General features: G+C 57.3%; 51 protein-coding genes (1 of these 51 running past the window's edge). 26 read left to right on the forward strand and 25 right to left on the reverse strand.

The genetic code is table 11. The features are described 5' to 3' along the window. The 3 genes from ACZYSM_RS23160 to ACZYSM_RS23170 form a co-directional block, all read left to right on the forward strand. Nucleotides 1–3641, forward strand: a 3641-nt coding sequence (locus tag ACZYSM_RS23160) for an RHS repeat-associated core domain-containing protein (protein ID WP_489074974.1), incomplete at its 5' end; no start/stop codon positions are given. Nucleotides 3642–3964: 323 nt separating this feature from the next. Continuing rightward, nucleotides 3965–6502 carry a fimbria/pilus outer membrane usher protein gene (locus tag ACZYSM_RS23165; protein ID WP_489074976.1) on the forward strand — a complete coding sequence of 846 codons (2538 nt, stop codon included), beginning with the start codon at nucleotides 3965–3967 and terminating at the stop codon, nucleotides 6500–6502. Beyond that, entirely contained in the window at nucleotides 6499–7590 is a 1092-nt protein-coding gene (locus ACZYSM_RS23170; protein WP_489074978.1) for a fimbrial protein, read from the forward strand. The genes ACZYSM_RS23165 and ACZYSM_RS23170 overlap by 4 nt, the downstream gene beginning before the upstream one ends. Nucleotides 7591–7711: 121 nt before the next feature. On the opposite strand, the gene ACZYSM_RS23175 is transcribed toward ACZYSM_RS23170, so the two are convergent. From ACZYSM_RS23175 to ACZYSM_RS23195, 5 genes are all read right to left on the reverse strand, one after another. Beyond that, nucleotides 7712–9196, reverse strand: a complete 1485-nt coding sequence (locus tag ACZYSM_RS23175) for a hypothetical protein (RefSeq protein ID WP_489074980.1) — start codon at nucleotides 9194–9196, stop codon at nucleotides 7712–7714. 179 nt (nucleotides 9197–9375) lie between these two features. Beyond that, nucleotides 9376–11586: an autotransporter outer membrane beta-barrel domain-containing protein gene (locus ACZYSM_RS23180; protein WP_489074982.1), complete on the reverse strand. Its 2211-nt coding sequence runs from the start codon at nucleotides 11584–11586 to the stop codon at nucleotides 9376–9378. Between the two features lie 249 nt (nucleotides 11587–11835). Next, the gene (locus ACZYSM_RS23185; protein WP_489074984.1) at nucleotides 11836–13848 is read right to left on the reverse strand and encodes a hypothetical protein; all 2013 of its coding nucleotides are present in this window, start codon (nucleotides 13846–13848) and stop codon (nucleotides 11836–11838) included. 269 nt (nucleotides 13849–14117) lie between these two features. Then, entirely contained in the window at nucleotides 14118–15257 is a 1140-nt protein-coding gene (locus ACZYSM_RS23190; RefSeq protein WP_489074986.1) for a glycerate kinase, read from the reverse strand. Between the two features lie 278 nt (nucleotides 15258–15535). Next, nucleotides 15536–16648 (reverse strand): sugar diacid recognition domain-containing protein, encoded by a 1113-nt coding sequence (locus ACZYSM_RS23195; protein WP_489074988.1) that lies wholly within the window; start codon nucleotides 16646–16648, stop codon nucleotides 15536–15538. Nucleotides 16649–16819: 171 nt separating this feature from the next. Here ACZYSM_RS23195 and ACZYSM_RS23200 point away from each other — a divergent pair, with 171 nt between their 5' ends. The 3 genes from ACZYSM_RS23200 to rarD all read left to right on the forward strand — a co-directional run bounded on the left by ACZYSM_RS23200 (nucleotide 16820) and on the right by rarD (nucleotide 20438). Next, a complete protein-coding gene (locus ACZYSM_RS23200; RefSeq protein WP_489074990.1) occupies nucleotides 16820–18130 on the forward strand; it encodes an MFS transporter in 1311 nt (436 codons plus the stop codon). A 203-nt stretch (nucleotides 18131–18333) separates the two neighbouring features. Then, the gene (locus ACZYSM_RS23205) at nucleotides 18334–19347 is read left to right on the forward strand and encodes an aldo/keto reductase (protein WP_489074992.1); all 1014 of its coding nucleotides are present in this window, start codon (nucleotides 18334–18336) and stop codon (nucleotides 19345–19347) included. Nucleotides 19348–19556: 209 nt separating this feature from the next. Next, a complete protein-coding gene (gene rarD / locus ACZYSM_RS23210; RefSeq protein WP_489074994.1) occupies nucleotides 19557–20438 on the forward strand; it encodes an EamA family transporter RarD in 882 nt (293 codons plus the stop codon). 125 nt (nucleotides 20439–20563) lie between these two features. On the opposite strand, the gene hppD is transcribed toward rarD, so the two are convergent. Together hppD and ACZYSM_RS23220 are read right to left on the reverse strand one after the other, a co-directional pair. After that, nucleotides 20564–21640 carry a 4-hydroxyphenylpyruvate dioxygenase gene (gene hppD, locus ACZYSM_RS23215; RefSeq protein ID WP_489074996.1) on the reverse strand — a complete coding sequence of 359 codons (1077 nt, stop codon included), beginning with the start codon at nucleotides 21638–21640 and terminating at the stop codon, nucleotides 20564–20566. Nucleotides 21641–21900: 260 nt separating this feature from the next. Next, on the reverse strand, nucleotides 21901–22845 hold the full coding sequence (locus ACZYSM_RS23220; protein ID WP_489074998.1) for a DMT family transporter: 945 nt from the start codon (nucleotides 22843–22845) through the stop codon (nucleotides 21901–21903). 78 nt (nucleotides 22846–22923) lie between these two features. On the opposite strand from ACZYSM_RS23220, the gene ACZYSM_RS23225 reads away from it, so the two are divergent. The 3 genes from ACZYSM_RS23225 (at nucleotide 22924) to ACZYSM_RS23235 (ending at nucleotide 26179) form a co-directional block, all read left to right on the forward strand. Beyond that, entirely contained in the window at nucleotides 22924–23799 is an 876-nt protein-coding gene (locus ACZYSM_RS23225) for a LysR family transcriptional regulator (RefSeq protein ID WP_489075000.1), read from the forward strand. A gap of 225 nt (nucleotides 23800–24024) precedes the next feature. Next, nucleotides 24025–25569, forward strand: coding sequence for an EAL domain-containing protein (locus tag ACZYSM_RS23230; protein ID WP_489075002.1), 1545 nt, complete (start codon nucleotides 24025–24027; stop codon nucleotides 25567–25569). A 247-nt stretch (nucleotides 25570–25816) separates the two neighbouring features. Beyond that, nucleotides 25817–26179, forward strand: a complete 363-nt coding sequence (locus ACZYSM_RS23235; RefSeq protein WP_489075004.1) for a histone-like nucleoid-structuring protein, MvaT/MvaU family — start codon at nucleotides 25817–25819, stop codon at nucleotides 26177–26179. A gap of 269 nt (nucleotides 26180–26448) precedes the next feature. Here ACZYSM_RS23235 and ACZYSM_RS23240 read toward each other — a convergent pair whose 3' ends face one another. Next, on the reverse strand, nucleotides 26449–26982 hold the full coding sequence (locus tag ACZYSM_RS23240; RefSeq protein ID WP_489075006.1) for a DUF4946 domain-containing protein: 534 nt from the start codon (nucleotides 26980–26982) through the stop codon (nucleotides 26449–26451). A gap of 199 nt (nucleotides 26983–27181) precedes the next feature. On the opposite strand from ACZYSM_RS23240, the gene gloA reads away from it, so the two are divergent. Continuing rightward, nucleotides 27182–27703: a lactoylglutathione lyase gene (gloA, locus tag ACZYSM_RS23245; protein WP_489075008.1), complete on the forward strand. Its 522-nt coding sequence runs from the start codon at nucleotides 27182–27184 to the stop codon at nucleotides 27701–27703. Between the two features lie 179 nt (nucleotides 27704–27882). On the opposite strand, the gene ahpF is transcribed toward gloA, so the two are convergent. The 3 genes from ahpF to ACZYSM_RS23260 form a co-directional block, all read right to left on the reverse strand. Further along, on the reverse strand, nucleotides 27883–29445 hold the full coding sequence (gene ahpF, locus ACZYSM_RS23250) for an alkyl hydroperoxide reductase subunit F (protein WP_489075010.1): 1563 nt from the start codon (nucleotides 29443–29445) through the stop codon (nucleotides 27883–27885). A 135-nt stretch (nucleotides 29446–29580) separates the two neighbouring features. Then, nucleotides 29581–30144, reverse strand: a complete 564-nt coding sequence (ahpC, locus tag ACZYSM_RS23255; protein ID WP_489075012.1) for an alkyl hydroperoxide reductase subunit C — start codon at nucleotides 30142–30144, stop codon at nucleotides 29581–29583. Between the two features lie 137 nt (nucleotides 30145–30281). Beyond that, nucleotides 30282–31220, reverse strand: coding sequence for a site-specific integrase (locus ACZYSM_RS23260; RefSeq protein ID WP_489075014.1), 939 nt, complete (start codon nucleotides 31218–31220; stop codon nucleotides 30282–30284). Nucleotides 31221–31512: 292 nt separating this feature from the next. Here ACZYSM_RS23260 and ACZYSM_RS23265 point away from each other — a divergent pair, with 292 nt between their 5' ends. Next, complete coding sequence (locus ACZYSM_RS23265; protein WP_489075016.1) at nucleotides 31513–32535, forward strand: DNA-binding protein; 1023 nt, start codon at nucleotides 31513–31515, stop codon at nucleotides 32533–32535. Here ACZYSM_RS23265 and gorA read toward each other — a convergent pair. Then, entirely contained in the window at nucleotides 32532–33890 is a 1359-nt protein-coding gene (gorA, locus tag ACZYSM_RS23270) for a glutathione-disulfide reductase (protein WP_489075018.1), read from the reverse strand. The two genes, ACZYSM_RS23265 and gorA, sit on opposite strands and share 4 nt — an antisense overlap. Nucleotides 33891–34020: 130 nt before the next feature. Continuing rightward, a complete protein-coding gene (gene galU, locus ACZYSM_RS23275; protein ID WP_095108460.1) occupies nucleotides 34021–34860 on the reverse strand; it encodes a UTP--glucose-1-phosphate uridylyltransferase GalU in 840 nt (279 codons plus the stop codon). 262 nt (nucleotides 34861–35122) lie between these two features. Between galU and ACZYSM_RS23280 the strand changes: the two genes are divergently transcribed. Beyond that, nucleotides 35123–35311, forward strand: a complete 189-nt coding sequence (locus ACZYSM_RS23280; RefSeq protein ID WP_489075021.1) for a hypothetical protein — start codon at nucleotides 35123–35125, stop codon at nucleotides 35309–35311. Between the two features lie 148 nt (nucleotides 35312–35459). Continuing rightward, a complete protein-coding gene (locus tag ACZYSM_RS23285) occupies nucleotides 35460–35744 on the forward strand; it encodes a hypothetical protein (protein ID WP_489075023.1) in 285 nt (94 codons plus the stop codon). Nucleotides 35745–35765: 21 nt separating this feature from the next. Here ACZYSM_RS23285 and ACZYSM_RS23290 read toward each other — a convergent pair whose 3' ends face one another. From ACZYSM_RS23290 to ACZYSM_RS23305, 4 genes are all read right to left on the reverse strand, one after another. After that, the gene (locus ACZYSM_RS23290; protein WP_489075025.1) at nucleotides 35766–35996 is read right to left on the reverse strand and encodes a hypothetical protein; all 231 of its coding nucleotides are present in this window, start codon (nucleotides 35994–35996) and stop codon (nucleotides 35766–35768) included. A 71-nt stretch (nucleotides 35997–36067) separates the two neighbouring features. Then, the gene (locus ACZYSM_RS23295; RefSeq protein WP_489075027.1) at nucleotides 36068–36994 is read right to left on the reverse strand and encodes a c-type cytochrome; all 927 of its coding nucleotides are present in this window, start codon (nucleotides 36992–36994) and stop codon (nucleotides 36068–36070) included. Next, nucleotides 36991–37641 (reverse strand): c-type cytochrome, encoded by a 651-nt coding sequence (locus ACZYSM_RS23300; RefSeq protein WP_489075029.1) that lies wholly within the window; start codon nucleotides 37639–37641, stop codon nucleotides 36991–36993. The genes ACZYSM_RS23295 and ACZYSM_RS23300 overlap by 4 nt, the downstream gene beginning before the upstream one ends. A gap of 248 nt (nucleotides 37642–37889) precedes the next feature. Beyond that, a complete protein-coding gene (locus ACZYSM_RS23305; protein WP_489075031.1) occupies nucleotides 37890–38240 on the reverse strand; it encodes a hypothetical protein in 351 nt (116 codons plus the stop codon). Nucleotides 38241–38449: 209 nt separating this feature from the next. Between ACZYSM_RS23305 and ACZYSM_RS23310 the strand changes: the two genes are divergently transcribed. From ACZYSM_RS23310 to ada, 5 genes are all read left to right on the forward strand, one after another. After that, the gene (locus ACZYSM_RS23310; protein ID WP_489075033.1) at nucleotides 38450–38752 is read left to right on the forward strand and encodes a DUF1883 domain-containing protein; all 303 of its coding nucleotides are present in this window, start codon (nucleotides 38450–38452) and stop codon (nucleotides 38750–38752) included. Between the two features lie 39 nt (nucleotides 38753–38791). Continuing rightward, nucleotides 38792–38962 (forward strand): hypothetical protein, encoded by a 171-nt coding sequence (locus ACZYSM_RS23315; protein WP_489075035.1) that lies wholly within the window; start codon nucleotides 38792–38794, stop codon nucleotides 38960–38962. Nucleotides 38963–39188: 226 nt separating this feature from the next. Beyond that, nucleotides 39189–39905, forward strand: coding sequence for a 2OG-Fe(II) oxygenase (locus tag ACZYSM_RS23320; RefSeq protein WP_489075037.1), 717 nt, complete (start codon nucleotides 39189–39191; stop codon nucleotides 39903–39905). A 4-nt stretch (nucleotides 39906–39909) separates the two neighbouring features. Then, nucleotides 39910–40575, forward strand: a complete 666-nt coding sequence (alkB, locus tag ACZYSM_RS23325; RefSeq protein ID WP_489075039.1) for a DNA oxidative demethylase AlkB — start codon at nucleotides 39910–39912, stop codon at nucleotides 40573–40575. Nucleotides 40576–40671: 96 nt separating this feature from the next. Next, on the forward strand, nucleotides 40672–41739 hold the full coding sequence (ada, locus tag ACZYSM_RS23330) for a bifunctional DNA-binding transcriptional regulator/O6-methylguanine-DNA methyltransferase Ada (RefSeq protein WP_489075040.1): 1068 nt from the start codon (nucleotides 40672–40674) through the stop codon (nucleotides 41737–41739). A 232-nt stretch (nucleotides 41740–41971) separates the two neighbouring features. Here the strand turns inward: ada and acuI are convergent, their stop codons facing one another. Further along, a complete protein-coding gene (acuI, locus tag ACZYSM_RS23335) occupies nucleotides 41972–42955 on the reverse strand; it encodes an acrylyl-CoA reductase (NADPH) (protein ID WP_489075041.1) in 984 nt (327 codons plus the stop codon). 201 nt (nucleotides 42956–43156) lie between these two features. Here acuI and ACZYSM_RS23340 point away from each other — a divergent pair, with 201 nt between their 5' ends. The 6 genes from ACZYSM_RS23340 (at nucleotide 43157) to ACZYSM_RS23365 (ending at nucleotide 49158) form a co-directional block, all read left to right on the forward strand. After that, nucleotides 43157–44221, forward strand: a complete 1065-nt coding sequence (locus ACZYSM_RS23340) for an NAD(P)H-dependent flavin oxidoreductase (RefSeq protein WP_489075042.1) — start codon at nucleotides 43157–43159, stop codon at nucleotides 44219–44221. 210 nt (nucleotides 44222–44431) lie between these two features. Further along, complete coding sequence (modA, locus tag ACZYSM_RS23345) at nucleotides 44432–45199, forward strand: molybdate ABC transporter substrate-binding protein (RefSeq protein WP_489075044.1); 768 nt, start codon at nucleotides 44432–44434, stop codon at nucleotides 45197–45199. Further along, nucleotides 45200–45880: a molybdate ABC transporter permease subunit gene (gene modB, locus ACZYSM_RS23350; RefSeq protein ID WP_489075046.1), complete on the forward strand. Its 681-nt coding sequence runs from the start codon at nucleotides 45200–45202 to the stop codon at nucleotides 45878–45880. It abuts the gene before it with no gap. A 3-nt stretch (nucleotides 45881–45883) separates the two neighbouring features. After that, nucleotides 45884–46972: a molybdenum ABC transporter ATP-binding protein gene (gene modC / locus ACZYSM_RS23355; RefSeq protein WP_489075048.1), complete on the forward strand. Its 1089-nt coding sequence runs from the start codon at nucleotides 45884–45886 to the stop codon at nucleotides 46970–46972. A 217-nt stretch (nucleotides 46973–47189) separates the two neighbouring features. Next, nucleotides 47190–48836 (forward strand): ABC-F family ATP-binding cassette domain-containing protein, encoded by a 1647-nt coding sequence (locus ACZYSM_RS23360; protein WP_489075050.1) that lies wholly within the window; start codon nucleotides 47190–47192, stop codon nucleotides 48834–48836. A gap of 106 nt (nucleotides 48837–48942) precedes the next feature. Then, entirely contained in the window at nucleotides 48943–49158 is a 216-nt protein-coding gene (locus ACZYSM_RS23365; RefSeq protein WP_489075052.1) for a hypothetical protein, read from the forward strand. Here ACZYSM_RS23365 and ACZYSM_RS23370 read toward each other — a convergent pair. Continuing rightward, nucleotides 49155–49484 (reverse strand): hypothetical protein, encoded by a 330-nt coding sequence (locus ACZYSM_RS23370; protein WP_489075094.1) that lies wholly within the window; start codon nucleotides 49482–49484, stop codon nucleotides 49155–49157. The two genes, ACZYSM_RS23365 and ACZYSM_RS23370, sit on opposite strands and share 4 nt — an antisense overlap. Between ACZYSM_RS23370 and ACZYSM_RS23375 the strand changes: the two genes are divergently transcribed. Continuing rightward, nucleotides 49465–49695 carry a hypothetical protein gene (locus ACZYSM_RS23375; protein ID WP_489075054.1) on the forward strand — a complete coding sequence of 77 codons (231 nt, stop codon included), beginning with the start codon at nucleotides 49465–49467 and terminating at the stop codon, nucleotides 49693–49695. The genes ACZYSM_RS23370 and ACZYSM_RS23375 overlap by 20 nt on opposite strands. 109 nt (nucleotides 49696–49804) lie before the next feature. Here ACZYSM_RS23375 and ACZYSM_RS23380 read toward each other — a convergent pair whose 3' ends face one another. After that, on the reverse strand, nucleotides 49805–50155 hold the full coding sequence (locus ACZYSM_RS23380) for a hypothetical protein (RefSeq protein WP_489075056.1): 351 nt from the start codon (nucleotides 50153–50155) through the stop codon (nucleotides 49805–49807). 231 nt (nucleotides 50156–50386) lie between these two features. Between ACZYSM_RS23380 and ACZYSM_RS23385 the strand changes: the two genes are divergently transcribed. Then, entirely contained in the window at nucleotides 50387–51592 is a 1206-nt protein-coding gene (locus tag ACZYSM_RS23385) for an MFS transporter (protein ID WP_489075092.1), read from the forward strand. A 115-nt stretch (nucleotides 51593–51707) separates the two neighbouring features. Here ACZYSM_RS23385 and ACZYSM_RS23390 read toward each other — a convergent pair whose 3' ends face one another. The 5 genes from ACZYSM_RS23390 to ACZYSM_RS23410 all read right to left on the reverse strand — a co-directional run. After that, nucleotides 51708–51905 carry a hypothetical protein gene (locus ACZYSM_RS23390; RefSeq protein WP_489075058.1) on the reverse strand — a complete coding sequence of 66 codons (198 nt, stop codon included), beginning with the start codon at nucleotides 51903–51905 and terminating at the stop codon, nucleotides 51708–51710. A gap of 201 nt (nucleotides 51906–52106) precedes the next feature. Beyond that, nucleotides 52107–52919, reverse strand: a complete 813-nt coding sequence (locus ACZYSM_RS23395; RefSeq protein ID WP_489075060.1) for a class I SAM-dependent methyltransferase — start codon at nucleotides 52917–52919, stop codon at nucleotides 52107–52109. Nucleotides 52920–53471: 552 nt separating this feature from the next. Then, nucleotides 53472–54074, reverse strand: a complete 603-nt coding sequence (gene wrbA, locus ACZYSM_RS23400) for an NAD(P)H:quinone oxidoreductase (RefSeq protein ID WP_489075062.1) — start codon at nucleotides 54072–54074, stop codon at nucleotides 53472–53474. 365 nt (nucleotides 54075–54439) lie between these two features. Next, nucleotides 54440–55822 carry a c-type cytochrome gene (locus ACZYSM_RS23405; RefSeq protein WP_489075064.1) on the reverse strand — a complete coding sequence of 461 codons (1383 nt, stop codon included), beginning with the start codon at nucleotides 55820–55822 and terminating at the stop codon, nucleotides 54440–54442. Between the two features lie 5 nt (nucleotides 55823–55827). Next, on the reverse strand, nucleotides 55828–57245 hold the 3' portion of the coding sequence (locus ACZYSM_RS23410) for a GMC family oxidoreductase (protein ID WP_489075066.1). 229 nt of this gene lie beyond the right edge of the window; 1418 of the gene's 1647 nt are visible here — the last part of the coding sequence; its start codon lies beyond the right edge, outside the window; its stop codon occupies nucleotides 55828–55830.

Genomic DNA, 57245 nt, shown 5'->3' on the forward strand with positions numbered 1-57245 from the left:
ACCCGGCCACCGGTGGCGATGGCTGCCCCGCCGACCCGCAGGGTTTTGTGCGCAACCTGCGCAGTAAAACGGTGCACCCGGCCGAGGGCCATGAAGGCCAGGCGCCGGTGCTGCGCACGCTGTACCGCTATGTGGAGCTGCCGCCGCTGGCAAACAGCCTCGACAGGGGCTTCCTGGCGGTGGGCAACGAAGACCTGGTACAGATTGTGGACGCCACCGGGATTACGTTGCAGAACACCCGCCGCCACTATCTCGACATGCCGGACAAACCCTTCCTGCACGGTCGCCCCGATCGCCAGGAAGAGACCCTCTATGACAAGGACGGCAAAGGAAAAACCGCCTCCGTCAGCTGGCGCTATAGCCAGGTCGACGGAGAACTCGGGGCCAGAACGCTGCACCAGACCGTCGAAACCCTGACCGGCTACAACGGCAGCCAACAGGTCACAATGTCACAAGCCTCCCGTTTCAACGGCGAAACCGTGCTACGAGAAGATGTCGATGGCGTAAAAACCACCTACCTGCATGACGCCCTGGGCCGATTGCTGGAAGAACGCGTGGCCCTGGGCACGCCTGTCGAAGCCTGCCGCAGTTTCACCTATCGCCTGACCTCGGAAGACGGCCAGCAAGCCGAGCAGGTGCTGACCGATATCAAGGGTGTCCAGACCCGGACCCTGTTCGACGGGGGCAATCGGGTCATTGAAGAACAGCGTCAGCAACTGGACAGCAAAACCGGCGAGCGCATCTGGCGCCAGACGTATACCGCCCTGCATGACGCCTTGGGGCGCAAGGCCAGCGAGACCGCCTGCGACTGGCTGAACCAGGCGCCCCTGCCCTTGATCAGCCATTTCGACTATGACGATTGGGGCGAGGTATACCGGGTCACAGGTCCCGATGGCGTGGCCCGGATCAGCGAGCTGTGGCCCTTCGGCGACAACGGCCCAATCATTCGCACATGGCAGGAGCATGCGCAACGGCCCGATGTGCGTACACAGTGCAGCGAGACCCATTACAACCTTTTCGAAAAACCCGACAAGGTCCGGCGCCTGGATTCCCAGGGTAATGCGGCGGGCAGCCTGGACTACATCTACGATGGTCATGGCAACTGCGTCCGCGAGGTCGAAACACTGAGGAACCCGCAGGGCGCCACGGTGCAGAACCTGCAGCGCACCACCCAGTACGTGTACGATGTCTGGGGCCGCATGTTGCGCACTGTGCTGCCGAACGAAGACGAGGTCGAGCGCAGCTTTGCCGACTTCAGCATCAGTGAATTACCCACCCGCTTGCAGGTCACTCCCAGTAACACTACGCAACCCGCGGTAGTGCCCGGCACACAGAAGTTTGACGACCTCGAGCGCCTGACCGAGCGCACCGTTGGTCCACGCAGCGAGGTCTATCGCTACAAAGATGGGCAGATGCAGCCTCACCAGCGGATCACCCCCGGCAATCGGACGCTGACCTATCGCTACAATCTGCCGCTGACCCAGGAACCGACCGCCATCACGGTGGCCGGGGCCCCCGAGTCCAGCTATGCGTATGACCCGTTGAGTGCCGCCATTACCCAGGCCATCAACGATCAGGGCCAACGCGACTATGAGTACACGCTGGAAGGCTACCTGGCCTCCGAGCGTTGGCAAGACAGCAACGGCGTCGATCAACAGACGCTTCACCACACCTCCCTGCAAGGCCGGCAACTGCGCCGCGAGGACCACGGCGCCACGCCGACGCAGTACCAATATGACTCAGCGGGCAGGCTGGCCCAGGTCATCCAGGGTGGTCTTCAAGCCGAGTTCGGCTACAACCTTGACGGCCTTCTCGAACGCAGCACCAGCGCCAACCTGGACAACGATCAGCGCCTGGTCACAGAGCTGGAATACGATGAACACGGCCGCGAAATCAGACGAACCCTGCAGGTGGAAGGCGAAGCGGCCAGAGTATTGACCCAGGTCTGGCAGGACGATGATCAGTTGCGCAGCCGGCGCCTGGAAAAGGCCGGTCAAATGCTACTGGAGGAGCACTTCGAGTACGACACACGCAACCGCCTGACCCGACACAGCTGCGCTGGCGAAGCATTGCCGACCGATCGTTATGGCAATGCCATCACCGAGCAGGTGTTTCGCTTCGACGCCCTGGACAACATCGAACGCTGCAACAGCCGTTTTGCCGATGGCAGCAGTGACAGCGCACGCTTCACCTATGACGAACATGACAGATGCCAATTGCGGGAAGTCAGCCATAGCCATTCGGCGTATCCCGAGCTGCAAACCTTTGACTATGACGCTGACGGCCATCAGCTCAACGATGAACAAGGTCGACGGCTGCGCTATGACGTATTGGGTCGCTTGCTGGAGGTACGCAGCGCTGACGATACCCAGTCACTGATCAACTACCGCTATGACGGCCATGACCACCTGGTGGGTGTACGCCACGGCAGCGGTCCTGAAGCCCTGCGTTTCTACCAGGGCTACCAGCTCAGCTACACCTTGCAGGACGACCTGCTGACCCAGTTTCTGTACGACGGCGATCGCGCACTGGGCCAGCAGATACCGGACGTCCCCAATCAAGGCATGCTGCTGCTGACCGATGCCGCCAACAGCGTGATCGGCGAAAGCCGCGCCGACGGGCTGCATGAAGCCACCTACAGCGCCTATGGCGAGCGCCGCGAAGACAATGGCCTGAAGGGGTTACTGGCATTTGCCGGGGAAGTGCGCGAAGCCGTCATTGGCTGGTACCTGCTGGGCCGTGGTTACCGCGCTTACAACCCGGGGCTGATGCGCTTCCACAGTCCGGACTCATTCAGCCCGTTCGGTGCCGGCGGGCTCAACCCTTACGGCTATTGCCGGGGTAACCCGATCGCCTGGCGCGACCCCAGCGGGCATCGTGCCCAGGCCGTTGCGCCGCGTCGGGATCCTGATCCGGGTTATATCGATCCGATCGAGCAGCCCAAGAAGCCCGGCATAGGCATAGGTCAATGGATCGGCATAGGCCTGGCGGCACTGTTTCTGGTGATCTCTGCGGTGGCGTTGGCACCGCTCACTCCGGTTTTAACCGCAGCTTATGTGGCTGCCGTTGTCGGGGTAGGGCTTCAGGTCGCGGGGCTGGGGTTACAAGTGTATGGCACACTCACGGAAAACGACACGTTCACCCAAGTTGGTTATGGAATAGGTGCAGTCGGTGGGTTACTTTCTGGTTATGGGATAGTTGCGGCAAGGGCCGCTGAGGCCGCGCGCAAAGCGGCAAATGCAGCGGCAAATGCCAAATTGATTGTAACTACCCAGAAATTCGGGAAAGAGTTTTTTGCGAACGGAGGCGCACGCACAGCAAGTTCAACTAGCAATGGAGGCGCACGTACAGTAAGTTCAACTAGCAATGGAGGAGGTACAGGTGGCAACATTCGTGCCGCTGAAAATCCCGTTCGCCAACCATCCATCCCCGATGTGGATTACTCGAGCGACTCTGGTTCAAGCACCTCATCACGCCCTCCAATTGTTGGCAACTCAACTGTGTCAGCGGCCCCGCCACCGCCCGCAGCCCCCCAACCGAGAACCGGAGGGTGGGGGACGGATTGGCGTGATCTAGGGAATGGCAAATTCAAGTATGAAGGTACTGATCCGCGAGTACTCATAAGGCCTATCGCAAACTGATCAAAATTCCACTACACCTGACTCCCGTAGCTCACGCTGCGGGAGTTTTTTCATCCGCTCATTCCCACGACCCAAACATTCAGCCTTCCGAACTCTGTAGCCGATTCCATTACATCCTACAGACACGTCCTACATACCTGTCTGGCCCCGCCCCGTAACCTTCCCCGTCGCACCTCAGCACCAGCGTGTTCCTCGATTAACGCTCGTGCCTGCCTGCACACGCTCAACCCAATTCAAACCCGGCCCACCGCCAGCCCGGCCTGCCCGATATCGGCCCTCACATCGTTTATCGGACACGGTCTCTTGTCGCCAGGAAAATACCCATGAATCACCTTTTGGGGCGCCGACAGTTGCCGTCGCACCTGCGCCTTGCCCGCTTGTTCGCTCTCGGCGGCAGCGGGTTGTTGATGGCCGCGATCAAACCTGCGCTGGCCAGCGAACCCCTCCAATTCCAGTCCGGCTTCATGCGCCAGGGCCCCGGCCAGTCGGCCGATGCCGGCGCCCTGGCCCTGAGCACCCTCAAGGCCGACAACGACCTGGCTCCTGGCCGCTACCGGGTCGAGATCCAGATCAACCTGACACCCTTCGATCAACGCGAAATCGAATTCGCCCACGGCCCGGACGGCCTGGTGCCCTGCCTGTCTGGCGCACTGCTGGAAGAGATGGGCCTCAAGCGCGACAGCCTGGCAGAGCCCGAGCGCTTGCAGCAGGCGTGTGTCGACCTTGCCGCACTGGTGCCGGGCGCCCAGGCCAGCTTCGACAGTAGCCAGTTGCTGCTCTCGATCTCCATCCCGCAGATTGCCATGCGCCGAGATGTCGCAGGTTATGTCGACCCGACCCGCTGGGACCACGGCATCAACGCCGCCTTCGTCAGCTACCAGGCCTCGGCCCAACAGAACTCGGGGCGCGGTCGGGGTTCGAGCTACAGCCAGGACCTGTACCTGAACAGCGGCCTGAACCTGGGCCCGTGGCGCCTGCGCAGCAATCAGTCGTTGCGTGAGGACGAACAAGGCAAGCGCGACTGGAGTCGCGCCTACGCCTATGCCCAGCGCGACCTGCCCGGTACCCATGCCAACCTGACGCTGGGTGAGACCTTCACCAGCGGTGATGTTTTTCGCAGCCTGCCGTTCAAAGGCGCGCTGGTCGCCTCCGACCTCGGCATGCTGCCGGATGTGATGCAAGGCTACGCGCCGGTGATCCGCGGTGTAGCCCAGACCCGGGCCAAGCTCGAAGTACTGCAGAACGGTTACCCGATCTATTCCACCTACGTCAGCCCCGGCCCCTACGAAATCGACGACCTGGGCATCGCCGGCGGCAGCGGCGAACTGGAGGTGGTGTTGACCGAGACGGACGGCCAGGTCAGGCGCTACACCCAGCCTTACGCGACTCTTGGCAATTTGCTACGCGATGGGGTCTGGCGCTACAGCGCAGCGCTGGGCCGCTACAACGGCGCCGAGCACCTGGACACCCCACCGCTGTGGCAAGCCACCCTGGCCCGCGGCAGCCGCTGGAACAGCACCATCTACGGTGGGTTGCTGGGCAGTGACTTTTACCGCGCAGCCACCCTCGGCGCGGCCCGCGACTTTGGCAGCCTGGGCGCCGTGTCTCTTGACGTGACCCAGTCCCGAGCCGAGATCAATTCGGCACAGGCCACCGAAGTCAGCGGCAACAGCTTCGCCGCCCGCTACGGTAAATCCTTTCAGAGCCGCACCAACTTGCGCTTCGCCGGCTATCGCTATTCCACAGAGGGCTACCGCGATTTCGACGAAGCCGTCAACCAGCGCAGTCGGTCATCGAACTACCGCGGCAATCGCCGCAGTCGGCTGGAGGCCTCGGTGTATCAGAACATCGGGAGCCGCAGCACCGTAAGTCTGACCCTCAGTCAGGACGATTACTGGAACAGCAATTACCAGCGCCGCCAGTACCAGTTCCAATTCAATACCCAGTACCGGGGCGTGAGCTACAACCTGTTCGCGTCACAGTCACTCAACGACCAGAATCGCGGTGACCGTCTGCTGGGTCTGAGCATCTCGCTGCCACTGGACATCGGTCACTCGAGCACGGCCACCTTCGACTTCCAGAATGATGCGGGCCGCTACCGGCAACGCGCCAGCCTCAATGGCAGTGTCGACCAGGGCCGCCTGAACTATCAGGCGTCGCTCAGCAACGCCTCTGAAGGACAGCAATCAGGCACATTGTCGCTGGGCTACCAGAGCGCTTCTGCCGCACTCGGTGCCGGTTACACCCAGGCGCGGGATTACAGCAGTCTGTCACTCAACGCCAGTGGTGCCGTGCTGCTGCATGCCGATGGCGTCGAGCTTGGACCTTATCTTGGCGAGACCGCAGCCCTGGTCGAGGTTCCTGACACGCCTGGCATTGGCATCGCCAACGCCACCTCGGTGCTTACCAACGCACGCGGCTACGCGCTGGTTCCCCAGTTGCGGCCCTACCGGATCAACCAGTTGGCGCTGAAAACCGACCAATTGGGACCCGACGTCGAAATCGACAACGGCACGATACAGGTGGTGCCACGTCGTGGTGCAGTGGTCAAAGCCAATTTCAGCGCCCGCTCAGTGACACGGTTGGTCATCACCGGGCTGCAGACCGATGGCACGCCGTTGCCGTTCGGCGCTCAGGTCAGCGATCGCGACGGCAAGGTGCTTGGCGTGGTCGGGCAGGCCGGACAAGCCCTGATCGCCACCGACGAACACGTGCAAACACTGGACGTGCGCTTTGGCGAGCAACACTGCCAACTGGCTGTCGACCCCGGCGCCATGGAGCAGGCCCAGGGTTATCGCCTGCAAACACTGACCTGTCGCTTGCCCGCTACCTCGCCCTCTCTTCAGGAAAACGATGCATGATTTCGCTACGACCTTTATTTACCAGCCTCGGCCTGCTCGCCGTCAGCCCGCTATGCCTGGCCGCGGGCTCCAATCAGTGTTACTGGGACAGGGATATTTTCGGCCCCATGACCTACACGATCGATATGGGCACGCTTTGGGTGCCGCACGACGCCCCCATCGGCACCCCGATCGGCAGGATCGACACCTTCAGGTCCTCCCCTAACGGCCGAGGCCAGACCCTGGTCTGCGACAATGATGGCAGCGTGCGCTTGACCGCCCAGGTGATGGCTAACGCTGCGCAGCATTGGGCGAACCTGCCACCTATCGCGGGGCTGCAGGACGATGGAAAGGTGTTGAAAACCAGCGTGGCTGGCGTGGGCATAAAGATCAGGCTGGAACACCCGTTCGATGGCAGGGCCAGCAATGCCTTCATTCCCGTTGGCTCGCCTGTCGTGCCTTTCGAGGGTTACCTGGAGCATCACACAGGCGCTGCCAATCTGAGAATGGCCAATCTGATCAGCCGAATTACCCTGATCAAGATCGGCGCAATAGAACCTGGCCCACAGTCGTTCGATACGCGGACCATGATCTCTGCCACAGTCTCCGATGTCGGCCTGGCATTCACCGCCCACCTGGCCGGAACCATCCATCAAGCTCAGTGCACGGTCTCCAGCCGTCTGGCCAGTGCCGACCCGGTGCCACTGGGAGAAGACTGGAACACCTCTGATTTCACTCATCCGGGCTTCACTACCACCCCTGTGCCGTTTCAGATACATCTCGATAATTGCGCTGACAACCCCGCGGGCAGTATCGCCCGCGCGCATATCCGTCTGCAGGGAGCCGGCGGGTCACAGTCTATCGATCCATTGCGTGGGCTGTTCAGCCTGACTGGCGACTCCGACGCCGAAGGGGTGGGCATTCAGGTATTGATGGGCGACGGCAACACACCAGTGGCGCTCGACGACGATGTGCCGATCCTGACGCTACCAACATCGGGGCCGGCCATACTGCCTTTTACCGCCCGTTACTATCAAACCGGTACCAATGACGAGATTCGCGCGGGGATAGCCAAAGGTGCGCTGAACTTCACCATTACCTATCAATGAGGTATTGAGGGCCGCTCAACCAAGGTGGATGCCGCACAGAGGCCTCCCCCTCACGTACAAACAGGCCCCCGGCCCCCGGCCCTTACAGCGAAATGGCCAGAATTGCTGCGCATGAGACCGTTCAGTCAATCAGCGTCAAATGCAATAACGGAAAATTGGGGGCCGTAAGCGGTGGCCATGTCTTCCCGCCATCGAAACTAACGTAGACCTTCCCCGTTAAAGACCCCTTGCGCAGCGAACTCAGAAAAGATTTTTGTATCGTTACCCCTCCTCCCTGACCGATACCATATTCTGTTTCCTGCTGAGTAACCTGACGCTTTCCGATCGCGGGAAATACAGACTCTCCCCCCGAAGCGCCGATTCCCGTCATATTGATCATGATCCACTGGTCAGTTGTCATTAACACCCATTTGGCTAGTGTTAACTGCGCACCTGTAGAGGGAACTGTACTGAGGCTCAGGTTTCCACCGGAAAGCCCCTGGCATTGAACGGTCGGGAATCGGTCAGCGGGTATGGTTTGAACATTCAGCATGCGGGTATCGGACGGCAATTCAACCGTGTCGATGTCGATGACGCTATAAGACACCGGCAAGGTCTTACCGATATACGCGGCAATCGATTTCATCGGAATTTGATAACGGCGTGAACCCGGGGAGATCGGCTGGGGGGCTCGGTATTCCCCCACGCTATCGGGTTCACCCCATTGTACCCAAACCCTCTCTTGCGGATAAATGACCGCTGCCTCCGGTATCTCCACGAACGTTCCCGACGTAGCATCCAGCGGATCGAGTGTCTGCTGCTCCCCATTTCCGGCAGCCTTTTCGATGGTAGGCCAGGGCAATACTCGCGGGATTGGGGTGGCGGCGACATCCAGTTCAACGAACTCGGAATACACGCTTTGATTACCCGCGCGATCCCAGACCCGATAACTCACATATCGCAAGCCATCGCCACGATCACGAATCAGGTCACCAGAAACAGTGATGATCACCGGGTCGAGATAGTTTCGATGGTCCAGCTCTACAACACCACCTTGATTAAAATCACCCGGGCTTCGTCCCCAGTACCAAATAATACGGTCCCCCGGTTTGGGATCGGTGTAAGGCGGGAGCTTTGCCTGCACCTGATCGTCCGTCTCCAGGTACCTTGCAGTAAGTTTGTTGGGAGGCAGGACTTCGGAAGGAAAGATCAATTGGCTGGAAGCCGCAAGCAGTGGAGCAGTTGTATCGAGCGTAATCACCAGCTCCAGGGAATCATCCGACTCACCATTATAAGCAGTCACTTTGTAAGACAATCTATGCTGTCCGTCATTGCCCCGTAGCCGCTGCTGGGGCAATGTGACAAATCGGTCTGAAGCCTCAATAGGTTCGCTCCAGTAACGGGTATCAATCGACACTGCGTCAAAGAACAGTTCAACCGACTCTTCACCCAGCGTCGGATCGGAGTGCCCCCACAGTTCAAACCAGACCTTGAGGTCAGCGTGTGTCGCAGCTTCCGGTAGCAGGTTGGGCTCACCGCCCGGAATATCTTCGATCAGTCCGATCACGCGGGGCTCAGGCAGAGCTCTGGGACTGCTTGAGGTTTGAATACTTTTGGGCTTGACCATGAACAAGACTCCTTAGGAAAGCGCGAGGAAAAATGGCCGGTGACCCCGGCCCCTTTTTCCTCGCGCCGAATAAAGAACATTGGACTTCGTATCGCGGCATCTGACCTGCGTCAGAACTGGTAGCTCACTCAATAATCACGGACATACGTAGAGTCATGCAGCGGCCTCAGGTCGTTTGATTACCAGCTATAACGCACACCCACGTTGGCGCCCCACGGCTGCTCAATCTTGTCGCCGTTGCTGTAATCGAAATCGGCGTGGACCGAAACCTTGTCGGTCAGTGTCATGGCCACGCCCGCGCCCAGCTCGCCACGGGAGCCCGAGAGGTCGTTGTTGAACACATTGTTGTTGACCTTCACTTCGTTGTTGTTGGCGAACTCATGTACGTAAGCGGCACGCAGATACGGCTGCACCACCTTGCCTTCGCCCAGGTTGAAGTTGCGCCCGGCAGTCGCACCGGCTTTGCCCAGCAACGAGCGCGTGCGGTTGCCTTCGGCGGACAGGCCGTTATCCAGATCGTAGTCTTTGCCCTGAATGATCACGCCCGACAGTTGGGTGAACGGTTCGACAAAATAGTCGTCGGCCAGCGTGATGTGGCGACCGAACTCAAGCGATGCGCCAACACCGTTGTCGTCATAACTGCCCTTGGTTTGTTTGCCGTCGCTGAGCTGTACCTTGGACTCATTCTGAAAGCGGTTGAACTTGAGCACGCCGTCGAAGTAGTAGCCGCTTTCGTCATCCAGCCAGGTGGTGTAGGCACCGACGTAGTAGCTGTTGACCGTACCAGTGGTGCCGTGACTCAGGTCCAGATCGGACTTGCTGTAACCACCCAACAGGCCGACCAGCCACTGTCCATTACCGATCGGCAGCGGAGCGTCGGCACCGAACGACAGGCCGTGCTGGGTTTGTTGGTAGCCCACGCCGGAACTGGCGCTGACATCAAACCTGTTGCCATAGGCACGCATCCAGCCACCGGCCTTGCCTTCGTCCATGCGCACTTCGCCCATGCGGCTGCGCAAGGTACTGAGCTCGCCATACCAGACCGTCGGCGCAGCATTGAACAGTGCCAGTACTGATTGTGTGCCGGGGCTAATGACACGCGAGGCCGTATTGAGATACCAGTCGTTGTTGCCCTGTTTGATCAAATCGTAGGAGTAAGCCCCCAGATCCACCGGGCCGTTCAACAGCGAAAATCGGGCATCGCCGGCAGCGATGTGGATGACCGGTATCGCACCTGCACCGCTCGGGTCTGTGCCGCTGCTGCTCATCAGAACCCTGTGATTGCCCGTGGCAGTACCGGTAACGTCCAGGGTGTCGACCTGGCCGGTGGAGAAGTCCGCACCCATGATGAACGTACCGTTGCCCGACAGGTTGCCGACTGACAATTTGTAGAACTCGGTCGGGTTGCCGAACTGGATCGCACCGCCGTTCAGGGTGAGGTTCGATACTTGGCCATCACCGACCATCACCCACCGGGCATCGTTGTTGACTGCCAGGTTCTGAACATTTTCCAGGCGGCCGGTCAACGTGGCGGAATTATCGAGCACGACATCGGCACTGCTGCCAGCTGCCACGACGATATCGCCGATCAGATGGCTGTTATCGGCCTTGAAATTCGCCGAAGAGCCGTTGATAACTTCCAGCAATGTACCGTTACCACCCACCAGGGTAGAACCGTTGTTGACCTCGATGTTCACGCGTTCGGTGTTGGTCTGGGTCTGGCCATCGACGATGATCGCCGAATCACTCAGCCCTTCGACATGGGTTTTATTCAGGATTAACGCGTTGTCGGCGGACAGGTTGAGGTCGGCGAACAGGCTCACACCATTGAGCCCACCCACAATGGTGCTGTCGGTGGCCGAAATTTTGCCGCCGAAGCTGCGGATACCGATGCCATCTGCGTTGCTACCATTCACAGTGGAGCGCTCAAGCGTCAACTGGCTTCTCGAACTGAGCATTGCACCCAATGCACCGCCACTGATTTCGCTATCGCTGACCAGCGCCTTGGACGCTCCGTTGACCGTTTGAGCCAGGCGCAACCCGGTTCGGCTACTGACGATTTTACTGTTGCTGGAAATAGTCGCCTCACTGGCGGACAGATCGACTCCGTTGCTTGTGCCCTTGGCAGCGACTTGGGCGCCATTGAGCACGACATTCGAACCCGTGGTTGCTCGAATCAGGGAGGTAGTGGCGCCGTTGGCTGTCAGCTTGCTGGCGTTCTCTAGCAAGTAATCGTCAACTGCGGTGGAAGCATCGATGGTTTTGGATGAGCCATCAGCGATCAAGGTCTGCGCCAGTCCCATCGGGCTGATCAACAACAACGGTGTGAGCGTGGCGAGCTGGAGAAAACGTGCGAGCGGCGTTACAGAAAATGACTGGCTGACGGGCATGGATAGCTCCTTGGTAAACAGGTTGTTTCGCAATCCGCTCTGCCCGACACCTTATGGTCTGGCCTGAACGTGCAAGGGCGGCAATCCTAAGCACCCTCTTCCTCAAGATATGTAGGACTTATCCTTTGCTTTGTGCGATTTTGCTCTGCGCAGTCGCACGAAAAATCGATGCAGATATTCCTTGGTGATGTCAGTACCAGTGTGAACACACGGGCGACAAACGCCCGTGTGCTGGCCCTGGAGACTGAGCTAAGGCCTTGGGATCTCGCACGGATCATTCGGTTGGTGAAACGCGGTGCGGGTTGTTAAAGGCGCCGATGCAATCTCTTCCGTACCGTCATTAAAGAAGAACTGGATTTTCGCGCGCCCTCTTCGAGTCGTCGGGTTTTCGTTATAAAGAGGCAGAATATGGGTGGTGTAGGGTTGCACCGGGAAGGTGAAGCCGGTGAGTTCACCATCAGTGCCTAACTCAAACGTCTTCTCGAATTCCGCGCCTGCGATCGGATCTTCCGGAGACCCTAAATCGTCCCCTCTCATCGGCGTGAACACGACCCTTATTGTGTCTCCATCCTTCAGCAGTGTTGAAAGGTCAGGTATAGCGACCGGGAGAGATCCATCAGCTTCCAACGCTGAGCAACCTGGGTAAGGTCCGGTAATGGTGGGAAAACTTGGGGCTGGCAGTTCAATACTTATTGCGTTGACATCTACCAGGGTCGACGCTGAACTTAGTTCATTCGGAAGACCTGCTTGGCTAACCTGGTAGTGCACAGGTACTTCAATCCCGTTACCACCGTCCTTGATGTACTTCCAGAGGATGTCAACGGATTGCGCTAGACCAGGTACATGCCCAGCGTTCGAATCATCAAAGGTAATCTGAGCCTCGACGACACGGGCGCCATTCCAAAAGAAGTCGACGATGTGGCCATTAACCGCCTTGTCGTACCAGGTGAACGTAAACTTCGCGTCCTGGTCCTTATCAGCCCGTGTCAGCTGATTGGTCCTGGCGTCATCGAAGTTCTTGACTTCGCCTTTCAATAAACTCGGATGTGTCGGCGTCGGCCAATCGATAGGTGGCCAAGGCAGCCACGGAATGGCGACCTCGAAGTTGGCTTCGATATCAGTGGCTTCAGGACCAAATGGCCGACCACTACGAATGACTTGATAGCTGACGTTAGTTGTCTTGTCTCCAGTGGTGCTCTCTCCATACTCATTGATCAGCGTTGCAATAGGCAGTACGGGGATCTCAATTCTTGCAGGCGGATTTGGACCAACAGGATAGTCATCCAGAATGGCATTGCCCCATTTCAATCGAATGCGGTCATTGGGCTTTGGATTGTCGTATTTGGGGATCCAGACACTCACACCCGCCAGAGCATGCTCAACCACCAACGGTCCTGGATCAGCCTGAGGAACTTCCGGCGGTTGCAGATTGCTCGGCAGCGGCCCGAAGGTGAGGCTCATTTTCTTGTGGACCGAGACCGAGCTGAGGTTCGTCGCCTTGTCGATCAAAAAATAGAGAAAGACACACTCGGCATCTCCAAAAGCTCGTATGCCGTCGGCATCAATGTCCACAGCCGTATCCGAGACACCCGGTGCGGGAACCGCGCCGAAGAAGACCAGGTCGGCTTCAGTCGGATTCTCAGGAATATTGGCTGCGTCGACCAGATAAATAGCGATTTTGTCAGTGTCTTGCCAGTCCGGATAGCCGGGAATCGTGGCGCTCAGCGCTCCACCAGCGGGCAGGTTGCTGTCGTCGAGGTAGTTCGCCGCAAACGTCAACGCCTGCGGCAGTCCGTGTTTATAAGGTGGTAGTTGATCACATATGACCGTCGTTACCGGAGAATCGATTTCATCACCCTGGTAGGTGTGATGGCGATATTTCAGAAGACACGTAGCGTCTTGCGGAAGGTCGCTGGCGTTGATGAGCATCACGTACGGGAAGGCTTCCGGAAAGTCGCTCCCGGCAGCCGGTACTACAAACTCATGACTCGCGACTACGTCAAAACGGCCGTTCCCACGATCAAACAAGACCTCGATTGTCTCCGGGACATTTGGCGGCGGCAGGGTATCCCACTTAGGGATATACACCTTCAGCCCGGTCTTCAGATTGGGGCCCTTGAGAAGGTTGGTAGTAACGTCGGCGAAATCCTCTGGTTTGATTTCTATTGGTTTTTCGGCGAGCCCCGCCCGATATTCGGTTCGCATTTTCTGATAAGCACTGTGCGCCTCTCGCCGCTTGAGTTTGACATTTGCACTTGCCATGTAATCGCTCTCCCATCAGCACCGTTTCAGCCATTGAGATGTCAATAGCCATCAAGTTTGTCTAGCAGAGCGATAACACCGGGCACTACGCAACGCTTCCCATCGTTCTGCGCGGCCGCTGAGGCCTGAGCGCATTAAGCACAGGATTTTAATAACGCGATACTGTCAGAGTTGACAGGTGGCTGCCTGTACAGTAGTGAGTAAAAACACGCGGTACAGCACCTCAAACAGCTTTCGGGGACAGGCAGCGACTGTCCCCTGGATGGCGTTCAAGCCTTGCGCGCTATTCGCCAGACCCGCGCAATATCCCCTGCCCGCTCGCGCAGCAATTGCGGTGCATTGGCGCACGCCTGTTCCAGGCTCATCGGCCCCGAGGGCAAGGCAAACGCGGCATCGACGCCGTGCTCATACATCTGCTCATACCCATCGCCCAAAGTGCCCGCGATCACGATCACCGGCACGCGGTGCTGCCTGGCGATCCGCGCGACACCAAAGGGTGTTTTGCCACGCAAAGTCTGGGCATCAAAACGGCCCTCGCCGGTGATCACCAGGTCGGCGCCACGTACGGCTGCTGCCAGACCGACCAGTTCAGCCACCACTTCTACACCGGGGCGGAACTGCGCATGCAGAAATGCCTTGGCGGCAAATCCCAAGCCGCCGGCGGCGCCACTGCCGGGTTCATCACGCACGTCCTTGCCCAGCACTTGAGCGCAGTGATCGGCGAAGTGCCCGAGGGCCTGGTCCAGCTGCTGCACCTGTTCAGGTGAGGCGCCTTTTTGCGGGCCGAATATCGCTGAGGCGCCGTGGGGACCACAGAGCGGATTGTTGACGTCCGCGGCGATTTCGAAGCGGACCTGTGCCAGACGCGGGTCTATCCCACCCAGTTCAATCCTGGCCAGCGCTTTCAACGCCAAACCGCCCCGGCTCAATGTTTGCCCCTGTCCGTCAAGCAAGCGCACGCCTAACGCCTGCATCGCGCCTGCGCCGCCGTCGTTGGTGGCGCTGCCGCCGATGGCCAGAATGATTCGTTGCGCGCCGGCATCGAGCGCTGCGCCAATCAACTGACCGGTGCCGTAAGTGCTGCTGGAGCAGGCATCGCGCTGACCGACCGCAACCAGCTGCAAACCGCTGGCCTCTGCCATTTCGATGATCGCGGTATGGCTCTGCGGCAACCAGCCCCAACGGGCCTGCACCGTAGCACCTGACGGGCCTTGCACCTGGGTGCTGCGCAACTCGCCATCGCAGGCAGCAAGAATCGCTTCGACCGTGCCCTCACCACCGTCTGCCATCGGGCACTTGACCAGTTGCGCATCCGGCCAGACTTCGGCCAGCCCGAGAGCGATGGCGTCGGCGACACCGATGGCACTCAGGCTGTCTTTGAACGAGTCGGGGGCGATGATGATTTTCATGTGAATTCTCCAGATGCAATGCCCTCATGCTGCCAGCCGCCATGAACAATAACGCCGGTCCGCTGCACAAGCCGGGATGGTGTTTATTGTTCATTTTCACAAAACTCTCTCCGTCTACAAATTCCGTGTAGCAGCTGCCGAGCCCCGAGGCTGCGTTCGGCGGCGCAGCCGTCGTAAAATCATGTACCGCGGTGTATCAGCTCATTTTTTGCTGGCGGGATTCGCGACGGCTGCGCCGCCGAACGCAGGCTCGGCAGCTGCTACAGGATTGGTGTTAGCTATTCGGTTTGTGGCAGGAGTTGAACGCCGAGGTACAGCGCAAGCATCCCGTCCAGCCTTAGCGGATCGACACCACTGAGTTCAGCAATCCGTTCCATCCGGTATCGCAGGCTGTTGCGGTGAATGCCCAAAGCGTCGGCGCACGCCTGGCTCTGACCGTCGTGTTCACACCAACTGCGCAGGGTCGCCAGCAACTGGCCGTTGTTGTCCTTGGCGATGACCTTGCGCAATGGATTGAGCAGTTCGTCGAGGGCATCATCATTGCGATGACGCCAGAGCATCACCGGCAGACGATAACGGTTCAGCGTCAACAAACGACTCTGAGGCAACACATCACGCCCGTAGGCCAGCAGGTCACCGACTCGCCGGTAACAGCGACGCAAGCCTTGCAAGCCATCGGCCTGACCACCGACAGCGATACGCAGTATGTTCCAGCCCTGACCATCGAGTTTTTCCAGCAGCCGCTCATGTTCAATTGCCTGCGTCGCCGCACGGCACCAGAGCAAGGACGACTTGGCCGAGCTCACGCACCAGCTATCGGGATAACGCGAAGTCAGCCAGGCACTCAATGCTTCAACGGTCTGCCCGGGGCCGTGTTCCAGCCCCAGCTCGAATAGATAAGGAATGCGCGGCAACTGAGGCTTGAGTCCCAATTGCTGAGCCTCGTCGATCAAGCGCGGCGAGTCTCCGGCCTCGCTGAGCAACAAGGCCAGCAGGTCATCACAACGCTGGCGCCGCCATTGTTGTTCGTCCTGCTGGTTACGCTGGCCCACGAGCATCTCGGCGGTCATGCGCACCAGCTCGGCGTAGGTCCGCAGTTGGTCCGGTTCACCGGTGATACCCAACACGCCGATCAATCGCTGGTCGAGGAACAGCGGCAGATTGATTCCCGGCTGTACGCCTTTGAGGTGCTTGGCGGTCTGCGCGTCGATTTCCACGACGCGACCATTGGCCAGTACCAGCTGCGCCCCTTCGTGGCGGGTGTTGACCCGCTCCGGCTCGCCGCTGCCCAGAATCAGGCCCTGGCTGTCCATGACGTTGACGTTATAGGGCAGGATGGCCATCGCCCGGTCGACGATATCCTGCGCCAGGTCATGATCCAGTTCGAACATAGCAGCGTGATCCTTGAAGGCAGTTTCTTATTGTGATTGTTCACCGGCACAGGGCAAGCATCCAAACCCTGTGCGCAGGCACAAAGACAGGAACCTTGGGGTGACCGAGACTCTTGGTGCGATCAACGTTACCCTCGCATCGCAAAAAATCATAATAAAGAGAGACCCGCCATGTCACAGAGCGCCGCTGCCACCCTGGCCACAGCTGACGACAAAAATGCCGTCTACAAGCGCATTACCCTGCGCCTGATCCCCTTCATTTTCATCTGCTACCTGTTCAACTACCTCGACCGGGTCAACGTTGGATTTGCCAAGCTGCAGATGCTCGACGCGCTGAAGTTCAGCGAAACGGTGTACGGCCTCGGTGCCGGGATCTTCTTTATCGGCTATGTGCTGTGCGGCGTACCGAGCAATCTGGCGTTAACGAAGTTCGGCCCACGGCGCTGGATCGCGCTGATGATGATCACCTGGGGCGCGCTCTCGACGTGCCTGTTGTTCGTTACTACGCCCACCCACTTCTACACCTTGCGTCTGTTCACCGGTGCCGCCGAAGCCGGGTTCTTTCCTGGCGTAGTGCTGTACCTCTCGCAGTGGTTTCCGACCTTCCGCCGTGGCCGCATCATGGCACTGTTCATGTCGGCGATCCCGGTTTCCGGCCTGCTCGGCAGCCCTTTCTCCGGCTGGATCCTCAACCATTTCGCCGCCGGTCAAGGCGGTTTGGCCGGTTGGCAGTGGATGTTCTTGCTGCAAGGCATTCCGACGATGATTCTCGGCGCGCTGGCGTTCTTCCTGCTGAGCGACAGCTTCGCCAACGCCAAATGGCTGACTCCACAAGAACGTGCGGTACTCGAAGCGGATCAAGCTGAAGACCTGGCAAACAAACCGAAAACCGCGACCGACTCGTTGCTGGCGGTGTTCAAGAATCCGGCCATTTGGGCCTTCGGCCTGATTTACTTCTGCATCCAGAGTGGCGTCTACGCGATCAACTTCTGGCTGCCGTCGATCATCAAGAGCCTGGGCTTCAGCGACAACCTGGTGATCGGCTGGATCAGCGCGATTCCGTACCTGCTGGCCGCAGTGTTCATGCTGATGGTCGGTCGCTCCGCCGACCTGCACAAAGAGCGGCGCTGGCACTTGGTGGTGCCGATGCTAATGGGTGCGGTCGGCCTGCTGATCGCCGTCAACTTCGCCGCGCATCCGGCCATCGCCATCCTCGGTCTGACCATCGCCACCATGGGCGCTCTCACCGGTCTGCCAATGTTCTGGCCGGTGCCCACCGCGATGCTCAGCGCCGGCGCTGCGGCGGGTGGTTTGGCGCTGATCAACTCCATGGGGCAGATGGCTGGTTTCCTCAGCCCGTATCTGGTCGGCTGGGTCAAGGACAGCACCGGTTCGACTGACGCCGCGCTGTACCTGCTGGCCGGGGTGATCGTTGCCGGTAGCCTGCTGGCGCTGCGCATGACCCATACGCTTCGTGCCTGATTAGCCTTTGTGGGAGCAGCCGGTCGACGCTCGAATGCTCGCGATAGCGGTCTACCAGCCAACATCAATGTTGAATCTGATAACCCTATCGCGAGCAGGCTCGCTCCCACAGTTTGATCTGAGCCGTTCAATATTTCCGTTTGCTCCGCGCCGTCGTTCTGGTATTTGATTGAGCCTTTCCCTCCGGTAAAAGGATTTCGAACATGAGCTACCGCACCCTCGGCCAATCCGGTCTGCAAGTGTCCGCCCTGACCCTGGGCACCATGATGTTCGGCGAACAAACCAGCACCGAGGATTCCCTGCGGATCATCGACAAAGCCTGGGACCAGGGCATCAACTTTATCGACACCGCGGATGTCTACACCGGCGGGCGCTCCGAGGAGATCGTCGGCGAAGCGATTGCCAGTCGCCGTCAGGAGTGGATCGTCGCGTCCAAGGTCGGTTTCGGCCCGGTGGACGGTGTACCGAATCGCAGTGGCTTGAGTCGCAAACATATCTTCAATGCCATCGAGGCCAGCCTGACCCGGCTGGGCACCGATTACCTGGACATCTACTACCTGCATCGCGAAGACCACAACACACCGCTAGAGGTCACCGTTTCGGCCATTGGCGACCTGCTGCGCCAGGGCAAGATTCGCTACTGGGGGCTGTCCAATTACCGCGGCTGGCGCATTGCTGAGGTGATTCGCGTGGCGGATAAACTCGGGGTCGACCGGCCGGTGATCAGTCAGCCGCTGTACAACATCGTCAACCGTCAGGCCGAGACAGAGCAAATCACCGCCGCCCAGGCCTACGGTCTCGGTGTGGTGCCCTACAGCCCGTTGGCCCGTGGCGTGCTCAGCGGCAAATACGCGCCCGATGTCATCCCGGATATCAACAGCCGCGCCGGACGCCAGGACAAACGCATCCTGGAAACCGAATGGCGGGTAGAGTCCCTGCGAATTGCCCAGCAGATCCAGCAATACACCCAGGGCCGCGGTGTCGGTATCGTCGAATTCGCTATTGCCTGGGTGCTGAACAACGCGGCGGTCAGCTCGGCCATCGTCGGGCCACGGACCGAAGAACAGTGGGACGCCTACACCAAGGCATTGGCAGTGAAAGTCACTGCTGAAGACGAAGCCTTTATCGACTCGCTGGTGACACCGGGGCATTCGTCGACACCGGGGTTCAATGACGTGAGTCATTTCGTGTCAGGGCGTAAACCGCATAGCAACTAAATGAACCCACATCCCAGTGTGGGAGCGGGCTTGCTCCGGGCGGCGTTCCGACGAAAGCGACCTTCCAGTCAACATCAGTGTTGAATGTGAAACCGTCTTCGCGAGCAAGCCCGCTCCCACATGGGGTCAGTGTTGATCCAATATTTAGCTCGAAAACCACGTATCCTCTGCGCCCGCTTTACGTTCACTCAATTTCACGCGAGGGCAGTTTGTCTAAAGGTATTGTTTTATCGGTAACGGCATCGGTGCTGTTTGCCGTCATGTATTTCTATACGTCGCTACTCTCGCCCCTCAGCGGTGTGGAGATTTTTGGCTGGCGCATGCTCTTAACCGTGCCATGCATGACCATTTTCATGTTCGCCTCGGGTGAATGGAAACACGTGGTCGCACTGGTTAAACGCCTGTTCGGCAAACCCGCCCTGGCCTTGGGCCTGCTGGTCTCTTCGGCATTGCTCGGCGTGCAGCTCTGGTTATTCATGTGGGCGCCACTCAACGGCCACAGCCTGGACGTGTCGCTGGGGTATTTCCTGCTGCCGCTGACCATGGTCCTGACCGGACGGATCGCCTATGGCGAGCGCCTCTCCTACTTGCAGAAAGTCGCTGCGTTCCTTGCCACCCTCGGCGTACTCAACGAGTTGTATCAGGTCGGCGGTTTCTCCTGGGCTACCTTGCTGGTCGCCATCGGCTATCCGACCTATTTCGTCCTGCGCAAGCGTCTCGCGGCAGATAACCTCGGCGGCTTGTGGCTGGACATGACCCTGATGCTGCCGGTGGCGTTCTGGTTTGTTCAGGGCGGTGAACAGGGCTTCGGTGTATTCAACCAACATCCGTGGCTGTCGCTGTTGATCCCGATACTCGGCGTCATCAGCGCTTCGGCGCTGGTGGTCTACATCATTGCCAGTCGACTGCTGCCCTTCAGCCTGTTCGGACTGTTGAGCTATGTCGAGCCGGTGTTGTTACTCGGGGTCGCATTGCTGCTAGGGGAAAGCATCAAGGCGGGTGAATGGCTGACCTACATTCCGATCTGGTTGGCGGTAGTGGTGTTGATGTTCGAAGGGTTTAAACACCTGGTCCGGCATCGCAAACCTTAAGCCGCACACAAAACAATGTGGGAGCGAGCCTGCTCGCGATGGCGTCTTCGAATTCAACATAGATGTTGACTGATAGACAGCTATCGCGAGCAGGCTCGCTCCCACAGTTTTATATCTGCAACGGTTTACTCGGTGGCAAGTACACCGCGGCGAACCTGGTCACGTTCGATGGATTCGAACAGCGCCTTGAAGTTGCCTTCGCCGAAACCATCGTCGCCTTTGCGCTGGATGAATTCGAAGAACACTGGCCCCATCAAGGTTTCCGAGAAGATTTGCAACAGCAGGCGTTTGTCGCCCGACTCGGACGAACCGTCCAGCAGAATCCCCCGCGATTGCAGTTGGTCGACCGGTTCGCCGTGGTTTGGCAAGCGGCCTTCGAGCATCTCGTAGTAGGTTTCTGGCGGCGCGGTCATGAAGCGCATGCCGATTTTCTTCAGGTGATCCCAGGTCTTGATCAGATCGTCGGTCAGGAAGGCAACGTGTTGAATGCCCTCACCGTTGAACTGCATCAGGAACTCTTCGATTTGCCCTGCGCCCTTGGACGACTCTTCGTTCAGCGGGATTTTGATCATGCCATCCGGGGCGGTCATGGCCTTGGAGGTCAGGCCGGTGTATTCGCCCTTGATGTCGAAGTAACGGATCTCGCGGAAGTTGAACAGCTTCTCGTAGAAGCCCGCCCAGTAGGCCATGCGCCCGCGGTACACGTTGTGGGTCAAGTGATCGATGATCTTCAGGCCCGCGCCTTGCGGATTGCGATCAACACCTTCGATGAACACGAAATCGATGTCGTAGATCGAACTGCCTTCACCGAAACGGTCGATCAGGTACAGCGGCGCGCCGCCGATGCCTTTGATCGCCGGCAGGTTCAGCTCCATCGGGCCGGTCTCGATGTGAATCGGCTGGGCGCCAAGCTCCAGAGCACGGGCAAACGCCTGCTGGGCATTCTTGACGCGAAATGCCATACCGCAAACTGACGGGCCGTGCTCGGCAGCAAAGTACGAAGCGACGCTGTGCGGTTCGTTGTTGAGGATCAGGTTGATGTGGCCCTGACGGTACAGGTGCACGTCTTTGGAGCGATGGGTTGCGACTTTGCTGAAACCCATGATCTCGAAGATCGGTTCGAGCGTATTAGGGGTAGGCGATGCGAATTCGATGAATTCAAAGCCCATCAGGCCCATTGGGTTTTCGTATAAATCTGCCATGGTTGGCGCCTCATCATGCTTTTAGAATTAACGGCTGGAATTAACGGATCGTTAGTTACTAGCAATGCTGAGACAGGCAGGCGGCGCGCAGGAGATCCCCCGCACGCTGCGGGCGAGGAAATCACCGAAAATCAGTTGGAACCCTAGTAGCTTCATGTCGACCCATTCTCGTACGGGCGAGGCTTCTGCTGCCAGAAGACTTATTCTTATATGCGTAAACCGATTCTACACAGCGTAAAACGGTTTGTCCGCATTCTGTATCAAATCCCCTTTTTCGACGCCGGCGCAAGGGGTTTGTTGCACAAATAGATGCCGCCCAGAATCAGCCCGCCACCCAGATACATAGGCAGTGACAGTTGTTCACCCAGCAACAGCGCGCCAAGGATGACTGCGGTCAGGGGGTTGAGGGCAATGAAGACACCGGAACGGGTTGCGCCGATTTTTCGGATACCGTCGTAGTACCAGATATAGGCCAGCGCCGAACCCAGCACGCCCAAATACAGCAGACTGAAAAACTGCCCGGGATTGAGGCTTGCCAACGCTTCGACGCTCAGCTCACCGCGCACCGCGCTGGTCACCCACAGCATCAGCGTGCCGGTCAGGATCGAATAGGTCACGGTTTGCAGCGACCCCAGAGCCTGGTTCAGGCCTTTGGAGTACAGCGAGTAGATTCCCCAACCCAACACGCAACCGAGAATCAGCAGGTCACCGATCCAGGCATTCGCAGCGCCGTTGAACAGCTGCTGATTTCGACTGATGATCACCACGCCCGCCCCTGCCAGGCAAATCGCGATGCCAATGACTTTAACCCGACTCAAGCGCTCTTTGAACAGCAGCCAGGACGCCAGGGCGATGGCTGCCGGGTTCAATGCCACGATCAGTGAAGCGCGAGAGGCGTTGATGTAATGCAACCCGTAGAAGAAGCACAGGTTATAGAAAAAGATCCCGAAGAATCCCAACACCATCAACTGCAACCATTGCTTCAGATTCGGCCGTGCCAAGGGGATACGGGCCAATGCCATGAACAACAGCAACGCCAGACTGGCCAGCAGAAAGCGCATGCTCGCCGCGAGCAAAGGGTTAAGCGTATCGGCCAGGAATCGTCCTGCGACAAAAGTCCCGCCCCACATCATCGTCACCGCAGCCAGTTTCAGGTAAACCGGTAAATCGGAGTCAATCGGCGCAGTTTTTACATCCGTTCTCATAAGACTCTCGGGCGTGAAGGTAGGGACATGGCGTATTCTTCACCTAATACGTAATCATCGTAAAATGAGCAAACACTCATGACCCTGACCCAACTCGAGATCTTTTCACTGGTTGCCGAGCTGCGCGGTTTTACCAGCGCCGCAACCCGCCTGGGGATTACCCAGTCGGCGGTATCCCATGCCATCAAATCGCTGGAGCAAGAGCTCGGCGTCGAGTTGTTCAGAAGGCATCAGTCCCAGGTCGAGCTGAGTGATATCGGTCAGCGGTTGGTGTTGCGCGCCCGAGCCATGCTGGGCCTGGCCAACACCCTGCAACAAGAAGCCGCCGACGCTCGCGGCATGAAACGCGGGACGTTGCGCATTGGCTCCTTTGGGCCGACGTCATCGATGAAGCTGTTGCCGATGATTCTGCAGCACTATCGTGCAGCTCATCCGGGGATTGAGGTGCACATCGACGAAGGCCCGGATCGTCAGGTCGTACAGTGGCTCGAAGAACGGCGGATCGATATAGGTTTCGTGGTGTTGCCTGAAGAGCGTTTCGACACCTTTGCGTTGGTTGAAGACCAAATGGTCGCACTGATCCCGGTTGATCATGCGCTGGCCGCGAAGAAAAGCGTGACCTTGAAAGACCTGTGCAACGATCCGTTTATTCTCACCCAGGCGGGTTCATCGGAACTGGTTTCAAGGCTGTTCACAGCAGCCAGATTGACGCCGGACATTCGTTATCGAAGCTCGCAGTTGCTCACCACGCTGGAGACCGTCAGCCGCGGTGACGCCTTGACGATCGTGGCCGAGTTGTCGTTACCGGACACCACAGACGGCCGATACGCGAGAAAAGCGCTTTGTCCTCAAGTCAAGCGTCAGGTGGGTCTGGCAGTGCTGGATCAACGACAGTCATCACCGGCCACTCTGGCGTTCATCAAGTTGGCGTTAAGCCTAATGCCAGTCAGTTAAGAAAATCCGGGCTCTACTGTAGGAGCAGCCGGTCGACGCTCGATTGGTCCGGGCGGCGTTCCGACGACAAACCCGAGAGCGCCTCGTCTTCGTAAATACGCGTTATCGTTAACGTCCATCGCGAGCAATCGAGCGTCGACCGGCTGCTCCTACACTGGGAGGAAAGTCATTGCCCTACCCGCATTTGAGAGCCCTTCCGTTCTTACTCCGCTATAGGTTTCGCAAATGCCATTGACTGTTAAAGGCCCTCGGAAACGGACCACCCGGTATGCAGTAACCGTATTGAGCGCAGCGCTGCCCATGGTGCTCGGGATTGCCATCCTGTACCTGCAAGCCGAACGCACACTGGAACAGGCCACCGCGCAAACCGCCGAAGAGGCTGTGCGTCAATTCGACCTGATGCTCGACAATGCTGCCCAGGCAACGCAAGAGATTCTTCCGCTCGCGGGCCGGCCCTGCGATAACGACGAGCGACTTGCGTTGCGTGAACAAGTCACCCGTGGCCCTTTCGTTCGTTCTACCAACCTGATCTGGAATAACAGCAACTATTGCAGCTCACTGTTTGGCGACTATGTAGTAGAGCAAGCGCTGAACCCGAATGACTATGTCGACGGCAAGCTGTGGCTGGCGAGCGGCAATCCCGTCACGCCAAATACCGCCCTGCTTGTCTATCGACAGAGCGAGGGCAGTCAGGGAGCTCTTGCAACTATCGATGGCTACCATCTGACTAACGCACTGCGCTTGATAAGCCGGTATACAGACCTGGTGCTGCAGGTAGGCTCCAACTGGTTATCTGCCGATGGTCAGGTCCGTAACTCGAGCCTGCCGGTTTTCCCCGTGGCCCCCAATCATCTAACGTCATCGCGCTACGCCTATAGCGTCGAAGCAGGTATGCCCGAGGGAGAAGTCTGGCGCTATATGAAGGCCAGGTACCCGGCTCTTTTCAGCCTGCTAATCTTCTTCGGAGTCATTTCCGGAACCATCGGCCATTGGCTGCAAAAACGCTCATCCTCGCCTAGCCGTGAGTTGCAACGTGCATTGGAGGCGGCTGAGTTTATTCCCTATTTCCAACCGGTGGTGCGCGGCGATAACAAGCAATGGGCAGGCATGGAAGTGTTGATGCGCTGGAAACACCCAAAAGAAGGCCTGGTGCGCCCAGACCTGTTTATCCCGTTTGCCGAACACTGCGGATTGATCGTCCCAATGACCCGCTCATTGATGCGGAAAACCGCTGCAGTGCTTGCTCCGCATGCCCAGTCGTTCACTGATGGATTTCATATCGGCATCAATATCACCGCCAGCCACTGCCGTGACCTTGAGCTCGTTGAAGATTGCCAGGAGTTTCTTGGCGCGTTCCCGCTCGGCAAAGTCACGCTGGTTCTGGAACTGACCGAGCGCGAGCTGATCGAGCCAACAGACATCACCCTGGAGCTCTTCAAACAACTCCATGAGCTGGGTGTAATGATCGCCATCGACGATTTCGGTACGGGCCACTCGAGCTTGGGCTATTTGCGTCAGTTCAATGTGGACTTCCTGAAAATAGACCAGAGCTTTGTGGCGATGATCGGTGTCGACGCGCTGTCCCGTCATATACTCGACAGCATCATTGAACTGTCAGGCAAGCTTGATCTGGGCATCGTTGCAGAAGGTGTCGAAACACCTGAACAGCGTGACTATCTCGCCGCACAAGGTGTGGACTTTCTGCAAGGCTATCTATTCGCTCGGCCCATGCCTGGAGATGAATTCCTCCTTGCATTAAATCACCATTAAATAGCGAGGATTACCGGAAAAAATCGCCATATTGTCAATTGAATCATGTGCCAAAATTGCATCAGGCGACTCTTATCCATCACATGCAGAGAAAGACATGATTTACTCTTGGCGCATTAACTACTACAATTTTTCTAGCCTGTGCAAGATTGCAGGTGAGCCATTATCACCGAGTCGTCCTAAGGCTCTTGGCTTATAGCTTTGTTTGCGGTTGGTATCAGCCAAATACACTATTGGAGTAAAGATATTGTCCAGACTCGCTGAATTTCGTGCCGCTGAAAAGGCCCTTCAAGAACAGCTTGCGCAGCTGGAATCGCTGAAGAATGACGCCGGGCTCAAGAAAGAAATCGAATTCGAAGGAAAGCTCCAAGGCCTGATGAAAACCTACGGCAAGAGCCTGCGCGACATCATCGCCATCCTCAATCCGACCCCGGGCAAATCCAGCCAGTTGGCGGCTCCTCCGAAAACGCGCCGGGCCCGTGTGGTCAAGGTCTACCACAACCCGCATACCGGTGAACAGATTGAAACCAAGGGCGGTAATCACCGCGGTTTGAAAGCCTGGAAGGAACAGTACGGTGCCGCCACCGTTGAGTCCTGGCTGCGAGCTTAAGCGATTGTGCCCTATAAAAGGCCTTGCATATGCAGGGCCTTTTTTCGTTTAAGGCAGCAATTAATGTAACGATGATCGTCGATCCAGTTAGAAATACCCGGAAACTAGCAGAGGGTCCGCGCCAGCCACTAAGAAAGCGTACAGGTGAATGCGCACCCAGTTGCCAGGTCATCTGGCCAGCCCGAACCCGCACTATAACTTTGTACTTAATCCCTTCGACTAGCTAACAGCAAATCCCGGCGAAAAGTCCGTCACTATTGAGCAAACAACTACAATTTCAGGCTGTTTCGCGCAATGAGTATCTCGTCCTGGCTCGCCGCATAAGCCTCTGCTTGCCCTGCATAGGAAAGGACATAAGCTTTATCGGCATCGACCGCAGCGACTAATGTTTGAGACAGCACGTGCCGCCCGCTTTGCGTGATGGTACAAGTGGTTTCAAGCGCCGACAGCCGACCCAATGTGGCTGAGTGAATCTTGTTGCAAACACTTTGATATCCCCCCGAAACGAAATCCTTCTGCACTGACTTGCGCATCTCCAGCAACACGCCTTGCAGATTGACCTCATGCCCGGTTTCAACCTGGGTCATGGTCAACTCCATGACCATGACCGGCGTTCCGTTTTGATCATTTTTAACCGCTCGTTGCCTGGACACTTTGGACGACTCGCCCGTTGTGTCATCTTGCGACAACGCCTCCACTTCCCAGCCATTGGGCCACGTGATAACTGGATCGGCCGCCTGAGCGCTGGCACTGCCGATCAGCAGGCAAATCAACATGAATACGGATTTATACAGTTGGATCATTGCAATGAGCACTCGCAGGTCGAACGATAAAGTCTGAGGCCCGCAACGTCACCAGGCAATAGGCCGATGGTTTTGGTTTGGCACTGCCAGCAACGCTTGCGTATCATTGGCTCACTGCAAGGAAGCCCAGTCAACCGCAAGCAAAGGGATTGCTCGTGATCTGGAGCGCCGTTTGCCCCACTTATTTTTTGGAGGGCCCATGAGCCTGCACGAACTGAACACGTTCCCGGGCGTGACCGCCCAGCCTGACACCGCCACTCAAAAATTCGTCTTCAACCACACCATGTTGCGCGTAAAGGACATCACCAAATCGCTGGATTTTTACACCCGCATCCTGGGTTTCTCCCTGGTGGAAAAACGCGACTTCCCGGAAGCCGAATTCAGCCTGTACTTCCTGGCATTGGTGGATAAAGCACAGATCCCGGCCGACGCTGCCGCGCGCACCGAGTGGATGAAATCGATTCCCGGTATTCTCGAGCTGACCCACAACCACGGCACCGAGAACGACGCGGATTTCGCCTACCACAACGGCAATACCGACCCACGAGGCTTTGGCCACATCTGCATCTCGGTGCCGGATATCCGCGCCGCGTGCGAACGCTTTGAAGCGCTGGGCGTGGACTTCCAGAAACGCCTGAACGACGGCCGTATGAAGAGCCTGGCCTTCATCAAGGACCCGGACGCCTACTGGGTTGAAATTATTCAACCGACGCCACTGTAATCACAGATCGAGTGTAGGAGCAGCCGGTCGACGCTCGATTGCTCGCGATGGACTCAAGGGCGGCGCGCTTATTCAGAAAACACGCGTTATCGTTAACGTCCATCGTCGGAACGCCGCCCGGACCAATCGAGCGTCGACCGGCTGCTCCTACAGGGGGGTTGCTTTTTTGCATCGCGGGGTTATGCCGGAGCAGATGTGCGAATCAAGTGATCGAACGCGCTGAGCGATGCCTTGGCCCCCTCGCCCACCGCAATGACGATCTGCTTGTACGGCACCGTGGTCACATCACCGGCAGCGAACACACCCGGCATTGAAGTCTCCCCACGCGCATCGACAATGATCTCACCGCGAGGCGACAGCTCGAGGGTGCCTTTGAGCCAATCAGTGTTGGGCAGTAAACCAATCTGCACAAAGATCCCTTCCAGCTCGACATTCAACACTTCGCCAGACTGCCGATCCTTGTAGCGCAAGCCGTTGACCTTCTGCCCATCACCGGTCACTTCGGTGGTTTGTGCATGGGTGATCACGGTCACGTTCGGCAGGCTGTGCAACTTGCGCTGCAACACCGCATCGGCGCGTAACTGCACATCGAACTCCAGCAGCGTGACGTGAGCCACGATACCCGCCAGATCGATGGCCGCCTCGACTCCCGAGTTGCCGCCGCCGATCACTGCCACACGTTTGCCCTTGAACAACGGACCGTCACAATGCGGGCAGTACGCGACGCCACGGTTGCGGTATTGCTGCTCGCCCGGGACGTTCATTTCACGCCAGCGTGCGCCGGTCGCGAGGATGACTGTCCTGGCTTTGAGCGAAGCACCGCTGGCGAACCTGACCTCATGCAATGCCCCGTTTTTGCCGGGAATCAGCGCGTCGGCGCGCTGCAGATTCATGATGTCGACGTCGTATTGTTTGACGTGTTCTTCCAGGGCTACGGCCAGTTTCGGCCCTTCAGTTTCCTGGACCGAGATGAAGTTCTCGATGGCCATGGTGTCCAGCACCTGCCCACCAAAACGCTCGGCAGCAACACCGGTGCGAATGCCTTTACGGGCAGCGTAAATCGCAGCCGAAGCACCGGCCGGACCACCGCCTACCACCAACACATCAAAGGCCTCTTTGGCGCTGATCTTTTCAGCCTGGCGTTCGATGCCGCTGGTGTCGATCTTGCCGAGAATTTCTTCCAGGCCCATACGGCCCTGGCCGAAGTTGACCCCGTTCAAGTAAACGCTTGGCACCGCCATGATCTGACGATTATTGACTTCGTCCTGGAACAGCGCGCCGTCAATGGCGACGTGGCGGATGTTCGGGTTAAGCACGGCCATCAGGTTCAGCGCCTGGACCACGTCCGGGCAGTTCTGGCAAGACAGCGAGAAGTAAGTCTCGAAGTTGAACTCGCCTTTGAGCGAGCGGATCTGCTCGATCACTTCGACGCTGGCCTTCGAAGGGTGGCCGCCGACTTGCAGCAATGCCAACACCAACGAAGTGAATTCATGGCCCATCGGGATGCCGGCGAAGCGCAGGCTGATTTCGGCACCAGGGCGGTTCAACGAGAACGATGGCTTGCGCGCATCAGTACCGTTGTCAAGCAACGTAATATGGTTCGAAAGACTGGCAACGTCTTTGAGTAGCGTGAGCATTTCCTGGGATTTCGCACCGTCGTCAAGGGAGGCGACGATCTCGATCGGCTGGGTGACCCGTTCCAGGTATGACTTCAACTGAGCTTTTAGATTGGCGTCCAACATACGGGCGATTTCCATTCTTTTGGTAGAGAGGTGATTCGTAGAAAAAACAACGCCCGGGCAGACTCGCCCAGGCGTTTTTTGGGGCGATGCGGTTTACGTGCTTAAGAGCTCATCACCCTCAATCGACTCACGGACTTAGATCTTGCCGACCAGGTCCAGAGACGGAGCCAGAGTGGCCTCGCCTTCTTTCCACTTGGCTGGGCAGACTTCACCTGGGTGAGCAGCGACGTATTGAGCAGCCTTGATTTTGCGCAGCAGCTCGGAGGCGTCACGGCCTACACCGCCGTCGTTCAGCTCGACGATTTTGATCTGGCCTTCAGGGTTGATCACGAAGGTACCGCGGTCAGCCAGACCGACTTCTTCGATCAGCACGTCGAAGTTGCGGGAGATCACGTGGGTCGGGTCACCAATCATGGTGTACTGAATTTTTTCAATCGCAGGCGAAGTGTTGTGCCATGCGGCGTGGGCAAAGTGGGTGTCGGTCGACACGCTGTAGATTTCTACGCCCAGCTTCTGGAACTCGGCGTAGTTATCAGCCAGGTCTTCCAGCTCGGTCGGGCATACGAAGGTGAAGTCGGCCGGGTAGAAGAACACGACTGACCATTTGCCTTTCAGATCGGCATCCGACACTTCGACGAATGCGCCGTTTTTGAATGCGGTTGCTTTGAACGGTTTAACGTGGCTGTTGATGATAGGCATCGGTGACTCTCCGTCAGGGTTGAAAAGTTGATGTGGTGAATCCTACCCACTCAACTCCCTGATGGCTCATTGGCAAAGCTGATGCTGCTGATTGGTTTTGGCTATTAGCAGATAGTATTAATAGAAGAAAACGTTAGCTAGTCGCCGATACGCTTTTCAGCGACTTGGGTCATCCCGAGAAACGGGCTGGCTTCTACATAGCGCATCGCTGATTTCATATCCTTCCAGCCGACATAACTCATCAGCGACTTCAAATCCCAACCGCTGCGGTGAGCCCAGGTGGCGAAGCCCCGGCGCAATGAGTGACTGGTGTACTGCTCGGCAGGAATCCCCGCGCGCTGCAACGCGTGACGCAACAGCGCAATCACGCTGTTGGCGTGCAAGCCCTCTTCGCTCAAGTTGCCCCAGCGATCGATGCCGCGAAACACCGGACCACGCACCAACGCGGCGGTACTGATCCATTCGATATAAGCCTGCACCGGGCACAAGCGTTGAAGCGCTGGGGTTTGATAGGTCTTGCCCAGATTGTCGCGGTCACTTTTGCTGCGCGGCAAATACAGAGTGATGCCCGAACCGGCAACTGCCTGCACGTGTTCTATTTGCACGCGGCACAACTCGTCGCTGCGAAACCCACGCCAGAAGCCCAACAAGATCAGCGCGGCGTCGCGCCTGGCCCGCAGCAGCGTTGGCTGATCGCCGTCAGCCATGGCTTGAAGCGCTTCCTGATCCAGCCAGGTGATGACGTGTTCAAGGTGCGCAAGCTGCAACGGCTCGGCCTGCTTTTCCTGGACCGGGTGCAAGGCGCGGATGCCCTTGAAGACCTTGCGCACCACTGGCGCCTTGGTGGGGTCGGCAAACCCCTGGCTGTTATGCCACTGCGCTAACGCCGACAACCGCAGCTTCAACGTGTTGATCGACAACACGCCAGCATGGGCGACGAGGTAACGCGCCACGCTATCGCTGGTCGCCGGTAGAAACCCGCCCCAACTGACTTCGAAGTGCTCGATGGCCGCCCGGTAGCTGCGTCGGGTGTTCTCGCGGGTTGCCGCGTGCAGATAGCGATCCAGATCGCTCATGGGAATGACCTTGCGGTGACCCTGGGTAGGAGCGAGCTTGCTCGCGATGATCGTTAACGATAACGCGGGAAGCCAGATGCACCTCAGCGCTCTCAGTTTTTTTCGCGAGCAAGCTCGCTCCTACGGGGGTGTTGTGTACGAAGATAGAGCGATAAACACTTCGGAACAGCTATAACACGGGATAATACCAGTATATCCCATGCCAAAAATACAAATCTCTAACTCTAATACTTGCATGATATAGTACGTAAATACGTGGTACATACTACAGTACGAAATCGTAGGAGAACACATGGCTCGTGGCGGCGTAAATAAAGCGGTGGTGCAAACAGCACGCTTGGCGATCCTCGCCCGCGGCGAACATCCAAGCATCGATGCAGTACGTATCGAGATGGGTAATACCGGGTCGAAGACCACCATCCATCGCTACCTGAAGGAGCTGGACGACGGCGACGAACGCCTGAGCGCCCCGCAGGAGCAGATTGATGACGAGCTGACAGGATTGGTTGTGCGCTTGGCGCAGCGCCTTAAGGAGCAGGCTCAGGAACCGATCGATCGCGCTGAGGCACGATTCGAATCGCAAAGAAAGGTGTTGGAAACGCAGCTGGCCGAAGCCATCAACGCTCAGACTCAGCTCAAGCAACACCTAGAGATCCAGAACGTAGCGCTCACCAATGAGACCGATACATTGCAGAGCACCCGCTCGATGCTACAGACCGAGCAAACCCGCAACGCCGGACTGAACCAGGCACTGAGCGACTTCGAGTTACGCTTGAAAGACAAGGATGAGCAGATTCGCTCGCTGGAAGAAAAGCACCTGCACGCTCGCGATGCTTTGGAACATTACCGCAACGCCATCAAAGAACAGCGCGAGCAAGAACAACGCCGCCATGAAGGTCAGCTGCAGCAGGTTCAAATGGAGTTGCGCCAGGCACAGCAGAGCGCGCTGGTGCGTCAGGATGAGATCACCCAGCTGCACCGCGACAATGAACGCCTATTGACCGAAAACCGTGGCACGCTCAGAGAGTTGAGCCTGATCCAGGAGCAGCTCAAGCAAATCAATAGCCGTCATCAGCAGCTGCTGGAGCATTCAAGCCGCGTCGACAGTGATCGCACCCTCCTCCAGGAACGCTTGCGCGTCGCCTTGCTGGAAAGCCAATCACTCAAGCACACCGTCGACGAGCAGGCCAAAACCCACAAGGAGCTGGAGCTTTCGCTGGCAAAAGCCGAAGCAGGCCTAGCCCTGCACCTGGCGTCCGTGACAATCACAGAGCCAGATGCGGAACGTACCTGCGAGCCCGCTAAAGACGATTAACTGGCCACGGGTGTACGCATGGTGACGAACTCTTCCGCGGCCGTAGGATGCACGCCGATGGTTTCGTCAAAATCGCGCTTGGTCGCGCCAGCCTTCAAGGCAATCGCCAACCCCTGAACGATCTCACCCGCTTCTGGCCCGACCATGTGACACCCCAGAACCTTGTCGGTCTTGGCGTCTACCACCAGCTTCATCAGCGTGCGCTCCTGACACTCGGTCATTGTCAGCTTCATTGGCCGGAAACGGCTTTCGAAAATTTCCACGGTGTAGCCGTCTTCTCTGGCCTGCTCTTCCGTCAGGCCAACAGTGCCGATATTCGGCAAGCTGAAGACCGCCGTCGGGATCATGTTGTAATCCACAGGACGGTATTGCTCAGGCTTGAACAGGCGTCGTGCCACAGCCATGCCTTCAGCCAAGGCGACCGGCGTCAGCTGAACGCGGCCGATCACATCACCGATGGCCAGAATTGAGGGTTCGCTGGTTTGATACTGCTCATCGACTTCGACGAAACCGCGCTTATCCAGTTTCACCGCGGTGTTTTCCAGGCCCAGGTTGTCCAGCATCGGACGGCGACCCGTGGCGTAGAACACGCAATCCGCCTCCAGCTCGCGACCATCCTTGAGCGTCACTTTCAAACTGCCATCGGCTTGTTTGTCGATGCGCTCGATATCCGCATTGAACTGCAGATTCATTCCGCGCTTGGTCAATTCTTCCTGCAAATGCGTGCGCACCGCACCGTCGAAGCCGCGCAGGAACAGATTGCCGCGATACAACAGTGTGGTTTCTGCACCCAGACCATGAAAGATCCCGGCGAACTCAACCGCAATGTAACCGCCGCCCACCACCAGAATGCGCTTGGGCAGTTCTTTCAGGAAGAACGCCTGGTTGGAACTGATGGCATGCTCGTGACCCGGGATATCCGGGATCTGCGGCCAGCCACCCGTGGCAACCAGAATGTGTTCGGCAGTAAAGCGTTCGCCGTTGATTTCCACTTGATGCGGATCGATCAGCCTGGCGTGACCTTCATGCAGGGTGACGCCGCTGTTGACCAGCAGATTTCGATAGATACCGTTCAACCGGTTGATTTCGCGGTCCTTGTTGGCAATCAGCGTCGACCAATCAAATGTGGCCTCGCCCAACGACCAGCCAAAACCCTGAGCCTGTTCAAAGTCTTCAGCAAAGTGAGCGCCATACACCAGCAGCTTTTTCGGTACGCAACCCACATTGACGCAAGTACCACCCAAATAGCGGCTCTCGGCCACAGCCACTTTGGCACCGAAGCCGGCAGCAAAGCGCGCTGCACGAACACCGCCGGAACCGGCACCAATTACATAAAGGTCAAAATCGTAGGCCATTTCAATCTCCTAAGCAGACCACCAGCATAACCGCTGCGGCTTTTTTGGGCAGCGCTGAAGGTTTAGATGGGGCCGGAAAATGAAAAAGCCACCCAAAGGTGGCTTTTCAGAACAAGACGGTGAAGCGCTATCAGTAAGCCTTGCCTGTCTTGTAGAAGTGTTCGAAGCAGAAGTTGGTCGCTTCGATGTAGCCTTCAGCGCCACCGCAGTCGAAACGCGTGCCTTTGAACTTATAGGCAATCACACAACCGTCCTGCGCCTGCTTCATCAGGGCGTCGGTGATCTGGATCTCGCCACCTTTGCCCGGCTCGGTTTCTTCGATCAGCTTGAAGATGTCCGGGGTCAGGATGTAACGACCGATGATCGCCAGGTTGGACGGTGCATCTTCAGGTTTTGGCTTCTCGACCATGTTACGGACGCGATACAGGTCATCACCGATCAAATCGCCGGCGATCACGCCGTATTTGTGGGTTTCCTGCGGGTCGACTTCCTGGATCGCCACGATCGTGCAACGGTACTGTTTGTACAGTTTGACCATCTGGGTCAGCACACCGTCGCCTTCCAGGTTGACGCACAAGTCGTCCGCCAGCACTACGGCAAAGGGTTCGTCACCGATCAATGGACGGCCGGTCAGAATAGCGTGACCCAGGCCTTTCATTTCGGTTTGACGAGTGTAGGAGAACGAGCACTCGTCGAGCAGCTTGCGGATGCCGACCAGGTATTTCTCTTTGTCAGTACCTTTGATCTGGTTTTCCAGCTCGTAGCTGATGTCGAAGTGGTCTTCCAGGGCACGCTTGCCACGACCAGTAACAATGGAGATTTCTGTCAAGCCAGCGTCCAGCGCTTCTTCTACGCCGTACTGGATCAGTGGCTTGTTCACCACCGGCAGCATTTCTTTTGGCATGGCCTTGGTCGCTGGCAGGAAGCGAGTACCGTAACCGGCTGCTGGGAACAAGCATTTCTTGATCATATGAGTCCTTAAAAGGGCTGTACGTACGAATTTCGGCGCAGTCTAATCAGGCAGCGAGCACCTTACAATGCCCTACAGGGGCTAACCGATGCCATCATACGAGAAATATTAGGCGCGATAGTTCCGCAGCATCTTACATATCGAGCCTGCCGTAAATCACCTTCTTGCCGCCAGGCCCCGCTTTTAAGGGGGATACAACTGCGCTTTCAAACCCCATTTGGCGTTATCATTACGCGCTAGACCCAGCCAGCGAGACAGATAGATGTCGTCAGTAAAAAGCGTAAACGGTTACCTGATCAATCAGGCAAAAGATGGCCAATGGTGGGTAGATTGTGTCGGCGGCGAAAACGTTGCCGGGCCTTTCCCGTCAGAAGCGCTAGCGATTGAAGTGGCAGAGGTACTGCAGGACCAACCGGCGCCTCCTGCCCGGCGGCGCAACGCCAAGCCTTGACGCAAGACCCCGCGTCGACTCAGACCCTGCCTTTGTGCAGGGCTTGCCGGTACCTGTACCTGTCTGTACCCGAATGGCCTTTCGCTATAATCTCTCCTCACGCCCAGTCGTACCCCTTTATCTCAACACTTTGACGACGATAATCGACATGAAAAAAGTTCTGGTAATCAGCGCGATACTGGCAGCGCTCAGTGGCTGTGCCACCGCCGAAAAGACTTATCTGAACAACGGCCAACAAGGGCTGTCCATTGACTGCTCCGGAGAGGCCAACTCATGGGCCACCTGCTATGAAAAAGCAGACGCCTCATGCGCCGGTACCGGCTACAACATCATTGGCACCGACGGCACGCCCTCGGCCAAGGAAAGCGAAAAAACGCTGGGTGTCGACGTCGGCAACTTCAAGAGCCGCAGTGTGGTGGTGGTCTGCAAGTAAGCTTGCGAGCCCCTGACGTAATCACATATGAATTTCAGCGAACTTGATCCCGAGCCCACGCACAGTCTCGATCAGATCATCCAGTCGTCCAAATGACTCAACCTCATCGCTGTCATCCACCAGGAAAAAGCTGCGCCCTGCACTTTTCTTGAAAAACACAATCCACTCACCCGGATTGGCCGGATTTTGAATCACATGGGTCGCCGAAATATTACCCTCAGCATGCTTCTCCCTTACCTGTTCACGCTTCATCGCTGACTCCCCCAAATAACAATGCCGCCAAAACGCCAGTCTCGACGGCATCTGTATCGATTCACGACAGTTTATCGGATGCCTTGACCAATCAGCACGCCGTCGACCTGTTCTCCGTACACATTGACGCCATCGTTTGCATGAAACTTGACCCGGGTTTTCTCGATAGATCCCTCGATCAGGCGCGGATCCTGTGGCCGCTCATGTTTATTGATAAACGCCGCGACATCCCAGGCTTGCTGGTCGCTCAAGGTGCCCCCTTTACCCAAAGGCATGTTGTATTTGATGAAAGACGCCGCCGTATTGATTCGATGCATGCCGGCACCCCAGTTGTAGGAGTCCTTGCCCCAGAGCGGCGGCATCACGTAGTCCTGCCCTGCTTTCTGCCCCTGACCGTTGTCGCCATGGCACACGGAGCACTGCTCCTTATAGACCTGCTGTCCTTGAGCGAAATCATAACCTTTGGCAGGTTGCGCCACATCCGGGTAACCGCGCCCTGGTAACTGCTCACCGATCGGCGCTTTACTCGCCAACCAGTAGGAATAGACCGACAACGCGGTAATCTCACGGCTGTCAGCCGCCGGTGGCTTGCCACCATTCATGCTGAACTGGAAGCAGCCCTGCAAACGATCAGCAAAGGTATTTACCTTGTCGTTCTTTTTCCGGTAAGCCGGATACATCGGATAAGCCCCCCACAACGGTGCAGAGTTGGCCAGACGCCCCTGATCAAGGTGGCAATTGCTGCAATTGAGCCCGTTACCAACGTACTGCGGGGCTTTGCGCTTGGTATCCACAAACAACGCGTAACCTTCCATCACCAACTTGCCGTAGGCGTTATCCGGCAGTTCACTTTGTGCAGGTGGCTGGAAATATTCGATGTGGGTGTTGGCGACAGTAGGCGATTGCAGCTGCGATTGATCTTCCATGGCAATCGGCGCGGCATGAACATTCATACTCGGCAGAACCAAAGCCAGCGAAGTGAAGAGAAATGCTTTCATTGTGCGGCCTCCTGGCTGTTCACCGATGCGAAATAGTCCGCCACAGCCTTGATCTCATCCACGCTCAAAGACTTGGCAATGTGCCCCATCAAGTCATTCGGGTCGTTACGCCGTGAGCCATCACGCCAGGCGTTCAATTGCGCCACCAAATAGCCCGAAGACTGGCCGGCCAGAGGTGGAAAGGCATCACCGACACCCACGCCACCCGGCCCATGGCACATCACACACTCAGGAATCTGTCGACTCCAGGCACCGCGCAACGCGAGTTTTTCGCCCGGGCTCTTCGGCGACTCACTGCGGGTGATGACAGGTGTTTTGGGCGCAAGCATGGCTGCCAGCGAAGTAGTCACCGCCTGAATTTCTTCTTCGGTCAAGGCTTGGGCAAGTGGCTGCATGACCGGACTTACTCGAGAGCCACTCTTGAAGTCCTGCAATTGCTTGCTCAAGTAACCCGCCGAAATACCGGCCAACCGGGGAAACCCGGCAGCCGCCAAGCCCATTCCATCAGGGCCATGACAGGCCAGGCAAGCCGTCGCACCGGGCTGTGCACCTCCTTGAGTAAAGATCTTTTGGCCATCTACGGCGTTGGCGCTATTAAACGCCAACAACATCAGACTACTCAGCACGATGCGATGCAGAGGGATCATGTCGAACTCCATTTTTTAGTTATATGTTTAGACCCATAAAGCATATACCTATAAATAGTAGGTCATAGACTGTCAACCACAATGCCAACTGAAGCATGAACGACGCACAGTTTTAGACACTGACTCGACCTGCATGACCCTACGTTCCTGCAAGGCACAAAAAAGCCTGACCCTGCACAAACACACTGTGTTCGTACAGGCTCAGGCTTTCAAATGAACGTGACGCTCGCAATAAAAACGAACTGCAATCAGCCGGAAATACACTCCGTGGCCGCATTGCGCACATCCCAAGGTCGCAGCGGCACATTGGACATCCGCTCAAATAATTTGATGCTACTGCCACTGGAACGTTCTTCAATATCGAACACTGCGGCCGGCCCCGAAGAAAGCTTTTGCGGGACGATAACCCTCACACCGTCCTTGTGCGGCTCGATCTGCAAGGCACCACGGCTACTGGACAGTTTTTCGGTCACACACTTGGCGTAGTCCTGCGGACTTTTTCCCGAGATCACGACCATGGTTGGCGGCGTCTGCTTGATGTCCGCGACCGTCGCACAACCACTCATAGCCAAGGCCAAAACCCACACCAGCCACTTCATACAAAACCTCCGATAAAGACGGTCGGACAACGCAAATGCTGTTTTTCTCCAAGACGTAGGGGTTTATCTCTCATAAAATCCCAAATAACTGTTCTTAATTGTCAAAGCCGCCTGCGTCAGACCGATATTAAACCCTTTGGGCTGATAAACTGCGTCATTGATCAAGCTATCGTTTTGATTTTGTAGAAAAAGCCCTTCTGGAGGCGCCCATGAAATTTATCCACCAGCGCGAGCACCTCAATGAAGACGATATCGTCGTCATCGAATGCTCCCAGGTTTGCAACATCCGGCTGATGAACGACGCCAACTTTCGCAGCTTCAAAAATGGCGGTCGCCATACCTATCACGGCGGTGCGTTCGACCAGTTTCCGGCGAGGATCACTGCACCCAGCACCGGTTTCTGGAACATCACCATCGACACGGTCAGCAACAGAGCGATCAGCGTGACCCGCAAACCGACCTTGACCCATTCGATCAAGATCATCCGCCGGTCCAGCTCGAAACTGCGCTGAAACCCGCTCCCGCACAGCGACAAACAAACAGGAACGACCGTGACCCAAACGACCAAGTACGTCATCAAATACAAACTCAATGGCGAGCGTCGTTTCGAATTCGCTCAGCTTGAGTCCGGCACTGTGGAAGAGGCCAAAGCCGCACTGGCAGCCATTCATGGCCAGAGCGACGACATCATCAGCGATGTCAACGTCAGCAAAGCGCTTTAAGACGACGCAAGCACACCGGAGCAACATGGATGTCACGCTCCCCTTTGCCTTGATTGACCACTACCGCCCCGCCCTTCCGAAATTCGACCGCAAGCGCCGGAGTGTTAGCGGCGTGAACGCTCCCTAGACTGGCAGACCTCAACCTCTGGTTCAGGAGTCAGACCATGTCCCATGCACACACCCGCTCAACGAATCGCCTTCCAACTGTTCGCCGTGAGGCGCAGAGATGAGCGCGCACAATCTCTCCCCGCGTCTTGCCGCTCTGGACTGGACCGCGATCGAACACAGTCTTGACCAGAACGGTAGCGCCACTATCAGCGAACTCCTGGACGCTACCGACTGCGACAATCTGAGTGCCCTGTATGGGCATCAAGCTCTGTTTCGCTCTCATGTGGTGATGGCACGACACGGTTTCGGTCGAGGCGAATACAAATATTTCAGGTACCCATTGCCAAACATCGTTGCCCAATTACGCGGCGCGTTGTATCCAATGCTTGTTGCGTTGGCCAACCGCTGGAATGAGCAAATGAACCTGCCAACGCGCTATCCGGTGGAGCACGAGGATTTCCTCCAGCGCTGTCATGACGCCGGACAGCAGCGGCCGACACCTTTATTGCTGCAATATGGACCAGAGGACTACAACTGCTTGCATCAGGATCTGTACGGCGAACACGTATTCCCACTGCAGGTGGCGATTTTGCTGTCAGAGCCTGGAGAGGACTTTACCGGCGGCGAGTTCGTCATCACGGAACAACGCCCGCGTATGCAGTCGCGTGCGCAGGTTATTGGTCTGAAGAAAGGCGACGCAGTGATCTTTGCCGTCCATCAGCGGCCGGTACAGGGCGTTCGTGGTTTCTACAGAGTCACGTTACGTCACGGTGTGAGTCGCCTGCACACGGGTAAACGGCATACGCTTGGAGTCATATTTCACGATGCACAGTGATGACATGAACTCGACAACCGTCGATCTGTTTGCCGACGCAGACGTTCAACAACCCGCCAAAACCGAACAGATCGGCGAACAATCTTTCGTCCTTAGAGGCTTTGCCCTGCCATGGGAAGATCGGTTGTTACCTGCGCTCGAAAGGGTTCTGCTGGCAGCGCCGTTTCGGCAAATGGTCACCCCGGGGGGCTTTACCATGTCAGTCGGTTTGAGCAGTTGCGGCACACTCGGCTGGACGACTGATCGAACCGGCTACCGCTACACCCGCATCGATCCGCAAACCGGCCAGCCGTGGCCCGAGATGCCAGCCGTGTTCCTGGCGCTGGCTCAGGCCGCAGCGCTGGAGGCAGGTTTCAGCGACTTCATGCCGGACTCCTGCCTGATCAACCGCTACGTGCCTGGGGCCAAGATGTCCTTGCATCAGGACAAGAACGAACGCTCCTACAACGCACCCATCGTTTCGGTATCCCTCGGACTACCGGCGATGTTTCTGTTCGGCGGCCATGAACGTAGCGATAAAAGCCAACGGGTGCCGCTGTTTCATGGAGACATCGTGGTTTGGGGCGGTGTAGATCGCTTGCGCTATCACGGCATACTGCCACTGAAAGACGGCCAGCACTCGCGGCTCGGCGCCCAACGCATCAATTTCACCTTTCGCACCGCCGACTGATGAAACCTCCAGAGCGGAGTTTGACCGCAAGACCCGGAGTGTTCTCAGCCGTCTTGCTGGCTAATCTGACCTGAACCTTTCAACGAGTAGACCACCATGTCAACGGCCCCCGCAAAAACCACGACAGAGAATGACCCTCGCTGGTCAGCGGTACTGGCACGCGATCCGCGCGCTGACGGTCAGTTTGTCTACGCGGTGAAAACCACAGGAATCTATTGCCGGCCGAGCAGCCTGGCGCGCCTGCCCAAGCCTGAGAACGTCGAATTCTTTGACACTGCCGAAGAAGCGCAGGCCGCCGGTTATCGTCCGAGCAAACGCGCAGCGGCCGACCAGACTCATGTCGCGGCGCAGCACTCGGCGCTGGTCGCAACGGCCTGTCGCCAGATTGAATCCGCCGAGACCCTGCCCAGCCTGAAGGAGTTGGCGCAGATGGCGGGCCTGAGCTCTTTTCACTTTCACCGGGTCTTCAAAGCAGTCACCGGCCTGACGCCCAAGGGCTACGCCACGGGTCACCGCTCACGTAAAGTCCGCGAGCGACTCGAAGATGGCAACTCAGTGACGGACGCGCTGTATGACGCCGGTTTCAATTCCAACAGTCGCTTCTACGAGTCAGCCGATAACCTGCTCGGCATGAAACCCGGCGACTACCGCGCCGGCGGCCTGAACGCCGACATCCGCTTTGCCGTTGGCCAATGCTCCCTCGGTGCGATATTGGTTGCACAAAGTAACCGTGGGATTTGCGCGATTCTGTTGGGGGACGATCCCGATGCCCTCGTCCATGATTTGCAGGACAAATTCCCCCGCGCCAATCTGATTGGCGCCGACCATGACTTTGAGCAACTGATCGCCAAAGTCGTCGGTTTTATCGAGACGCCGGCCATTGGCCTGGATTTGCCTCTGGATTTGCGCGGCACGGCTTTTCAAGAGCGCGTGTGGATGGCACTGCGGGAGATTCCGGCGGGCAGCACCGCCAGCTATGCCGAAATCGCCCAGCGCATCGGCGCACCAAAATCGTTCCGCGCCGTCGCTCAAGCCTGCGGTGCTAATAGTCTGGCGGTGGCGATCCCCTGCCATCGGGTGGTCCGCAGCGACGGCAACCTCTCGGGCTATCGCTGGGGTGTGGAACGCAAACGCCAGTTGCTTGAGCGTGAGACCCAGTCTTAGAACATCTTATGGTCTGTGGCGAGGGGGCTTGCCCCAATGCCGTTCTGTTAAGCAAACGCAGCTTTTTGTAGGAGCCGAGCTTGCTCGCGATGGACATTAACGATAACGCGTGTTTTCTGAATAAACGCGCCGCCCTTGAGTCCATCGCGAGCAAGCTCGCTCCTACAATAGGGACCTATATTTCCTTAATTGAACGGCATTGGGGCTTCACCCGAGCCCTGAAACGCCTCGATTAACGATTCACATCCACCACAACCCGACCACGCAACTGACCGGCGAGTAACCGCGGCGCAGCCTCTATGGCTTCACTCAAGCCAATTTCATGGCTGATCAGCGGTAGCAAAGCGAAATCCAGATCTTTGGCCAGGCGATTCCAGGCAACGATCCGATTGGCCTTGAGTTGGGTCACGCTATTGATCCCGGCCAGGGTTATACCGCGCAAGATGAAGGGGGCGACGGACGCCGGAAAATCCATACCTTGCGCCAGACCACAGGCAGCCACAATGCCATTGGCACGGGTGCTGGCGCAGGCATTGGCCAGCGTGTGACTGCCGACGGAGTCAATCACCGCCGCCCAGCGTTCCTTGGCCAGCGGTTTGCCAGGCTCGGACAGGCTGGCCCGGTCGATGATTTCGCTGGCCCCCAGTTGATGCAAGTAGGCGTGCTCCGACGTGCGACCTGTGGACGCCACCACTCGATAACCGAGCTTGGCCAACAAGGCGATGGCAAAGCTGCCAACACCGCCGTTAGCGCCGGTGACCAGTACCTCGCCTTGATCCGGTTTCACCCCATTACGCTCCAGCGCCAGGATGCAGAGCATTGCTGTGTAACCCGCAGTGCCGATCGCCATGGCCTGAGCCGGAGTAAACGCCGCAGGCAAGGGAATCAGCCAATCACCGTCCAGCCGTGCCTTCTGCGCCAGACCACCCCAATGATCTTCGCCTACGCCCCAGCCATTGAGCAGGACGTTGTCCCCGGCCTTGTAGTCTGGATGGCTGCTGACTTCGACAGTCCCGGCCAGATCAATACCCGGGACCATGGGAAATTTGCGCACTACCGGGATGCTGCCGGTGATAGCCAAGCCATCCTTGAAGTTCAACGTGCTATACGCCACGCGAACTGTGACATTCCCCTCCGGCAACTGATCTTCGCTGATTTGAGTCAGGTTGGCCCGATAACCACTTTCATCTTTCTCGATCAAAATACCATTGAACATAGCGCCTCCTGGTAGAGCGACGGTCGGTGATGAACGTGTTGGCATTCATCGTCATGACAGGGACATTAGTCTTATCGTCTCTCAAGTCAATGCCGCCAAAAACACAATCGACAACCGAGCTGAAAGTCGACTGCACCCCTCACTCCTGATACAACCCCTGTTGCCGTCCTTGTTTTGTTTAACGTCGGAGAAGAACCAAAAATGAGTCAATGGCCTGATACCCGCATTCTTGACCTGCTCGGCATCGAATTGCCGATCATTCAGGCGCCCATGGCTGGCGCGACCACTTCAGCCATGGTCATCGCCGCCTGCAACGCCGGAGGTCTGGGCTCCTTGCCTGCCGCCATGTTGAGCATCGAGCAACTGCGCGAGGAGTTGAAGGTTATTCGCCAGCATAGCCAGCGACCATTGAACGTGAACTTCTTCTGCCATCAACCACCGGCCACCGACGCAGGTCGCGAACGCGACTGGAAAAACCTGCTGGAACCTTACTATCGCGAGCTGGGTGTTGACTTCGATGCCCCCACACCTGTGTCCAACCGTGCGCCATTCGATAACGCCACCTGCGAAGTGGTCGAAGAGTTTCGCCCGCAAGTGGTCAGTTTTCACTTCGGCCTGCCTGAAAAGTCGCTGCTGGACCGTGTCAAAGCGACTGGAGCAAAGATCCTTTCCTCAGCAACCACTGTCGATGAAGCCATCTGGCTGGAGCAGCACGGTTGCGATGCGATCATCGCCATGGGCTATGAAGCCGGTGGCCATCGCGGGATGTTTCTCAGCGATGACCTGTCCAGCCAGGTCGGAACAATGGCGCTGGTTCCGCAGATCGTCGACGCGGTGAAAATCCCGGTGATCGCCGCTGGAGGGATCGGCGATGCCCGTGGAATCGTCGCGGCCTTCGCGTTAGGTGCTTCAGCGGTTCAGTTGGGCACGGCGTATTTGTTCACACCAGAAGCGAAAGTGACGGCGTCTCACCACAAGGCTTTGCGCACCGCCAAAGAGAGCGAGACGGCACTGACCAATATCTTCACCGGCCGCCCTGCTCGGGGAATTCTCAACCGGGTCATGCGCGAACTCGGCCCGATCAGTGCAGCGGCGCCAGCCTTCCCTCTCGCTGGCGGCGCCTTGATGCCGCTGCGCGCCAAAGGCGAGGCTGACTTCAGCAACCTCTGGTCCGGACAGGCAGTGCGTCTGGGCGTTGAACTGTCGACAGCTGAGTTGACCACGCGGCTGGCCGCACAGGCTCTGGCTAAATTGACCGCGCATTAACAATGTACAAGGCCGCGATCCAGATCGCGGCCTTCTCTATTTGATTCCCGCCGCAAAACCCCTGCGTCAATGCCTCCAGTTCCGTTCGTCGCCGATTCGCTATATATTAATCTATATAGCGATGAAGAATCTGTAGGGGCAAGCCCGCGCCCACAGAATCTTGTTCCAATAACAAACTGCCCACCGTACTCGACCCAACGGAGCCGCTTCATGACTATTCGTGTTTCACGTTTCGCCCCTACCTGCCTGGCATCCTTGCTCGCAGTCTTCGCTTTCGGGTCAGCTCAGGCCGATGAAGTCCAGGTTGCGGTTGCAGCAAACTTCACCGCACCGATTCAGGCCATCGCTGCTGACTTCGAACAGGACACCGGCCACAAGCTGGTCGCTGCCTATGGCGCCACTGGCCAGTTCTATACCCAGATCAAAAATGGCGCGCCGTTCGAGGTGTTCCTTTCCGCCGATGACACCACCCCGCAGAAACTCGAAACCGAAGGCGACACCGTCAAGGGCTCGCGCTTTACCTACGCAATCGGGACCCTTGCGCTGTGGTCGGCCAAAGACGGCTACGTCGATGCCAAGGGCAAAGTGCTCACGAACAACCAGTATCAACATCTGTCCATCGCCAACCCGAAAGCTGCGCCTTATGGCCTCGCCGCCACTCAGGTGTTGGCCAAACTGGACCTGACTGACAAGGTCAAAAACAAGATCGTCGAAGGCCAGAACATCACCCAGGCCTATCAGTTCGTTTCCACCGGCAATGCCGAATTGGGCTTCGTCGCCTTGTCGCAGATCTATAAAGACGGCAAAGTCACCAGCGGCTCAGCCTGGATCGTTCCGGCCGCCATGCACGACCCGATCAAACAAGACGCGGTGATCCTCAACAAAGGCAAAGACAACCCGGCCGCCAAGGCACTGGTTGACTACCTCAAAGGTCCGAAAGCCGCCGCCATCATCAAGTCCTACGGTTACCAACTCTAAATGCCGCTATCGAGTGCCGATTTTTCCGCCATATGGCTGACCCTGAAACTGGCATCCCTGGTCACGGTGATCCTGTTAATCATCGGCACTCCGATTGCGTTATGGCTATCACGTACCCGTTCGTGGTTGCGCGGGCCGGTCGGCGCGATTGTCGCCCTGCCCCTCGTGCTGCCGCCGACGGTGATCGGCTTCTACTTGCTGCTTTCCCTTGGTCCTCACGGGTTTGTCGGTCAGTTCACCCAATATTTGGGACTGGGTACCCTGACCTTCAGCTTCAGCGGCCTGGTGATCGGCTCCGTCATCTATTCAATGCCCTTTGTCGTACAACCGTTGCAGAACGCATTTTCGGCCATCGGTACCCGTCCACTGGAAGTCGCCGCGACGTTGCGCGCCAACCCTTGGGACACCTTCTTCAGCGTCATCTTGCCGTTGGCCAGGCCTGGCTTTATCACCGCAGCGATACTCGGTTTCGCCCATACCGTCGGTGAGTTCGGCGTGGTGCTGATGATCGGCGGCAATATCCCTGAGAAAACCCGTGTGGTGTCGGTACAGATCTACGACCATGTCGAAGCCATGGAATATCAGCAGGCCCATTGGCTGGCGGGCGCCATGTTGGTGTTCTCGTTCCTGATACTGCTCGCGCTCTACTCGAGCCGCAAAACTAAAGCTGGCTGGAGCTGATTGATGACCTCGTTGATTCACGCTCGCCTGCAACTGAGCTATCCCGGTTTCTCGCTGGATCTGGACCTGCAACTGCCGGGGCGCGGCGTCACTGCCTTGTATGGCCATTCCGGCTCAGGTAAAACCACGTGTTTGCGCTGTATCGCAGGCCTTGAAAAAGCTGATCAAGGCTTTATCCAGATCAATGACGAAGTCTGGCAAGACAGCAGCAAAAAGCGCTTCGTCGCACCCCATAAACGAGCGCTGGGCTACGTCTTCCAAGAGGCCAGTCTGTTTCCCCATTTGTCGGTGCTGGCCAACCTCGAATTCGGACTGCGGCGTATCCCGTCTCAGCAACGGCGAGTTGATATGGCCCATGCCACCGAACTGCTGGGGATCGGCCACTTGCTCGATCGCCATCCATTGAATCTGTCGGGGGGTGAGCGTCAACGTGTCGGCATTGCTCGCGCCCTGCTGACCAGTCCAAAGCTCTTGCTGATGGATGAGCCATTGGCAGCGCTGGACACTCAACGTAAAAACGAAATCCTGCCCTACCTTGAGCGCCTGCATGATGAGTTGGACATCCCGGTGCTGTACGTCAGCCACTCGCAGGATGAAGTCGCGCGTCTGGCCGATCACATCGTCCTGCTCAGCGAGGGTAAAGCGCTGGCCAGCGGCCCCATCGGCGAAACCCTGGCTCGACTCGATCTGCCGATGGCACTGGGTGACGATGCCGGCGTGGTGATCGAAGGTAAGGTCAATGACTACGATGCCCACTATCAACTCCTGACCCTGCAACTGCCGGGCAGTCTGTTGAGCGTGCGAGTCGCACATTCTCCCCTTGGAATCGGAAAGGCCCTACGCTTCAAGGTTCAGGCTCGCGACGTCAGCCTGAGCCTGCAAGACGCCGGGCACAGCAGCATCCTCAATCGCTTGCCGGTCACGGTGATCAGCGAAATCCCCGCCGATAACGCCGCCCATGTACTGGTACGCCTTGATGCCGCGGGCACCGCGTTGCTGGCGCGGATCACCCGCTACTCTCGAGATCAATTGAACCTGCACCCCGGCCAGCAACTCTGGGCACAGATCAAAGCGGTGGCAGTACTGGCTTAAGCATCGGGCACGCCTGCAACAGCTCGCGGTCAACGGCCGCCATGGTTCAACTGAGGAGTCGTTAACCCTTGTACGAAAAAAGCATCATGAGCTAGGCTAGCCACCTTCTCCTTACGCCGGACGACCGCCGAAGTGAACAACTAAGCCTTCCAGAATGTATTCGCAACAAGCCGCCATTGGCGCTTGTTGGCCTATCCGACATTTTTTGGAGGTGCTGATGACTCACGTCACCTGGCTGCCCGCGCTCGTATCCCTGAATCAGGTGTGTTTCCAATTCGCCGATGGCGAGACACTGCTCGATTCACTCACTCTCAGTTTCGATCATTGCCCCACCGGCATCGTCGGCCGTAACGGCATGGGCAAAAGTGTGCTTGCCCGACTGATTGCAAACCAGCTAGTCCCCTCATCCGGGAAAATCACACGCTTTGGTGATGTCGCTTACGTGGCTCAAGATCACTTTGCCTTGGCCGGGCAAACCGTAGCGCAGGCCGCCGGAATCGCGGATGCGCTGGATGCCTTGAAGCGCTTGGCTGCGGGCACGGCCTCGACCGAAGACCTTTTGCGGGTGGACGAGCGCTGGGACTTACCCGAACGTTTGCGCACGCTTTTGGACGAGGCTGGTTTGCCCGGCGTCGACCCGGAGCACCAGACGGACCTGCTCAGCGGCGGCCAACTGGCACGCGTCGCCATCATTGGCGCGCTCCTGACAACCGCCGCTTTGCTGGTCCTCGATGAACCCACCAACCACCTGGACACCGAAGGTCGCACCTGGCTGCTGAGCACACTGAAGAACTGGCAGGGTGGTTTGATCGTTGTCAGCCATGATCGACAGTTGCTCAACCGCATGCAGCGGATCGTCGAGCTGACCGCTCTCGGCCCTCGCGTCTATGGCGGCAACTATGACGCCTATCGTGCTCAACGCCAGAGTGAGCACGTCGCCGCAAAAGCGGCACTTGAACATGCCCGCACCGAACGTACACGCGAACGAAAACGCCAACAGCGCGAGCACGACACCCTCCAGCGCCGCGCCGCCGGCTCACGTAAAAACGCTGACACTGCCAACGTCTCGCGATTCGAACGCGCCGACATGAAAGGCGCCGCAACAGAAATAATGGGCCATGTCCGTCAGGCACATCAGGCGCGCAAAACCGGACTCGATGCGCAAGTACGTGAAGCCAATGCGCGAGTGATGTCGCAAAGCCCGACCTTGGTATCTCTGCCGGGAACAGCCGTACCTGCGAGTCGGCAGGTCTTCACGTTGGTTGATGCACAACTGCCTTGGTTACCCACCAGCGCCCCGACGACCTATGTGACCTGCTCGGCTATTGGACCGATGCGCATAGCCGTCAGCGGTCCCAACGGATGCGGAAAATCAACCCTGCTCAAAATGCTTGCCGGCGGCGTAGCGTGGGCGCCTCTCAGCGGCACCTGCACAACTCACGTGCCCTGCGCCTATCTGGATCAACGTCTTGAACTCCTCGATGATGAACGCTCAATCGTCGAACAACCGGGGCTGCTCGACACACCACTGACCGAAGGTGAACTACGCAGCCGACTGGCCATGTTGCAACTCGACGCCCAGCGTGTCGTTCAACCCAGTCGCCATCTGAGTGGTGGCGAACGTCTTAAAGCAGCCATCGCGGTAGCCCTCTGGAAATCAATTCCTGCCCAATTGCTGTTGCTCGACGAGCCCACCAATCACCTGGACCTTGAGTCAGTACAGGCTTTCGAGAATGCGTTGCGAGACTTTCCGGGAACCCTTGTTGTGGTGTCCCATGATGCCGACTTTCTGGCAGCGCTAGAGCCCACACACCGTTTGAGATGGGAGGTGACGGGATGGTCGTTCCAACGGTTGAGTGACTAGTCGGACCTTTTTCAGCGTTTCAGATGAAAGACCGCTTGGCGCAGGTTTTTGCACGTTTCGAACTTCCTTCTATAGTTGTTCTGACACGAATCATATCGGTGACGCCATGGAAGACATTTTCGTTGTGAAGCGCTACAACAAGATAATCATCCGGGGTCGCAGAGAGGGTGAGGCTTCTCACCCCGTTCCAGCAGCCGACTGGTACCGGATTGCCGATACCCGCACAGGCGGTTTTATAGGGGATGGCTTTGATCGCGAAGCAGAAGCTGACCGTGAATGCCAACGACTAAACGCAGTCAGCAGACGGGCTTCATCTCGTTAGAGGTGATAGATACCACTATTATTTATAGGGTCTATACTGATTTCAGCTGAAGGATCGGCCTCATCGGCAAAAAGCTCGCTCCTCGCGTAATACCGTTCAGTTAAGGAAATTGTAGGAGCGAGCTTGCTCGCGATGGACTCAAGAGCGCCGCGTTTAGCCCGTAAACACGCGTTATCGTTAACATCCATCGCGAGCAAGCTCGCTCCTACAGGGTCGCAGCGTTCGCTTAACTGAACAGCATTGCGCTCCTCGCGGGCTTTTTTGCTGCGTCTTGTCAGATTTCCTCTCTCAACGGAGGTGTTCCAAATGTCCGAAAAAGAGTCCATCACCACACTGCTGACACTCCTCGACTCTCGTCAGGTACGACTGGCCGCAGCCTGCAAAGAAATCGCAGACTGGGTCGACCACCAAGGTGGCCATCCCACAGCGCTCAGGATACGAGACCGCCTCAGAGAGATAGAGACCGAAGCCCCACTCGTTAGAAATGCCCTAACGTCATTGAAGCCTATCGAGCCTCCGCTTCCTCGATTCAGGTAGGGCACAGCATGAGACAGAAGGAATCAACGTGACGCAGACAAATACTACCGTGTGTGAAAAAACGAAAGGCTTGAGTGAGACACTTCACCCAAGCCTTTCGCTTTAAGGGTTACAGGCAGGTTGCCAGCGCGGCCAGTCTGCGCTTGGCGACCCAGCTGTCCGATGCCGCGTAGTAGTTGGCGGTGGTACCCGACGCAGCACTCTGCACGTCGACAAAGTATTGCGCTCCGGTGGTGTAGACCGTAAAACCGCCAGGCTCACCCGGCTGCAAAAATGCTCCGGCGTCGACACCGAATACCGACTCATCCTGCCACGCAAACTGGATGCACTGAGCCACGACTTTTTCCGGTTTGTTCGAAGAAAGCGTCTTGTACGGGCTTTTTGACCGTGCCTCGTTCATCGCGGGCGTCATGCACCCTGCCAGCAGAGCCATCGCAAGAGCTCCTATCAAAATCCGCATGACCTTCCCTCATTATGAAAAGGCGACTGTATCACTGGGCAAGCGCAGATGAGAGGTATGCAGCAAATTCGGGGCTAATTCATCGTGTCGCAAGCAGTGGGGTGATCAGGTTTTTCAAGAGATACAAAATCGCCTTTTGTGCTCGATGCCGTAGTAAGGTTGGTGCGCATTTTTTCTGTATGCACTGCTAACCCATCTCATAAAAACAAACTGCTGAACGATGAGGCAAGGATGCTGACCACGCTAAAAGACTATCCGAGAGCGGTAAATCTGCTGCTTTCGGCGTCTCTGATATTGACCCTGGCGCGAGCCATAACCCTGCCCTATCTGGTCATCTACCTTGCCAGCAGTTTTGCCCTGAGCGTCGCCGATATCGGCCTGGTCATTGGCGGCACACTGGTCATTGGATCGCTGTTGAGCCTGTACGGTGGTTTTCTGGTCGACAATATGTCCAGTTACCGGCTGATTCTGGGCTTCAGCGGTTTGTTCACCCTGGGGTTTCTCGGGACGTTTCTTGCCCGTGATCTCTGGCTTTTCTGTCTATGCCTGGTGCTGATCAACCTGGCTTATGCGGTGATCGATATCGCGGTCAAGTCAGGATTTGGCAGCTTGCTTCCAGTCACTGATCGCAGCGAAGTGTTCTCGATCAAATACACCCTGACCAATATCGGCTATGCCGTCGGCCCGTTTCTTGGGGCGGGGATGGCTAAACTGGATATCAGTTTGCCGTTCCTGTTGTCCGCGGGGCTTGGCGTCGGGTTTTTCCTCATTTATTTCGTTTGGGGCGACAGAGACCTGAGAGCCGTCGATGCGACTCAGAAGCCCGCACCGTTTCTGGCGGTGGGAAAACTTCTGCTCAAGGATTATCGGTTGGTCTGTTTCACCCTCGGCGGGCTACTCAGCGCCGTGGTCTTTGGCCAATTCACGGCTTATCTCTCGCAGTATCTGGTGGTCACGACCACACCTGAAACGACCTATCAGATCATCAGTACCGTTGTGGCTACCAATGCGATGATGGTGATCTGCTTGCAATACTCCATCGGCAGGAGGATCTCCCCCAGACACCTGAATCTGTGGCTGGCAGCAGGACTGAGTATGTTCATGCTTGGCCTGGCGGGTTTCGCCCTGTCGACCACTGTTGTGCTCTGGGTGATCTCAATGGGCATTTTCACTGTCGGCGAGATTATCGTATTCCCCGCTGAATACATGTTCATCGACACCATTGCACCGGACAACCTGCGCGGTATGTACTACGGAGCGCAAAACCTGTCCAACCTCGGCGCGGCACTGGGTCCGGTTCTTTGCGGGCTTGCATTGGCGAGCCAGCCTCCCCACTACATGTTCTACATGCTCGCCCTCTTCATTGTGGCGGGCGGGTTCTTCTACTTCCTGGGCGCGTCCAATTTGAGCAGTACAGCTGGCAAGGGAGCTGGTTGAGGGGCGACCTCGGCTGGAGTCCGTCGGTTTTTTCTGGCGGGTATGGCTCTCAGTTTACTGGGAGCCATACATGGAAATGCCCCGCACATGGCGAGGCGTGATGGCTACATCTCAACTACTTCTTCGACGGGTGAATCGCCTTGGGGAGGAATTTCGTCCTGCCACTCCCTCGTGCCACGCTCGACTTGGTCTTGCTGGATAAGTCGTCGATCGCTGCGCCTTCGAAATCAACCTTGTAAGGAATTTGGCCACAGCGTACGAGGTTATTTATCGGATACTCAGCCCCATCGTCTTCAATGTAAGAATCACTCATCTATTGCTCCATTCTGACCGTTGATCAATACCAGCAAGCACCTGTTGCCTGGGAAATACTGATCATCAACGCGTTGGAGCCTAGCCGGAAATTTGAAGCTTTGGAGCCCAAAAGAAAAAGCCCGACCAATGACCTAGTCTGAATCCGGGCCCTGGGCTTTTGTGTCACGACATTCGGTTACATGGATACGGAGGACACTCGTCACGCTTGGCGCTTAACTGCCGTCAGCGTGAAGCACATAGGTAACTGCGCTTCCTGACTCTCGTACAGATCGTATATTTCCTCGCGATTGGAATGCGCGTACTCCTTCAAGTGTGTGATCTGAAGCCCGGCCTCTATTGAGCCCGTGACAATGTCACCCATCTGATGGACAAACCAATAAAACGGGGAGATTTTTGCCTCGGTTTTTCCCGCGTAGACAATCGCGGTGTCTTCGACAATGGGCTCCACACGAAAATAGGAGCTGCCTACACGGAAGGGATCAGTCGACTCGGGATCGAACATCTCGAGGAACGGATGCGTCTCATAAATCACCAAGGTGCCGCCCACTTTGAGCGTCTTCGCGACATGAGACAGGAAGTCCGCAATATCGGGCATCCAGTTCAATACACCAATCGTAATCAGCGCAACATCGAAACGATCGTGGAGTGCAGGCGACAGGCAATGGATGTCGGCCTCTATGAACTCGGGATCATGCGGGGAGTGAGACGCCAGTTCGCGCGCCTGATCAAGAAAGGCGCTTGATTGATCAATTCCAACCACGGAGCGGGCGCCAAGCGCAAAAAGCGAAAGACTCTCTCGACCATTATTACAGCCTAGCTGCACCACATCTTTGCCATCGATTCCCACATTGAGAAGCAAGGACGTGATCGTCTGATCCAGGCATGAAAAATCCGCGCGGCTAACCAAACTTAAACGCTCCCGCCACTCATCCGTATGTTTATGATGCTTTGCAGAGTCATTCCATGCATCCCTATTGCTTGCGATGGCACTTTTATTTGTTTGCACTTCCATTGCTCTCTCCGTCTCCGACTAGACATGGCTTTCGCTGAGTATTGGCTGTGGGTTAAGAGACTCGGCTCCCCACGCCTCAAAAAACTGGCATGAGTCTATATCACGGGACGCTAGCTGTTGCACCGGGACGAAGTTCACCAGATGCCATCGACGCCGCGAGGTGATCGCGACCGAGATCAGTTACATCAACAGTGCAGAATTTGCGGGAAGGAAAAGAAGGGGATCAATGAGCCCTATGCACTGGTGCGCGAGCAGTTGGCCAGATGCGCAGCGATTTACCCGAAGGTTGGCAATCAGACTCATTGATCGTTGCCCAGCTCAATGTTGGGCGGTTTCCATTTAGGTAAATGGAGTTCTAGCAGCACGCTCTCACCTCAACCTGTTTCCTTCAAGGTGGGAGCCGCGCAGTTATTGTTCTAGCAAAGCCTGCTCTGTGGGTCTAATAATTTTTAGTCCTATCTTTATGGCCTCAGGAGATAACCACCCCGGCGTTACACAGCCCAACGAAGCTCGACTGCGGTCCTGCAACATGTTCCCGTTTACGGGATTGTTTTAGCCCGCAAGCTTTATTGCAAGCTCAGCGACGTGTTTGCCCTGGAAGCGCGCAATATCCAGTTCATTTTGTGACGGTTGCCGTTTCCCGTCGGCGCCTGCCAGGGTGGTCGCGCCATAGGGCGTACCGCCGCTGATCTCGCTCATGTTGGTCAGCCCTGCGCAGGTGTAAGGCACACCCACGATGACCATCCCCTGATGCAGGAGTGTGCTGTGGAACGAGGTAATAGTGGTTTCCTGGCCGCCATGCTGGGTACCCGTCGAAGCAAAAACACTGCCGATCTTCCCGACGAGAGCACCGCTCATCCAGAGTCCACCGGTCTGGTCGAGAAACGTGCGCATCTGTCCCGCCATATTGCCAAAGCGCGTCGGTGTGCCAAAGATGATGGCGTCGTAATTGGCCAGCTCGTCAGGTGTCGCCACCGGTGCCTTCTGGTCGAGTTTGACGCCGATGGCAGCTGCCTGTTCGGCCGGGATGGTTTCAGCGACACGCTTGAGCGTCACGTCGGTGCCGGGTACGGATCGTGCGCCTTCGGCCACTGCGCCAGCCATCGTTTCGAGGTGACCGTACATTGAGTAATAGAGAACAAGTACCTTCGCCATGATTTTTTCCTGGATTAAGAGCCATTCGATGGATTAGGAAGATCCTGGATTACACCACTGCCAACGAACAACAGCGGTAGGCGTAGCGCTTGGTCACGAACGAAACTGCGGCTTACACCCACCAGACTGCAGCGACTTTGACGGCATGCGGACTTAACACTAGCAGCTCCATATGCTGCCTGCTGGCAGACAGAGAAGCTTTTTCGACTACGCATAGGAGCGCTATAGCCATTAGGCGACCGCGGGCTATCTCCCCCATGACACCCCTCACAACATCGCGTTTGGTAAGCCCCCGGGCGTTCAACGTACAGCAACACTCTTCGTATTCACTACAAACCGGCCCGCGGAGAAGGACTACCGTGGGCCTACGAACGGCGCCTGCCGCGCATTAACCAGAGCAGCAACCCGATCACGATCAGTACACCGACAGCCATGGAGCCCTGGGCCATTGCCACCAGGTTCGATGACGCACCACCCGCTCGGTAGTCCTTGATCTGACTCGCGCTGACCTTCACCGCCGGGTTGCCGAAGTGCAAGGTCAGGTAATTCGCCAGCGTGGCGATTTGCTGATCATCCAGCTCCTTGGCGAAGCCTGGCATTCTTACGTCCGAACCATCGGCGTTGCGCTTGACCCCGTCGAGAATCACCATCACCAGATTGCTGGTGTTGCTGCGACCGACCGCCGTGTTATGCACCAGCGATGGCAGGCCGCCATCGAAACTGCCCTGACCTTGAGCCTGGTGACAGGTGCCGCAATAAGCGTCGTAGATCTGCGCGCCGCTCATCTTGCTCCCATCGACCGGCAATGCGACCGCACGGATGCTGCTCAGCTCATCGGATGGCTGCCCCAACGCATAGACCGGCTTGCTGTTGGCAGGATCATGCTGGGCAGGCACAGCTTTGAGGTAGATCGCAATGGCCGTCAGATCGACATCGCTCAAGTACTGAAGGCTGTGATCGACCGCTTCAGCCATGGGCCCTGCAGCTTGGGCCTTGCCCAGCCCATCCCCGATCTTGAGGTACTTGACCAGCTCCTCGGTACTCCAGCCACCCACGCCACTGTTGAGGTCGGAGGTGATATTAGGTGCATGCCAGGTGCCCACATCGCCACCGGCCAGGTCACGCGACGACACCTCGGCCATCATCAGATTGCGTGGCGAATGGCAGGCGCTGCAGTGAGTCAGGCCCTTTACCAGGTAAGCGCCACGGTTCCATTCGGCACTCTGTGACGGATCGGGAGTGAACGGTTTGGCGTCGAGAAATAACAGATTCCACGCGGCCATCGACAAGCGAATGTTGAACGGAAACGGCAACTGGGTTGGCTTGGACGCGGTGTCCACCGGGTCAACGGCATTCATGAAATAGGCGTACATGGCCTGCACATCCTCGTCGCTGATTTTGGCGTACGAGGTGTAAGGCATCGCCGGATACAGATGCTTGCCATCAGCGCGGATACCCTTGCGCAACGCAGCGCTGAACTGCTCCAGCGTGTAGTTGCCGATCCCGGCGCTTTTCGATGGGGTAATGTTGGTGGCAATGATCTCGCCGATCGGTGTCGACAAGGCCAGCCCGCCGGCAAACGGCTTGCCACCAGGCACGCTGTGGCAGGCGACACAGTCGCCCGCTGTGGACAGGTACTTCCCACGCGCAATCAAATCGCTGTCGGTGGCCGCCGCGCTGGTTTGCGCACCGATAAGTGTGGCCCCGACCGCGATCACATGACCAATAAGGCAGTTTTTCCAGTTCATCGGGGTCAGCCTCGCACGTGTTCGATCGATGAGCCATACGACAAAACACGAGCAATGATGCGATCAGGCTGAATGTGGTGCGCCGTTCGCAACGCCAGAGCAACGCCCGTCATGGTCGAATTCATCGTCGCCGCTGTCGGCATGATGCCAGTGCTGCAAATGAACAGGTTTTCATGGTCATGGGTACGACCAAAGCTATCGACCACCGACGTTTTCGGATCATGGCCCATGCTCATGGTCCCGGTGATGTGCTGGTTGTTGGCGAAGCTGCCTTCGGCGGTGTAGCGCAGGTTGGTGCCCCCCAGAAGGCCTGCGATCCGGGCGAAGTCCTTGTGCGACGCCTCAGCGCCGCGCCGGGTGTATTCATCGATGGAGTAGTGAGCCTGGGGCGTTGGAATGCCCAGTTTGTCTTTGTTAGAGCTCAGAGTGATGCGATTCTCGGGGTTGGGCAGCACTTCCAGTACGTCCTTGACGTTGAGTTCGAACGCCGAGCGATGCCGCAGCTGTTTCTCAAACTCCACACCGTAAACGCCATCGGCGATCAGAGCGTCAGTGGCGCTGTTGACCCGCGAGATATTGGTGAAATCCAGCCGATAAGCTGCGTGTTTGGAACGAAAAGCACCATCGCGCATAGTATTGATCGAACTTGGGCTTTGCGGGCCGCGGCCCAGCCACATTTCCTCATCGGCGTCGAAGGTCAATGAAGTGCTTGGGTGATCCATCAGGTTGCGCCCGACCATGCCGGAGCTGTTGGCCAGTCCATTGGGGTATTTATCGCTGGCCGAAAGCAACAGCAGCTTAGGACTTTCGATGCCGTTGGCAGCGAGGATGAAGGTCTTGCCGGTGACGCGATGGGTCTGCTTGTCCGGGTCGTAGTAATGGACCGCAACGATCTTGCCCATATCGTCATGCTCGATACGGTAGACAACGGCGTTGGACTGCAGCTTCGCCCCGGCGTCCACCGCCGATTGAATGGCGATACCGCCATGGTACTGGGCATCAATCGGGCAGATCGGCTGGCAACTGTTATTGCCACAGCAGGCTGGGCGGCCATCGTAGCTGCGACTGTTACGCGCCGTGGTATTGCTCACCATGGCATAGGTCGGGGCCAGCCGCTCGCGAACGCGACGCATGGCGTAGGGTTCGGCCACCGGCTCCATCGGGAACGGCTTGCTGCGTGGTGAACCGGTGTTATCAGCCCCCGAGACGCCCCAGATTTCCTCGACTTCCTGATAGAAAGGGTCGAGTTCTTCATAGGTCAGCGGCCAATCGACGCCCACGCCATACAGGCTATGGATCCGAAAGTCGCTTGGCACCGCGCGCCAGGCCTGGGCGGCCCAGTGCCAAGTGGTACCGCCGACGCCGCGAATATATTCGGCAGGATAAGGATACGGGCCTGCCTGGACCAGGTAGCCGTTGTCAG

This window comes from Pseudomonas sp. F220, assembly GCF_057813935.1.

Excerpts from the sequence above, each read along its gene's own strand:
- ACZYSM_RS23165 (WP_489074976.1), top strand. The coding sequence starts at position 3,965 with ATGAATCACCTTTTGGGGCGCCGACAGTTGCCGTCGCACCTGCGCCTT.
- ACZYSM_RS23170 (WP_489074978.1), top strand. The coding sequence starts at position 6,499 with ATGATTTCGCTACGACCTTTATTTACCAGCCTCGGCCTGCTCGCCGTC.
- ACZYSM_RS23175 (WP_489074980.1), bottom strand. The coding sequence starts at position 9,196 with ATGGTCAAGCCCAAAAGTATTCAAACCTCAAGCAGTCCCAGAGCTCTG.
- ACZYSM_RS23180 (WP_489074982.1), bottom strand. The coding sequence starts at position 11,586 with ATGCCCGTCAGCCAGTCATTTTCTGTAACGCCGCTCGCACGTTTTCTC.
- ACZYSM_RS23185 (WP_489074984.1), bottom strand. The coding sequence starts at position 13,848 with ATGGCAAGTGCAAATGTCAAACTCAAGCGGCGAGAGGCGCACAGTGCT.
- ACZYSM_RS23190 (WP_489074986.1), bottom strand. The coding sequence starts at position 15,257 with ATGAAAATCATCATCGCCCCCGACTCGTTCAAAGACAGCCTGAGTGCC.
- ACZYSM_RS23195 (WP_489074988.1), bottom strand. The coding sequence starts at position 16,648 with ATGTTCGAACTGGATCATGACCTGGCGCAGGATATCGTCGACCGGGCG.
- ACZYSM_RS23200 (WP_489074990.1), top strand. The coding sequence starts at position 16,820 with ATGTCACAGAGCGCCGCTGCCACCCTGGCCACAGCTGACGACAAAAAT.
- ACZYSM_RS23205 (WP_489074992.1), top strand. The coding sequence starts at position 18,334 with ATGAGCTACCGCACCCTCGGCCAATCCGGTCTGCAAGTGTCCGCCCTG.
- hppD (WP_489074996.1), bottom strand. The coding sequence starts at position 21,640 with ATGGCAGATTTATACGAAAACCCAATGGGCCTGATGGGCTTTGAATTC.
- ACZYSM_RS23220 (WP_489074998.1), bottom strand. The coding sequence starts at position 22,845 with ATGAGAACGGATGTAAAAACTGCGCCGATTGACTCCGATTTACCGGTT.
- ACZYSM_RS23225 (WP_489075000.1), top strand. The coding sequence starts at position 22,924 with ATGACCCTGACCCAACTCGAGATCTTTTCACTGGTTGCCGAGCTGCGC.
- ACZYSM_RS23230 (WP_489075002.1), top strand. The coding sequence starts at position 24,025 with ATGCCATTGACTGTTAAAGGCCCTCGGAAACGGACCACCCGGTATGCA.
- ACZYSM_RS23240 (WP_489075006.1), bottom strand. The coding sequence starts at position 26,982 with ATGATCCAACTGTATAAATCCGTATTCATGTTGATTTGCCTGCTGATC.
- gloA (WP_489075008.1), top strand. The coding sequence starts at position 27,182 with ATGAGCCTGCACGAACTGAACACGTTCCCGGGCGTGACCGCCCAGCCT.
- ahpF (WP_489075010.1), bottom strand. The coding sequence starts at position 29,445 with ATGTTGGACGCCAATCTAAAAGCTCAGTTGAAGTCATACCTGGAACGG.
- ahpC (WP_489075012.1), bottom strand. The coding sequence starts at position 30,144 with ATGCCTATCATCAACAGCCACGTTAAACCGTTCAAAGCAACCGCATTC.
- ACZYSM_RS23260 (WP_489075014.1), bottom strand. The coding sequence starts at position 31,220 with ATGAGCGATCTGGATCGCTATCTGCACGCGGCAACCCGCGAGAACACC.
- ACZYSM_RS23265 (WP_489075016.1), top strand. The coding sequence starts at position 31,513 with ATGGCTCGTGGCGGCGTAAATAAAGCGGTGGTGCAAACAGCACGCTTG.
- gorA (WP_489075018.1), bottom strand. The coding sequence starts at position 33,890 with ATGGCCTACGATTTTGACCTTTATGTAATTGGTGCCGGTTCCGGCGGT.
- galU (WP_095108460.1), bottom strand. The coding sequence starts at position 34,860 with ATGATCAAGAAATGCTTGTTCCCAGCAGCCGGTTACGGTACTCGCTTC.
- ACZYSM_RS23280 (WP_489075021.1), top strand. The coding sequence starts at position 35,123 with ATGTCGTCAGTAAAAAGCGTAAACGGTTACCTGATCAATCAGGCAAAA.
- ACZYSM_RS23285 (WP_489075023.1), top strand. The coding sequence starts at position 35,460 with ATGAAAAAAGTTCTGGTAATCAGCGCGATACTGGCAGCGCTCAGTGGC.
- ACZYSM_RS23290 (WP_489075025.1), bottom strand. The coding sequence starts at position 35,996 with ATGAAGCGTGAACAGGTAAGGGAGAAGCATGCTGAGGGTAATATTTCG.
- ACZYSM_RS23295 (WP_489075027.1), bottom strand. The coding sequence starts at position 36,994 with ATGAAAGCATTTCTCTTCACTTCGCTGGCTTTGGTTCTGCCGAGTATG.
- ACZYSM_RS23300 (WP_489075029.1), bottom strand. The coding sequence starts at position 37,641 with ATGATCCCTCTGCATCGCATCGTGCTGAGTAGTCTGATGTTGTTGGCG.
- ACZYSM_RS23305 (WP_489075031.1), bottom strand. The coding sequence starts at position 38,240 with ATGAAGTGGCTGGTGTGGGTTTTGGCCTTGGCTATGAGTGGTTGTGCG.
- ACZYSM_RS23310 (WP_489075033.1), top strand. The coding sequence starts at position 38,450 with ATGAAATTTATCCACCAGCGCGAGCACCTCAATGAAGACGATATCGTC.
- ACZYSM_RS23320 (WP_489075037.1), top strand. The coding sequence starts at position 39,189 with ATGAGCGCGCACAATCTCTCCCCGCGTCTTGCCGCTCTGGACTGGACC.
- alkB (WP_489075039.1), top strand. The coding sequence starts at position 39,910 with ATGAACTCGACAACCGTCGATCTGTTTGCCGACGCAGACGTTCAACAA.
- ada (WP_489075040.1), top strand. The coding sequence starts at position 40,672 with ATGTCAACGGCCCCCGCAAAAACCACGACAGAGAATGACCCTCGCTGG.
- acuI (WP_489075041.1), bottom strand. The coding sequence starts at position 42,955 with ATGTTCAATGGTATTTTGATCGAGAAAGATGAAAGTGGTTATCGGGCC.
- ACZYSM_RS23340 (WP_489075042.1), top strand. The coding sequence starts at position 43,157 with ATGAGTCAATGGCCTGATACCCGCATTCTTGACCTGCTCGGCATCGAA.
- modA (WP_489075044.1), top strand. The coding sequence starts at position 44,432 with ATGACTATTCGTGTTTCACGTTTCGCCCCTACCTGCCTGGCATCCTTG.
- modB (WP_489075046.1), top strand. The coding sequence starts at position 45,200 with ATGCCGCTATCGAGTGCCGATTTTTCCGCCATATGGCTGACCCTGAAA.
- modC (WP_489075048.1), top strand. The coding sequence starts at position 45,884 with ATGACCTCGTTGATTCACGCTCGCCTGCAACTGAGCTATCCCGGTTTC.
- ACZYSM_RS23360 (WP_489075050.1), top strand. The coding sequence starts at position 47,190 with ATGACTCACGTCACCTGGCTGCCCGCGCTCGTATCCCTGAATCAGGTG.
- ACZYSM_RS23365 (WP_489075052.1), top strand. The coding sequence starts at position 48,943 with ATGGAAGACATTTTCGTTGTGAAGCGCTACAACAAGATAATCATCCGG.
- ACZYSM_RS23375 (WP_489075054.1), top strand. The coding sequence starts at position 49,465 with ATGTCCGAAAAAGAGTCCATCACCACACTGCTGACACTCCTCGACTCT.
- ACZYSM_RS23370 (WP_489075094.1), bottom strand. The coding sequence starts at position 49,484 with ATGGACTCTTTTTCGGACATTTGGAACACCTCCGTTGAGAGAGGAAAT.
- ACZYSM_RS23380 (WP_489075056.1), bottom strand. The coding sequence starts at position 50,155 with ATGCGGATTTTGATAGGAGCTCTTGCGATGGCTCTGCTGGCAGGGTGC.
- ACZYSM_RS23385 (WP_489075092.1), top strand. The coding sequence starts at position 50,387 with ATGCTGACCACGCTAAAAGACTATCCGAGAGCGGTAAATCTGCTGCTT.
- ACZYSM_RS23390 (WP_489075058.1), bottom strand. The coding sequence starts at position 51,905 with ATGAGTGATTCTTACATTGAAGACGATGGGGCTGAGTATCCGATAAAT.
- ACZYSM_RS23395 (WP_489075060.1), bottom strand. The coding sequence starts at position 52,919 with ATGGAAGTGCAAACAAATAAAAGTGCCATCGCAAGCAATAGGGATGCA.
- wrbA (WP_489075062.1), bottom strand. The coding sequence starts at position 54,074 with ATGGCGAAGGTACTTGTTCTCTATTACTCAATGTACGGTCACCTCGAA.
- ACZYSM_RS23405 (WP_489075064.1), bottom strand. The coding sequence starts at position 55,822 with ATGAACTGGAAAAACTGCCTTATTGGTCATGTGATCGCGGTCGGGGCC.